This window comes from Drouetiella sp. (assembly GCF_059504425.1).
This window is the reverse complement of record NZ_JCACIN010000126.1, coordinates 20,928-78,598: the sequence shown is the minus strand read 5'-3', so window position 1 is coordinate 78,598 and position 57,671 is coordinate 20,928. Positions and strand designations below refer to the sequence as shown.

The window sequence follows — 57,671 nt, the reverse complement described above, 5'->3', positions numbered from 1 at the left end:
GAGGCGGTTGTAGGGAGCGTTTCCATAGAAATCAGAAGGTTAAGGTTTTGCGTAGCAGAATTGGCAAAGGTTTTGCAAGGATAAATTTGCAGGGCTTTATTTCAGCGTTCCCTTTTTCTAGGAGAATCTCCAGAAATGTTGGCCCTAACGCGATCGCTCCACCTCAAATCCTTTTAGCCCTGCTGATGGGCTGTACTCTACCGTCACTTGGCTGACCAGGGCTGCCGGAGGCCCTTGATGACACCAGCGAATCATTTCTTCGATCTGAGGGCGATCGCCTTCAAACATCGCCTCCACTCGCCCATCGTGCAAATTTCGCACCCAGCCGTTGAGCTTTAGCAGCTGCGCCATGTCCCAGGTTGAAGCCCGGTAGCCTACGCCCTGCACTCTGCCAGAGACGAACACATGAGCCGCGATCGGGTTAGGCAGCGAGTCGGGTGGCAACATGATTGAACTAGAGTTTTTCCTGGAGAGGTTTGCAGAAGTCTTCAATTCCTGTTTTGACGGCATAGAGAATCACGGGGATAGCAAGGGCAGATGGAATCGTTGTTTCGGTGGACAGGAGCTTGACGGCATTGGCGATCGATCCCGACAGCAAATAATCTTTGATGCCCGCCTGACAGATGAACGAGCGCCAGCGTTTTGCTAATCCCTCTAGCCAGCGATCGGATTCTTCTGGCTCCTGCCCGGACTGCAAAGCTAGGGCGATCGCGGCATCCTCCAAATCGCCCTCACAGTCTTCGAGCATATCGAGCGCCCGGAGGGAGGCAGGATCATCGGTAAGTTCAGCTCGGTAGCGTTCAATCTCTTCTAGGGTTACGGTAATCATGGGTTAGTGCTTCAAACTTTAGATTTTGAGTTTACGAGTTTTACCTCAAAACTTAAAGGGTTGGCATTTCAGCCCTAGCGTTTTGTCCATTGCAGACCGCTGACCACACCTGCCCCAATGGTGAGAAGCATCAGAACCCAGAGAATGCCGCCGGGTAAAAACGTCAGCAGACCGAAGCCGCGTAATATCCAAAGGGCGGTCGCCACGCCAAGCAGCGCCAAAAAAACAGTCGTCGTCGGTCTGAGGATTCGGGTCATGGTCGTTCAGTATGCTAACCAAGAAGTGCGCTAACCAATGAGTTTGACTGATCGAGGTGGGTAATGAGTTCCCGGCAGGGGCGATCGCGCTCTACCTCACTGACTTTATTTTCGATTTTATCGATTTCGCAAGCCCATCATGATACCGCCGCCGATCGACAGCAGCACCAGCGCCCAGATTACTGTCTCAGGAACAACTTTGACCCAGCCAAATGCCTGCACCAGCATAATGCCAGCCATCAAGATCAGCAGCATTCCGGCTGCATATAGAAAAATACTCAGAGCTAAATTGGGAGACCGCCTCACGCTACATTCCTCACGCTACATTCCTTCCGCTGAATTCCTAGCGCTACATTCCTCGTAGCCTACGTTTTCGCCCCTATTGTGGCATGGGTGTGCATCTGAACGCTGGCTTTCAATTCTTAGATCCAGAATAATCTTCTGAGATAATCTGTGGCAGAGGGGCGATCGACCGTACAGGATCAACCGTACAATGATGGGTGCCGATGAATGTTGGCAATCCTCTTGTTTGTTTAGGAGAAAGTAATGCCTGTTGCAGTTGGAGCACTTGAGACAAAAGGTTTTCCGGGAATCCTTGCGGCAGCCGATGCGATGGTGAAGGCGGGTCGGATTACCCTAGTCGGATACCAGCGTTGCGGCAGCGCTCGATTTGCGGTGATCATTCGGGGTGATGTTTCTGAGGTGAAAACCTCGATGGCGGCAGGGGTTGAAGCAGCTTCAAGCTGTTTCGGCGGCACGTTGGAATCTTGGGTGATTATTCCGCGTCCCCATGAAAACGTCGAGGCAGTTTTACCGATCGCCTTTACAGAATCCGTGCAGCAGTTCCGCGACTCAGTTGAAATCCCGCTGATTCAAAGAAGAGCGCCGGGGACGTAATTTAGTCTAGACAGCTACTTCTGAACCCTGAATCAGACTTTGAGCTGAGGGAGCAGCCTGGGTTGCGCTGAGCGTGGGCATCCACTTCTGGGCAATCGGCATTCGCCAACCTGTGCCGAAGGCGCGATCGGTAACTTTGATTCCAGGGGGTGCCTGTTTGCGCTTGAACTCAGCCCGGATGACGAGTTTGACGATGCGATCGACGGTTGCAGGATTGTGCCCCGAAGCCACAAGATCTGTAGGAGACTTGTGTTCGTGAATCAGCTGCGCCAGAATATCGTCCAGAATTTCGTAAGCGGGTAGCGAGTCCTGGTCAACTTGTCCGGGTTTCAGCTCGGCGCTGGGGGCTTTAGTTAAGATATTGGCTGGAATGACTTCGGACGCACCATTTAGCTTGCCGCTTGACTGGTTCAACCACTCGCAAATGGAATAGACCCGCGTTTTGGGCACATCGGCGATCGCCGCCAAGCCGCCATTCATGTCGCCGTACAGCGTGCAGTAACCCACTGCCATCTCAGATTTGTTGCCCGTCGAGAGCAGCAGATGCCCAAATTTGTTGGAGATCGCCATCAGCAGACTGCCCCGAATCCGAGACTGGATGTTTTCTTCGGCAATGCCAAACTCGGTTCCGGCGAACAGCTCGGCAAAAGTCTGGTCGTAGGTTTTCATCAGGTCGCCGATCGGCATGAGCTGGGTCTGAATGCCAAGATTCTGAGCCAGCGCCAGCGCGTCTGAGATGGAGTGATCAGAGCTGTAGGGCGAGGGCATCAGCACCCCCAAGACATTTTCAGCGCCGATCGCCGCAGCCGCAACGGCAGCAACCAGTGCCGAGTCGATACCGCCGCTGAGTCCCAGTACCACTTTTGAAAAACCGCACTTGCGAATGTAGTCCTGTACGCCTAGCACCAGAGCCGACCAGACTTCGGCATCGGGGGTGAGGGGCTGAGGGGCGATCGCTGCCACATCCAGCCGAAAATCATGAGTCGTAGGGTCAAACTCCACGATGACCAGATCGGGTTCAAAGGCTTTGCCGCGACAGACCATTTTGCCCTGGCGATCGAATCCGACGCTGCTGCCGTCAAACAATAGGTCGTCATTGCCTCCCACCTGATTGGCATAAAGCATCGGCATCCTGTAGCGGTTGGCGGCATGGTGCAGCATGGCTTCCCGCAGCTTTTGTTTGCCGATCGTGTAGGGCGAAGCCGACAAATTGACGATGAAATCAACGCCCTGCTCTACCAATTCGGCGATGGGATTGGCGCGATAGTTGCGCTGTCCCCAGAATTCCTCGTCGTTCCAGACGTCCTCGCAGATAGTTACACCGATGGTGAGGGAATGAGGCAGTGGGGAGTGGGATGGGATGTTGCCATTTTGATCTGCTGAGTCGTGCAAATCTAGGACAAAAGACGTGCTTTCTTGTCCGGGTTCAAAGTAGCGATCTTCATCGAAGACATCGTAGGTCGGCAGCAATCGCTTGTGGAAAATCTGCTGAATTTTGCCGTTTTCCAGCAGCGCCGTACTGTTAAACAAAGGCTTGCCGCCTTCCTGGGACGATCGCCTATTCGGTTCCACGGTGCCTACCAAGACCGTTAGCTCGCGCGGCAGATCGCCTGCCAGCTTTTCTAAGGTTTGCGACATGGCGGCAATGAAGGCGGGCTGCAACAGCAAATCGCGGGGTGGATAGCCGCAGAGCGAGAGTTCTGGTGTGAGCATCAGCCTTGCCCCTTGGGCGGCAGCCTGACGTGCCGCATCGAGAATTTGCTGGGCGTTGCCCACTAGGTTGCCAATGGTGGGATTGAGTTGGGCGATCGCAATTTTCATCTTAAGTTTCAGAAATAAAATTACTCTGGTGTTTGGAGAAGGCTCTGAATACTAATTTTTAGCTCCGACAAATCACGATCGATGATGCCCCAAACTTCATTAGGATCTACATAGCCGTAATCATGAATTAAAAAATCTCTGAGTCCGGCAATCTTTTTCCAAGGCACTTCAGGATGAGCCTGCTTAAAGCTTGTAGATAAACGTTTCGTTGCTTCGCCAATAATTTCAAAATTCCGAGCAACTGCGTCTTGAATCATCAGAGTGTCCATAAAACTCTTACGTCCACCCACGGTATAAGACTCGATTTTCTGAATACATCGCAAGATATCTTCTAAATAGAGGTTATCAGCTCTCATAGAACTAAGGCTTCATAAACTACTTGCTTTCGGATGTCATGATGTAAATTTTCAAGTTTTATAACATCAACCTTTCGCCCCAGAAATTCCTCAAGCTCTTGCATTAAAGCAATTCGATCTAACAGATTGCGATCGGATTCAATTTCAACTAAAAAATCAACATCGCTGCTTTCTATTGCTTCCCCACGCGCCACAGAGCCGAAGATTCTCACGTTGTAGGCTCCATGCTTGGCAGCGATCGCCAAAATCTCCTCTCGCTTCTCTTTTAACTGCTCATAAATGCCAATTTCAGAACTCATATTTTCTCGATTTCAAATAAACACCAGCGGCTTGTCTTTGAGGGGCGCAAAAGCATCGGCATCGAATCGATAAAGGCTGGCAGGTCGTCCGGCTCCGCGCGAAACTTTGACTCCGGTATCTAATAGAAACCCTAGCTTGAGGAGGCGCGATCGAAAGTTAGAATAGTCGGAAAAGTTCTCGCCTAAAACAGTGGTATAGAGCTGATAAAGATCGCTCAACGTAAACAGTTCCGGCAATACCTCAAACGCCACAGGGCTATATTCTAATTTGTTGCGCAGCCGCCGATAGCCATAGGTCAAAATTTGATTATGGTCGAAGGCAAGCTGAGGAATTTGTTTGAGTGGATACCAGGCAATGCCGCTAACACCATCCGCAATCAGCTCAGTTTCGGCAAACTGCACCAGGGCAAAATAGCTAACTGACAAATAGCGCACGCCATAGCAATTTTCTGCCTCGCGCGGATCACGCTCTGGCCCCCCAAAGGTGTAGAGTTGCTCCAAGTACAAATTCTCGGCGCGGATTTTTTCGGCTAAGACGCGATCGGCGGCATCCTCCAAAGATTCACCCTGGCGCACCAGCGTTCCGGGCAGGCTCCATTGCCCAATAAATGGCTCTTCGTGGCGCAGCACCAGCAGCACCAGCAGCCGATTTTGAGCCGTATCGACTGAGAAAATCACGTTATCGACGCCCACCTTAAAGTCTGCTAAGGCATTGGGCGGATCAGCAGATTTCTTCTGGGTGCGTCCGGACATGGGTTTTCTTGCTCTCGATACAGGTGCTGCCGATGAATATATGCCTCGATCGGGGGCATAACAATATCTGGGTTGCCTTCTTCACGGTAATCCGTAGAGGACACTGCCGGAACGTCAAGATTGGCGATCGCCACCCTGGCTCCCATCTGCTGCAATGGCTTCACCTCTACCTCCGTCAGCCGATAGCCCCAGCGAGGCACAACCAGCAGCTTGACTTGGGCTAGAAGCTCCTCAACCTGGTACCACCGAGGTAGCTGTGCCACCAGATCAGAGCCTATCACCAACGTGAACTCAGCGTTTGCCCAGGTCTGGCGCGCCCGTTCTACAGTGACGATCGCCCGCGGATGGCTCAGGTCTAGATGTAGATGCACGTTTTGCCGAGGCGGATCGATGGCGTTAATCAGCAGCTGCAGCATCGTCGATCGATGCTCTAACGGCGTTTGATGGGACTTAAATGGATTATCCGATGCCCAGACTGCTACCCGGTCATAGTGGTCGGCTAACCATACAATGATGGCTTGATGTCCGGCAGTTGGTGGATCGGCGCTGGTTCCAAACAGAGCGATTTGCGTCATGGCAAAAAGGAAACGCTAGAGGGGATTTTGTTCAGTATAAAAGCTGTGGATTTTCTCTTGAGTCTGTTGGGTCAGAGTTTGCAGATCTGGAGAAATGTGAGGGGCAATCCCTTCTGGTTGACGAATGTGGCGCAAGGTTTCTGGCAAAGCCATAACAGAATGTCGAGTTCGTTGGGCAATTTCGCTGAGAGCCTCTGGGGATTGGAGGCGCTCGCCCGCTTTCATCACCCGTTGCAGCAGCGGTTTCTCGGTCGGCTTTGGCGTTTCAGTCATCAGACCCAGGCGATCGCCTACCCATTTTTCTGCCTCAAAACGACGGAAAACCTGCTTGCGTCCTGGATAGGTGGTTTTGCCTGTCGAGGCTTTCATCACCGGAATACTATCAATTTCTACTAGCTTGTACACGCCGTTGACGGGCGTACCTGTCACTAGCTTTGTCCCCAAACCGTAGCCCTGCAAATCAGCTCCTTCAGCCTGAAGACGGGCAATCTCGTACTCATCCAGGTCGCCGCTGGCAAAGATTGAAACCTGGGGAAGGAGCGATCGAATTTCCTTCGACAGAGCCGCCAGATCCCCCGAATCGAGCCGAATTGTGTCCAGGCTGATTTTACCTGCATTGACCTGAGCAGCAAGACGTTGGGCAGCAGCGATCGGATCATAAGTATCAATTAGCAGAGCCGCTCCGGGGAAATAGCGGTGAAAGGCAGTAAAAGCTTGATCTTCACTGCCCTCCAGCGCCGAGAGCGCCATGACTAAGGCATGAGCCATCGTGCCGCTGGGGGTTTGCCCTAGCTGCAACGCTGCCAGCACATTAGAAGTGGCATCTAGCCCACCTGCTAGCGCCGCTCTTGCCGCCCACAGCGAAGCCTGCGGACTAAAGGCACGACGGGTGCCAAACTCTAAAAGCTTGACGCGATCGCCTGCCGTATCCCTTATCCGAGCCGACTTAGTGGCAATCAAGGTTTGGTAATTAATGGTGTTGAGTAGATAAGTCTCGACAATTTGCGCTTGCCACAGCGGAGCCTCGATTCGTAAGATTGGCTCATGGGCAAAGATTGCGGTGCCTTCAGGCACTGCCCACACATCTCCCGTAAAGCTACCCTCAGCCAGAATTTCCCAAAAGCGATCGGGCGCATGGGCAAAGATGCCTGTGTTCTGGAGCGCCACAATTTGCTCTGCGGTAAACCGAAATTGCTCTAGGTATTCCAACACCTGAGCTAGGCCCATGGCAATCAGGTAGCCAAAGTTTTCGGGTAAGCGCCGCACAAATAGCTCGAAGCTGGCGCGGCGCTGATCGATGCGATCGCCCACATAGCAAGCCGCCATGGTGAGCTGGTAGAGATCGGTCAGCAGACTATAGTCTTGTGGTTGGACAAGCAAAGCAGAGTCTTCCATGCTGGTATTTTCATAACCCTGGTATTTCTATAACCTCAGGAGATCGCAAAGTCCTCCTAATTTTTATCAAAGCTGGATTTCAAAGGCGTAGAGCGCCTTTGAAATCCAGCTTTTAGGATTTTGTGGCGCGCGCCACAAAACTCTAAAATGCGATCTACTGAACCTAGGTAAGCGAGGGCGCTGGCGATCGCTTACCACCAATTATAGTAATAATAACCAAAATTGTCTACACTAATTATGTTGAGTCTTCAAAAAAGAATGGGGTTCTTTAATAGGGCTTTTTAAAAGTGTTCTTTGGTAGGACAAGCCTTTTACTGATAACAATTTAAGACCCAAACAGGGCAGATGATTTTCGAGAGCCTCATCAATTGAAATGGGGATGACCTCCCGCTGATCTCCCTCAGCCATTCCGCGATTCAGCAATGCCCACCTAAATTGTGTAGGCTAGAATTTCTCTATCTAGCCGCCCAGAGTTTAGCGGTGGCAAATTCAGCTCAGCCTTTTGATTATTTTGGCTCACTACCCTGCAATGCAACGCCCCATCTACCTTGACTGCCACGCCACCACACCCCTTGCCCCCCAGGTGCTTGCTGCAATGCTGCCCTACTTCACCGAGCATTTTGGCAATCCTGCCAGCACTCATCAGTACGGCTGGGAGACGGAAGCGGCGGTCAAGCGATCGCGACAAATTTTGGCAGAGGCGATTCACGCCGCACCCGAAGAAATTGTGTTCACCAGCGGGGCAACAGAAGCCAACAATCTGGCCATTAAAGGCGTGGCGGAAACCTATTTCTCTAAAGGTCGCCATCTGATTACGCTGCAAACTGAACATAGCGCCATTCTTGATCCCTGCCGCTATCTCCAGACGCTTGGCTTTGAGGTCACGGTTTTACCCGTCCAGCCGGATGGATTGTTGAACCTAGATACTTTAGAGAAAGCAATTCGTCCCGATACCATCCTGGTGTCCGTGATGGCGGCTAATAACGAGATTGGCGTATTGCAGCCGTTATCAGAAATTGGCGCAATTTGCCGTCATCACCAGGTTTTGTTTCACACCGATGCAGCTCAGGCGATCGCCAAAATTCCTTTAGATGTCCAGACTATGCAGATTGATCTAATGTCCCTCACCGCCCATAAGGTCTATGGGCCTAAGGGCATTGGGGCGCTGTACGTTCGCCGCCGCGATCCAAGAGTGCAGCTTGCGCCCCAGCTTCATGGGGGAGGGCATGAGCGGGGAATGCGATCGGGTACGCTCTACACGCCGCAAATTGTTGGGTTTGCTGAAGCGGTGCAGTTGGGTCTGTCAGAGCTAGAAACCGAGGCAAAGCGACAGAGTAAATTGCGCGATCGCCTCTGGGAACAACTGCGATCGCTTCCAGACATCTACCTAAACGGACACCCGACTCAGCGCTTACCCGGAAATCTAAACGTTAGCGTAGAAGGTGTTGATGGACAGGCGCTGGCGCTGGGGTTGCAGCCCTTAGCCGCCGTTTCTTCAGGATCAGCCTGCACTTCAGCTCAGCTTGAACCCTCTCATGTGCTGACTGCCCTAGGACGATCGCCCGCTCTGGCTCATGCCTCACTCCGGTTTGGCATTGGACGGTTCAATACTTTGGAAGAAATCGAGCGAGTGGCAATCGGGACGATCGAAACGATTCAATCTTTGCGGCAGCGAATTTTGTGAAGCTCGTTTTAAAGCCCAAGCGGGGCAGATATTTTTGAGAGCCGCGCGAAGCGCGGCTCTCAAAAATATCTGCCCCATAACACCAGTTTTAATTGGGACTACTTTTGGTTAGCCATGCTCCTCAAGTACCCCTAAGTCAACCTCATTGATGGCGTACTGCCTGTATGACTCAGCTTCCTGAAGACCCGATCGCCTGGATACCCAAACTGACTAAAGATGGTTCGTTTACCTTTTTCTCACAAGAATTTGGTGAAATGTTTCATAGCCGTCAGGGAGCAAAGACAGAGGCGTTTCTCAAGTTTGCGACTGCCACCGATTTGGTGGAGCGATCGCAGCAGTCTTCTCTGCGTCTACTCGACGTTTGCTATGGGCTGGGCTACAACACGGCGGCGGCACTAGAAACTATCTGGGCGGCGAATCCAGACTGCCACATTGAAGTGCATGGGCTAGAGCTAGATGCCACGGTGCCCAATGCGGCGATCGCCTCTCCCTTGATTGAAACTTGGTCGCTCAAGGTGCAGGAAGTGTTGAAGGCGATCGCGCAAACTCACCAGTGCCATACGCCACAGCTCCAGGCAAAGCTATGGATCGGGGATGCCCGCCAGACGATTCAGCAGCTTTCTGGGTTCCTGGCTGACGCTGTCTTTTTCGACCCCTTCTCTCCCAGCTGCTGTCCCCAACTTTGGACAGTCGAATTTTTTCAGCAGGTGGCGAAATGCTTGTCACACAAGGGCAAGCTTGCCACCTACTCCCGTGCCGCAGCAGTGCGATCGGCTTTGCTAGAGGCGAGTTTCAAGATTGGCACAATTCCTTTAGGGGAAGCCCATGCAGGCGATCGTCGTTTGCCTCACGAGTGGTCGCAGGGTACAGTTGCCGCTTTTAAGGGCGATCGGCTTTGCCCTTTGTCGCTGATGGAGCAAGAGCATCTTCAGACTCGTGCTTCTGTCCCCTACCGCGATCCCCATCTATCAGATTCAGCCGAGGTGATTTTGGCGCGATATGAGCAAGAGCGGCAGGTATGTCAGAAAGAAGCAACCTCTAGCTGGAGACAGCGTTGGGGCATTAAATAAGGCATCACTTTGAAAGGTGCGCGCTGCACACCTTTCAAAGTTACAGCGCTTTGCGCTTGGTTAAGTGTGGGTTATTTTTGTAGAAGCCTTGCTCCGCAAGGCTTCTACAAAAATAACTGTGGTTTATGCAATCGAAAATTGCTGTAGATCCTAAACCGCGTGTTGGCGATACCAGTCGATCGTGTTTTTCAAACCTTGCTTAAACTCTACTTCGGCAGTAAAGCCAAAGGCTTTGGCGCGTTCGGTATCTAGGCAGCGTCGGGGCTGTCCGTTAGGCTTATCTACCTCCCAAACGATTTCACCTTTGTAGCCCATCAACTCACAGATCAGCATGATCAGATCTTTGATAGAGATTTCGTAACCTGTGCCCAGGTTAACGGGTTCAGTATCGCTGTAGAGCTGAGTGCCCATAACAATGCCGCGCGCAGCATCGGTAGAATAGAGAAACTCGCGCGTAGGGCTACCATCGCCCCAAACTGGAATTTGCTTATCGCCGCGCTCCTGCGCTTCGTGAATCTTGCGAATTAATGCCGGAATTACATGGGAACTGCTAGGGTCAAAGTTATCTTCAGGGCCATAAAGATTGACAGGGAGTAGATAGATGCCGTCGAATCCGTACTGCTGTTTGTAAGCCTGAAGCTGAACGAGTAGAGCCTTCTTAGCCACACCATAGGGCGCATTTGTTTCTTCGGGATAACCGTTCCAGATATCCTCTTCCTTGAAGGGAACGGGCGTGAACTTGGGATAAGCGCAGATGGTACCCACACAGGTAAATTTCTTTACCCCTGCCTGGTAAGCTGCATGAATCAACTGCGCTCCCATCATTAAGTTGTCGTAAAATAGCTCAGCAGGTTTGACCTGGTTTAAGCCAATGCCGCCCACATGAGCCGCTAAGTGAATCACAATATCTTGCTGATCGACAGCACGCTGGCAAGCTTCCATGGTGCAAAGATCATAGTCGTGCGATCGCGGTACCGTAATCTTGTCTGGATCTGCTCCCGCCTTACAAAGCTGATCGACAACCTGCCGACCCAAAAAACCAGCTCCCCCCGTAACCAAGATACGCTGATTACCGAACTCTAAAGGTGTTGACATAGGTTTAGCTATTAAGTGAACTTGCTCAGAAATGAGAAATATCAAGTCATGCATGATTCAGCATGAAGCTTCAGCTGTGCATTTAAGCACACTCAAAATTGCGAAATGTTGGAACCTAGCAACAATTATTTACTCTGGTCACGCTTACCGTAAGTCTATTGTTCAATAGGCTTACAAACTCTAAACAATAATCAGAGTTAGGAATCATTGAAGATGCGATTGAGTATGTAATTAAGCCATTAGGGCTAATATTCTGAAACCGCTTTTTTGAAAGACGCGCTGCGCGTCTTTCAAAAAAAACAACGGCAAAATACAGCCCAGATACTCAATCTATCTTCTTCTACATGCTAAATTGACCCAGGCTCTCACGAACGGTAGCATTATCAAACACAGGCTGCACCGTGTGACCATTTAAAGGGACTAAACCCAACGCCTTCAAGTCGGCTTCTACCATGAGATTAACCAACTGCTCAAAGGTGACGGAAGGTTCCCAACCCAGCTTTTGCTTCGCCTTAGCCGGATCACCAATCAGCAATTCCACCTCTGCCGGACGCAGATAGCGCTCGTCAAACTCTACGTAGTCATGCCAGTCGAGATTGACATAGCCAAAAGCGATATCCAGAAATTCCTTAATGGAGTGCGTTTCGCCCGTTGCCACCACGTAATCATCGGGCTGCTCTTGCTGAAGCATTAGCCACATGGCGCGAACGTAATCCTTGGCATAGCCCCAGTCCCGCTTGGCATCCAGGTTGCCCATGTAGATCTTCTTCTGCTTACCCGCAACGATCCGCGCGATCGCCCGCGTGATTTTGCGGGTGACAAAAGTTTCTCCTCGACGGGGCGATTCGTGATTAAACAAAATGCCGTTGCAGGCAAACAGCTTGTAGGATTCACGATAGTTCACCGTCTGCCAGTGCGCATACACCTTGGCGCAGGCATAAGGGCTACGAGGATAGAAAGGCGTGTTTTCCCGTTGAGGAACCTCCTGAACCAAGCCATACATTTCTGAGGAACCCGCCTGATAGAAACGCACCTCTATTCCGGTTCGTTGCTGATAGTCACGAATGGCTTCCAAGAGCCGTAGGGTTCCCATTCCGACGGTATCTACCGTGTATTCAGGTGAATCAAAGCTGACTCGAACATGGGACTGAGCGCCCAAATTATAGATTTCTACAGGCTGAATTTCCTCAATAATACGACGCAGGGTTGTACCATCGGTGAGATCGCCATAGTGTAAAAACAAACGAGCTGCTTCATCATGGGGATCGTCATAGATGTGATCAATCCGATCGGTATTAAAGGTGGAAGTACGACGAATAATGCCATGAACTTCGTACCCTTTCTCAAGCAATAGCTCGCTCAAGTAGGAGCCATCTTGACCTGTAATTCCGGTAATTAAGGCACGTTTTTTTTCTGTCATGCTGAGTTCCTTAGAAGTTAGAGATTATTGAGAATACAGAAAACTTAGATTTGGGCGTGATTTCTGGACGTGGTCTAGAGGGCGTGGTTTAGACAGATGGTACTGTCTGCCCAATTGATATTTTGCCATCTTGAGCGGTGAACCACGAACTGTCGAACCTTTTTCAGTCGCCGAATTATACAACAGACTTTATCTCTCCATAAAGCTCCGCCTCAGTGATCCTACTCAACACGAATCTGCTGGTCTGATGCAAAAATCATTTCAAGCCCAGCTTTCGAGAAGCTACAAAGCTTCAGAGTCGAGAGGATTAACGAATTCATCTGGGCTTCGAGTCATTTTCGAGTCATTTTCGAGTCATTATTTAAGTATTGACCCGATCGAAATCTCGCATATTGCGTATATTCGGTAGACTGCACGACAAATCAGGGACACCTCTGCAAATTTCTTCACCAACTTAACAGAAAGTTAAGGATAAAGCCTGAGAAGATTTTGCGAGAGATCAGGTGTAAATCATGTGAGGTTCGTGAAGAGTGTCTTTAACCTACTCTTCGATCGCCAGAATTTGCGCCAAAAACGCCCAGCGATCGGTGACTTCCTCAATGACTTTGGCGGTAGGCTTTCCGGCTCCATGTCCGGCTTTGGTCTCAATCCGAATGAGCACAGGAGCCGTTCCTGCATGGGCAGATTGCAGCGCGGCAGCAAACTTGAAGCTATGGGCAGGCACAACGCGATCGTCATGATCCGCAGTAGTGATCAGCGTAGCGGGATAGGTCGTACCGGGTTTAAGGTTGTGCAGGGGCGAATAGGCATAGAGAGCCGGAAACTCCTCCGCGTTTTCCGCAGAGCCATATTCTGCACACCAAGCCCAGCCGATCGTAAATTTATGAAACCGCAGCATGTCCATAACCCCAACTGCTGGCAGGGCTGCCGCAAACAAATCGGGGCGCTGAGTCATGCAGGCTCCCACCAGCAAGCCACCATTGCTGCCTCCAGCGATCGCCAGTTTCTGAGGCGAGGTGTATTGCTGGGCAATCAGCCACTCTGCTGCCGCAATAAAGTCATCAAACACATTCTGCTTATTTAACTTCATACCTGCCTGATGCCACTCTTGACCATATTCGTCGCCGCCGCGCAGATTCGCCATCACATACACACCACCCATCTCCATCCAGACGATATTGCTGGGGGCGAAGGAGGGGGTGAGTGAAACGTTGAAGCCGCCATAGCCATAGAGATAAGTGGGGTTTTTGCCGTCCAGCTTTAGCCCTTTTTTGTGGGTAATAAACATGGGCACCTGCGTTCCATCTTTGCTGGCGTAGAAAACCTGCCGGGTCTCATAGTCATCCGGATCAAAAGATACTTGGGGCTGGCGAAACAGCGTGCTTTCATCGGTCAGCAAGTTGTAGCGATAGATGGTGGTTGGCGCAGTAAAACTGGTGAAACTATAGAAAGTTTCAGTGTCATCCTGCTTACCGCCAAAGCCACCAACCGAGCCGAGTCCCGGTAAGGCAACCTCACGGACAAAAGCGCCATCCAGATTAAAAATCTTGACCTGGGTGTGGGCATCTTTGAGATAGGATGCGACAAATTGGTGGTTGAGTATCCCAATACCTTCTAGCGTTTCTGCGCTCTGAGGAATCAGTTCACGCCAGTCGGATTTTTGGGGAGCGGAGAGATCGATCGCGATAATTCGACGGCGCGGCGCATCTAAATCTGTCTGTACCCAAAAAGTTTCGCCTTCGTTGCCAATGAAGCTATAGCTTGCTTCAAAATTGCTGACTAGCTCAATGACTGGGCTATTGGGATTCGCTAAATCTTTATAAAACAGCAAGTTTTTAGAATCCGTACCTTTCCAGACCGAGATAATCAGAAACCGCCCATCTTCGCTAACAAAGCCGCCAAAGCCCCACTCTTTTTGATCGGGGCGATCGTAGATCAGCACATCTTCTGACTGAGGCGTACCGAGCCGATGATAGTAAAGCTTTTGATAGTAGTTGACGGCTTCTAGCTTCGCAGATTCATCTGGCTCGTCATAGCGAGAGTAGAAAAATCCTAAAGAGTCGTGCGTCCAAGATGCGCCAGAGAATTTCACCCACTTCAGATGATCGGGCAGGTCTTCGCCTGTTTCGATATCCCGTACCTTCCACTCTCGCCAGTCCGAACCCGAAGCCGACAGTCCGTAAGCCATCAGTCTGGCATCTTCGCTAATGGATAATCCGGCAAGCGCGATCGTCCCATCTGCTGAGAGCAGGTTGGGGTCAAGCAAAACTCTTGGCTCGGCATCTAGACTGGGCAGCGTGTAGAGAACGCTCTGATTTTGCAAGCCGTCATTTTTGAAGTAAAAATAGCGATCGCCCCCGTTTTGAGAATTGCCTTGCTTAAATGGCGTACCGAATTTCTCATAGTTCCAGAGCTGGGTGATCCGCTGCTTCAGGCGTTCTCGAATCGGGCTTTGCTCTAGGTAGGCAAACGTCACCTGATTTTGAGCCTCAATCCAGGCTTGAGTTTCGCTAGATTGGGCATCTTCTAGCCAACGGTAAGGGTCAGCAACGGACGTACCGTGGTAGTCGTCCACTTGGTCGAGCAAATGCGCTGCGGGATAGGAAAAGGAGGGGCGATCGGGAGACATGGGCAACCTGTTAAGCAACATCTACCAATGTATACGCAGACGTAGGAGAAGAGGTTGCTCAATAGGCTAATTGGATGTGCGATCGCCATCTCTCCAGTCCCACAGCGCTGTGGGCTTGAGTCTACTTAGATTTCTTGCAGGGTGCTCTTGAGGTGTGGTCAAGAGTGTCACTGAGTGATGGCTTGGTTGTGGAGCAGACGATGTTGTAGAGCAGACGATCGCATTGATATGACAATCAATCAATTGGTTATCTTAAAAAGGAGGAACATTTGATTAGCAAATCTTTGCACGTAGAATTAGAGATTTATCTCGCGTACCTCATATTGGAACATTTGAGAGAACATCGCTATTGTCAAGGTTACCAGAAATGAAATCACCACTATACTCATTTGTGGATACTGCCTAATTCATCTTTCTAGGATGGCTCAAGTTCAGATTATTCAGGTGTGATTGCTGGAGCTACGGTCTGAACTCAGGTAAGGTAAATGAGCGTTTTTAGAATCTGCTCAACCGAATGTAACCATTGATATGCTCGTCAAAAGGTCGATAAAATATTCCCGTCTTGTTCCTAAAATTGCCTTCGGCTGTAGCGATTCCCTCTGGTTCAATACCCACCACAACCCCGATATGGTCTAGATCTACATTCTCAAGCAACCGATCGAACAGCACAATGTCACCCGGTGCTGGTTTGGCACTAACCCCGTTAGCTGCGTGATAAAACTGATTTTCGGGCAAGTTAGCCCAATCGTACCAAACACGCACAACTCCCAAGGTTGAACGGTGAGATTCTGTAGGTTTTACAGGAAATGAAAATCCTGCTTGGAGACAGCAGTAGTAAACAAATGCACAACACCAGTCGAATCCAATAGTTTTGTCAGAATATTTTGCCGTGCGATCGATTTTATTAAAAGCATCTCGAAATGTGCTGAGGTACTTCTCAATTTCCAACCCTGCTTTGTTCTCGTTTCCCCGCCGTTCTAGTTCTCCCTCTCGAAGCGCAACCTTAGCCAGTAAGACTCGCTTCTCTTCATACAGCAATTTCAATTGCATAAACCACAGTTATTTTTGTAGAAGCCGCGCGGAGCGCGGCTTCTACAAAAATAACCCATACTTCGTTAAGCGCAAACCGCTGTAACCTTGCGTCATTAGTGTCCGAGTGGCAGTTCCACGATATTGTTTGGCAAGTCTTTCAATAGAGTTGTTGGGAAACAAAAGCAGCTTTGGGACGAGGTTTTCCAATTTCCCTGGCCAATTTATGCTGCATCCAGATACAAGTTCCACAAACTAGCCGCATTTAGCATTAAGCGATTATCGAAATCAGGCACACGATTACGGTATATATCCGTAACCGAACGATAACGCTTGATGCCCGCATGGGCATGTTCACACTTAACCCGTTGACGACTGAACTCGCGGTTCTCCTGCTTCTGTTGTTCGCTTAATTCCTTCCCCTTGGGTTTCTTGTGCGGCAAATGAACGTTATTAAACTCATTCTGTAATCCTTGAAATCCTAAATCTCCTTCTATGGCGACTTCATCGGGAATGTTGCCAACTAAGTCTTCTTCGTCCAGTTGTCGTTTGTCATGAATTTTGCCCCCTCTCGCCTTCGTCAGGAGGATGACTCGCTTTTTCGCGTACTGCCTGTGATGTGCTTACGGGTATGCCGTTTCTTTTTGCCAGAGTAATGCTCCTTTTGTTTGTCGGAGTCTTTGGGGCGCTGCACTGGACGCTCCGTCCCATCGAAAATCACTTCTTTCACCTCTGGAAAGTGTTCTAGAAATTCCTCCATGCTCCGCACCTTGCGCTCTGGTAGTGCCTGTTTGACTCCTAAAGCCTGCTCAAAAACGGGGAGCAGACCATGAACCCAGTCCCATGCACAGGAACAGTCAAAGCCAAACAACACACTCATTAAGTCGAAGGTAGGATAGCATTTGCAGTACAACAAAATGTAAAACAACTTGTCGCAACGGGTTCGTAAGGTTGCTTTTCGCCCCCTCCAGGTGCCCGTTGACGTTCTACATCGGGTTTCATCTGACTTTGCCGATACACTTCACTAAAACTGGGCAAGAGGTTCTCAAATGCTTTGCGATTGAGTCCTGTCATTGCCCGCAGCAGGCGGTCATCCCGGAGAATGCGTTCTAAGTTCAGCAGGGGTAGAGCATCATTGCAACTGCCGACTATTATCCCTTATTTCCCAACAGGTGTACTGCGTGCTTACGCTCAAAATGATGTTGCCGCTAAGGTTGCTCATAACAAACCAGCTATCTGTTTTATCGGGTTCATCGGTGCTGCCTTTGGTAATTTGGTAGTAGCGCACAGCCCGATGAGTGCCAAAGATGATCTCGCGGATGTAGCGCCGTTGAGTCAGGTGTTCAGCCAGCGGTTGGTCATAAGCTTGCCAACGGTTGGAGCGGACTCGCTGTCCGTTAGGCATGAGCACCCCATGGTTGGAGCGAATCGCCACGATGTACGGTAGTTTGAGTTGGTGGAGAACCTCTATGAAACTGCCGCTTTCGCCATACAAGCTGTCGGCTAACACCCGCTCAATCACAAAGCCCATCGCTTGAATTGCTCGAATCATCTCAACGGCGATCTGAGGTTTCGATTGGTACTCATCTCCTGCTTTCAATCGGGACTTGGGTTTGTAGATCTTGAACATTAAGGGATAGGTGATGCCCTCCACCACAGCATAGGCATTGACGCTGACGACTCCATTGGCGGTTTTACCGAGATTGCCAATGTACTGTTTTGCCACATAGTCGGTCGCTTCCCCCTTCTTCACGTCTCCGGTTTCATCCAGGCACAAACTAATCGCTCGAACCCCAATCTGCACTTGAATCAGGTGCAAGCGAATCGCTCTGAGTTGTTTGACATCCCACATTGCGTCGCGCAAAAAGTGATGGAGACTCTGCCCGTCTTTGAGTCCAGTCAGTTTGGCGATCTCCGGCAGCGTTTTGCGCGGCAGGGGACTGATAATGCCGACATGCAGCCATTTGAAACACTCATACAGGCGCACATCTTCAAACACCGATCGATACAGCAGACAATAATCGTCCATGTAACCAACTGTGGCGATCGACGGGCGTAACGCGATCATTTTCTCAAGGTAAACTCTACTCCCTTCCGTCTACTTTACTTTCCCAAAGGTAACAAAAGAGGAAATATAGGAATCAAATTTGATTTCTGAAAAGTTTCTGGAACCGGATCTCTGTATGGCTCAGGCTTCAGACTCAGCATACCTAGAAGAGATCAAACCGGATTGCTATGGTGTCTTTCTATTTGGATGCACATTTTGCGCTCTAGATTGCAATTCGCGATCTCAACATGCTAGATGACAACCCGCCAAGAGCATCGCCGTCACCCGTTATCTGCATTATCAGTTAATAAGAGCGATCGCACTGCCCTACTGCCAGGGCTAGAGCTTCTGAAAAGGCAGGTATTCATCCACTGGCGGCTATGACTTTTCTGGAGATTGCTTCTGGGGTTGACCTTAGAATGTCAAGATGGAGAGGTTAGAGCGCCACTCATCAGAACTTGACTATGACAACGATTTGGGAGTTAGATTTTTACTCACGCCCTGTATTGGACGACAACCAGAAAAAGCTTTGGGAAGTGCTGATCTGCGAGAGTCCGGCAGACGTAAAAACGCGATCGACCGATCTGTTTCGCTACTCCCAGTTTTTCCGCAACACCGAGGTAAATTCTGTTTCGCTGCGATCGGCATTGAAAACCGCTCTGGAACAGGCTCCTAAGCCACCGGATAAAGTTCGCTTCTTTCGTCGGCAGATGAATAATATGATCACCAAAGCCTGTGAAGATGCAGGCATTCCGGCAGCCTCCAGTCGGCGGACTCTGGCACTGAACCAGTGGATTGAGGAGCGATCGCAAACCTACTACCCCACCTTGCCCAATTATCAGCCAGGAAGCAATATTTCTGTCACGATGCCCGCCATGCCCGCTAAGGCTTTGCCGGATGCCCTGATTGGCGAGAAGTGGACATTTGTCACCTTAGAAGCCAGCGCCTTCGACGAAATGACTGATTGGGAGATCGGCTTTAGCGAATCTTTTCCGCCTGCCATGTTTGGAGTCAGCCCCGACACTCCGATTCCAGGCGTGATTATCTACTCTTCGCGATCGCTGCCCCTAGCCGCCTGGATGTCAGGTCTGGAGCTTGCCTGTGTGCGATACAGCAGCGAATCGCCGACTCAGCTGGTTCTAGAAACAGGCGCAAACGAAGGCTGGATTTTGGCAAATTTGCCTACCTCGCCGCTGCAATCCGAAGCCCAAAGTTTTGAAATGACCAAGCAGAAAGCCAACCGAATTCACTTCGTGGCGGTGCAGTCCGATGCCAACTCGGAAGCTTTTGCCGGATTTTGGATGATGCAGGAATTGAACCTAGCCTAATGTCCCCTGATCCCAGAAGATAATTAGAGGGCATTGCTTAATCTGGGGATAAATTTTGGAAAGAGGCACTTAGCGCCTCTTTCCAAAAAAATTATTCCTGAAATCAGCAACGTCAATTAGAGAACTTGCTGGGCTGTGCCTTCTTCAAAGCTGCATCACAGACATAGCCTTCTCAGCCCCATCGATAGATCTCGTATGAGTTTTGATAGCCCGATCGACCCTTTGCTGACCTCTGTTCTGCCCGATGAAAGATCAGCAGAACAATTGCTAGAACTAGCGCTGCGATCGGGTGCCGAAGCTGCCGAAGTCTTTCAGTCTAGTTCGCTGTCTCGCCCCGTTTTTTTTGAAACCAATCGGCTGAAGCAGTTGGAAAGCTCACAGGCTGAGGGAATTGCGCTGCGGCTGTGGCGAGATGGACGACCCGGATTAGCCGTTGCCTATGGGACAGTAGAGCCGCAGGCGTTGGTAGATCGGGCGATCGCCATTAGTCAGCTCAACGAACCCGAAGCTCTAGAACTCACCCCTGCTGCCAGAACCCACTATCCCGATTTGGGAACGGCGGTCGCAGTCGATCAGCTTGTGGCATGGGGGCGAGAAGCGATCGCGCTGGTTCGTCAAGCCTATCCTGAGGTGCTGTGTAATGCGGAGTGGGAGTGCGATGCAGAAGCGACGCGGCTCATTAATTCCCTAGGGCTAGACTGCGGCTACACCGATACGACCCTAAGCTGCTACCTATCGGCAGAGTGGGTGCGCGGCGACGACTTTCTTTGTATTGCAGATGGGCAGACAAGGCGCACTCACCTCGACCCGATCGCCCTAGCGCAAGAGATTATTCAGCACCTCAACTGGGCACAGAAAAATGTTGCCCCCCCCAAGGGTCGCGTCCCTATTTTGTTTACCTCTAAAGCAGCCGATATGCTGTGGAGTACCGTCCAGGCGGCGCTGAACGGCAAGCAGGTGATTGAGCGAGCTTCGCCCTGGAGCGATCGTCTGGGAGAACCCGTCACCTCACCAATCGTTACCCTGTCACAGCAACCCGATTCAGGTCCTTTTAGCTGTCCCTTTGATGATGAAGGGACCCCGACTCAGCCCATTACCTTCATTAAAGACGGCGTGCTGCAATTGTTTTATACAGACCGGACGATCGGCAGGGCTTTGGGCAGCGGCACTACGGGCAACGGCTTTCGTCCTGGCTTGGGCAGCTACCCGACGCCGGGACTGTTCAATCTCGTCATTCAGCCGGGAGTGAAGCCCTTTTCAGAGATGATTGCGACTCTGGGACGCGGCATCATTATCGACCAGATGCTGGGCGGCGGCGCAGGGATTTCAGGCGATTTCTCGGTGAACGTAGAGCTGGGCTACCGGGTTGAAAAGGGCGCAATTGTGGGACGCGTCAAAGACACAATGGTATCTGGCAACGTCTATCAGGCTCTAAAGCACCTCACCGAGCTGGGCGACGATGCCGACTGGAATGGCTCTTGCTATACTCCTTCGGCGATCGTCGAAGGCTTATCCACGACAGGACGCAGCTAAAGGACACCCAGGTGTGTTTTGAATGTGGTGTTGATTTTTTTGAAAGGGGCGCTTCGTGACCCTTTCAAAAAATCAACAGGCCTAGAGCATTACTGGACACCCAAAGCTACTTTGCCAGCTCGTCCATTTTTTTCGCCAGAGTCACATCTAGAGCAGAAATGCCGTTGGCGTCATGGGTCGTGAGGTCAACGGTGACGCGGTTGTAGACATTGAACCACTCAGGGTGATGATTCATTGACTCGGCAACCAGTGCGGCGCTCGACATAAAGCCAAAAGCCTCTACAAAAGACTTGAACTGAAACTGGCGGTGTAGCTTCTCATTTTGCAGCGTCCAGCCTTCGAGCTGGCTGAGGGCGGCAGTGAGTTCAGAGGCAGAGAGCTTGGTTGGGGCAGCCATAGGAGATATTTGGGAAATTAGGTTGGAGGGCATCGGGTCGGGAGTGCTGAAACTCGGCTGGCTGAGGGTTAATCCCCAAATCACTAGACCTGATGCTAGGGTAACAGCGATCGCCCTAGACAGGCTTTGCTTAAATCGAAACAAAAGTTTTCTCAATAACACTCAGGTAAACCTCTTTCAAATTAAAGTTTTTAGACTGGGTTCGTCGGATACTCCGCTCCTACCGACTTTAGCTAAACCTAACTCGTGGGGTAGCTGCTTAAATAAGGATCGCGGTTAGAGGTCACTGTTAGAGGTCACAGTTAGAGATCACGGTTAGATGGGGAACAGGTTTCCTGAGCAACCCAAGTCCAGGTTTGCCAATTCAGAACATAGCATCCTGACCCCGAAGGCAGCCAACGAGAAAGCGCCACACAGCCGCCGATCGTTCCTAACCCAATTAATAGCAAAACTACAGGGTAAGAACGTTTGTGCGGTTGATTAGGTGGGGAGTCATTTGCCAAGCTTGTCCTCAGTTTGTCAGCCGTCTGTCAACTAGCTTAATCAATAGGCTCAGTCTGTAAACATACGATCGCTTGCCAGTGTTTCTCTGTTCAATGTCTCCACTGTAGCTTGACCAAACAGCGCGCCAAGAGCGATCGTCTGGGCGGCTGGCATTTGCCCATAGGTAAAGACGTAGGGAACATCTGGCGGTAGGCGAGGCACGATCGCCTCCAGCACATAGGGGCTGCCATACAAAACTAAAGCCTGGAGCTGCTCGGTTTCGATCAGGAAATAAAGCCAGTTTTGGGCGATCGGCGTGAGTCCGGCTGTGCCTCGGAAGGGATTGCTGCGAACAAAGAGCTGTACTAAAGTCGGCTGGAAGGTATCCACCTCAGCCGAGAGCAGCATGGTGGGCGTGTAGCGATCGACAATTTGTAGCCCGTACCCTCGCTCCATGGGTAGGGCAATGGCAGGCGATTGGCGAGGCAAGAATGCGCTGTTGAGCGCATCGTCTAGCAAGATTAGGTTGTGTCGCCGTTTAGGGATGGCAGTCTCCTCTAGGCGCGATCGCTCTGGGAAATGCACCCGCGTCGAGTCTTTGAGGATATTGCTGGCTGTGGCGATCGCCTCCGGCTGTGCCAACTGCCCCAGCTGGATCGGCAGAGCTTGCACCTGAGAACCGCCCGATGGAGTGCAGACCTTTTGCTTAGCTTGCCAGATGCGCTCTAGAGAGGCATGAATTCGCTCTGGGGCAATTCTTCCAGTTTCTACGGCGGCACAGATAGCTTGAATCGCGCCCACGAGATCAACAGGCATCATCAGCACATCGGCTCCTGCCTCGATCGCCAAGACGGGAGCTTCATTTGCGCCGTACTGCCGGGTGATTGCGCCCATGACTAGCGCATCGGTGACAATTAAGCCCGTAAATCCCATCCGCTGACGCAGTTCTTCGGCAACAGCTGCCGAGAAAGTAGCAGGGCGATCGTCTAGGCTCGGAACTTGCAGATGAGCGGTCATGATGGCATCCACGCCTTGAGCGATCGCCGCTTCAAAGGGCGGAAACTCAATCTGGGCAAGGCGCGACCGATTGTGAAGAATCAGCGGTAGATCGATATGAGAATCGATCGTCGTATCGCCATGTCCTGGAAAATGTTTAGCAGCAGTCAGCACCAAATGCTGCTGTGCCCCGCGAATAAAAGCCGCAGTTAGCTGACTGACGACCTCTGGCGTTTCACCCCAAGCCCGCAGATTGATCACCGGATTAGCCGGGTTGTTGTTAACATCCACAACTGGAGCCAGTAGCCAGTTAATGCCGAGCGCCACCGCCTCTTGTGCCGTAATTTTGCCAATTTGCTCAGCGTAGGCGATCGCCTGATTCAGGTTAGTTTGAGCGATCGCCCCTAGCGCCAGCGGCGGCGGAAACCAGGTCGCCCCAGCAAAGCGTTGTCCTACGCCTTCTTCAATATCGGCAGCAATCAGGAGAGGCACCTTTGCCCAGCTTTGAAGCTGCTGCGATCGTAGCCCCACCTCGGCAGCGCTACCGCCCAGCAAAATTACGCCCCCTACGCCATGCTGCACCCACTCTTGCAGCATGGCGGCAGGAGGCTCCCAATCTGGATACTGAATTTGGGCGTCAAACAGGTGTCCGGATGCGCGGACTACGATCATTTGAGCGACTTGCTCGGCTAGCGAGAGCGTTTTCCAGTCAGAGTGGGGCGCGTTGGCGAGGATCATGTTGAGCTAGGATCACGTTGGGCTGAGATCGCAAGGGCAAGAGAGTTGAAGCGAATCTATTTCTCTTGGGCACTGACGAAATTGTCATCTTCCAAGTCATCGTCCAGGTCATTCTCTTCCAAGTCATCCTCTAGGTCGTCATTCTCCAAGCCATCCTCTATGTCGTCGTCTAGATCATCTTCTAGATCGTCATCCTCTAGAGCCGCGCTTTCTGATTTGCTAGCCACTTCCCAGCGATCGCCCTCTGACTCAGGAATGTCTTTGCGCTCTCGGCTGAGCTGATTGATGAGCGAAAGAACTTTGGTGCCGCGATCGAAAGAAATATCTTCAATGAAAACTACTTCCGGGGTGCGGCGTAGGCGAATGCGCTGTCCTAACTCGCTTCGCACAAAGCCCGTTGCCGATTTTAGCCCCGCCATTGCCGATGCTTTGGCTTCGGGGGTGCCATAGATACTGACAAAAATCTTAGCATGTTGCAGATCTCCTGCCACCTGAACATCTGTGACGCTGACGATCCCCATGCCCACGCGATCGTCTTTAATGCCGGAAAACAGTAGCTGTCCGACCTCCCGCTTAATTGACTCCGCCACACGCGCAACCCGACGATCCGTAGCCATAGTTTCTCTCCATCATGTGTCTGGCTGAGCCGCTCTTCCTTGAGCCGCGCTGAGCCGTCAAACTGCTTCCAGTCCCAGCATAGCGCGGAGCGTAAAGCTCAGCAGTATGAAACCGGACACCAAGAGCGCTATTGCCGCGATCGCCGTTGTGGGTCGCTTAAACATGGGCAGGAGCGGACTGAAGAACGTCAGCAATATGCCCAAGGTGAAGCTAATGAAGTAACGTGGATAGCGAGAAATGTTCGCGAAAAACTCTTCCATTGCCTCTAGCCTAGATAAACGATTGTGGATTGTCAGATCTTTCCAGTGCCCACGATCTTAGCAAGCTCCTGTTGAGTCTATTCTTTATATTCTCTAAAAGTTGTTTTCTCGATCTCCTTTAGAGCCGGATTGAGATCAAACCATCGCCCGGTTTGTCCTCGATACTCAAATACATAGAGACTCGCCAGCAGATGCTGATATTTTGGCTCATTGCCGATCGTCTTGCGTTGTGCCACTTCGTTGAGCAGCGACCATTGATCGTCTTTGACGGTGAGCGCCAAATCATCCTTATAAGTGCGAATAACGGCTTCTAGACAGTCTGCCGAGAAGGGCGGATCTTGCTGCTGGAGACAGCCAAACAGCAGACCCAACAGATTGCGCATATGACCGCCGCTAAATTGACAGAGGCGATCGAGTAAATCAGGATGGTCAAACAGTTCGGCTAGGCGATCGAGCCGCTGAGAAAAATGGGTTTCGGGAAAGGCACGAGCCAGCACCATCTGCCGCAGGAGCGCCATGCCTTCGAGATTGACTGTACCGTCTTCCTGCAAAACGGGTACCATGGGCAAAACCTTGGGCGCAACGCCTCCCCCCAAACGGTTTTTGAGGGCTTCACCTTCGCTAGAAAACATCAGAGCCAGCGGCACCGTGTAGACCACATGACAGTTGAGTTCGCGGAGCTGCATCCCCCGATCGATAAACAAATATTCTGGCTGCAATCGTCCAGAGCCATTCAGCCGATTCTCGACGCGATCGAGGTTGTCTACAATCACGACCAAGCCCTGTTTCTGCCGTCGTTTGAGTTCGGCGATCGCCTTGTCCAGCAGCTCCTGATTCAGCGATTCTAGAATGCTGCTGGTGCGAGTTTCGAGATATTGGCGCAGCTGGCTGCGAAATTGCGGGCTGCTTTTGGTTTTGGCAATAACCTTGCCAATGCCGATCGAAAATTCCGCTTCAGCCGCCAGCTCGATCGGCGTTTTTAAGATTGCGCCCATTTCGGCAAACAGCCGCTCGAAGTAGCTGGGCTTGAGGCGAATGCCAATCTTTTCAAGACCTTGGCTGACCTGACGGGCGATCGCCAACAGAATATCGGTGACATCTACATCATCGACCTCCAGATCTTGATCTGCCTCAAAGTAAACGACATAGAAATTCTGCTGTTCTAGGTCGGCTTTGAGGCGATACAGCTCAGTGGATTTGCCGCAGCCAATATGTCCAGTGAAAAGCTGACAGGTGGGTTCGTTGGGTGAAAGACGGGCGATCGTTCTTTCCAGAGCCTCAATGATCTTGCCGCCTCTGACGGACGCAAAGTCAATGTAATACGGCTGATCCTCTACGTTGCCTACAACTAATGTCCGGCTAGGATTACAAACTTTGGCAAATCGGGTCAGGTCAAGACTCATGGAAATCTCAGAGCTTTAGATTTTGGACTTTAGATTTGCAATTTAGGCGCTATTGCGGATTGCTTTTATCCTAACTGCCCTTGAATCACTAATTGCCGTGCTTTAGCTCAGAAGTTTGTGAGTAGCTCACAAACTTCTGAGTAAGAAATATATCAGCTTTATGTAGAAATTCAGTAGATTTTCGGGATTTATGGGTGGATTAAGTGGAAATCCTGATCCAGTTTTTTCATGGCTAAGGCAAATTAAGCAAAACACCTATACGAATTCTAAACTCGCTACTTTCAACCTCAAGGAATATCAAGGAATATACAGATGATTTCTAAGGGAAATATCCTGATTGTCGATGACATCCCGGACAATCTTCGTCTCCTCGCTGGAATCCTGTTGCAGCAAGGCTATGATGTACGCACAGTTATTAGCGGACGGATGGCGTTGATAGCTGCCGCAACTCTTCCTCCAGACCTGATCTTGATGGATATTTGTATGCAGGAAATGGATGGATACGAAGTCTGTCGGCATCTGAAGGCGATACCCCAAACACGCGATATTCCCGTTATTTTTCTAAGCGCTTTGGATGGAGAAATTGACAGAGCTATGGCTTTTAGTGCAGGAGGCATTGACTACATTACTAAGCCGTTTCAGATGGCGGAAGTGTTGGCGAGAGTCTCAACCCATCTCAAGCTGAGTCGTTTGCAAAAGCAGGTGCAGTCCCAGCATGAGATTCTCCAGCAGCAAATTCGCGATCGCAAAACAGTCGAAGATGCACTACAGCTTGCCAATCAAAAGCTTCTGCATCTGGTCAACACAGATGAACTGACCCATCTCGCTAACCGCCGTCGATTCGATGACTACATGACCCATGAGTGGAGCCGCATGATCCGCGAACAGCAGCCCATCTCGCTGGTTTTTTGCGATATCGACTGTTTTAAGCAGTACAACGACACCTATGGGCATCAGGCTGGCGATACCTGTTTGCAGAACATTGCAACAGTGCTAAAAGCGACTGCCAAGCGATCGACCGATTTGCCCACTCGGTATGGCGGCGAAGAAATGGTGGTCATTTTACCCAACACTCCAGCAGCAGGAGCTTTGCAAGTTGCCAAAGAGATTCAAATGGGAATTCGTCACCTGCAAATTCAGCATATTGCCTCTCCTGTGAGCCGATATGTAACGTTGAGCTTTGGGGTAGCGACTCTAATGCCCACAATGGAGCTGGCTGCCAAACATTTGATCGCTGCCGCTGATGCCGCCCTCTACCAAGCCAAAGCTGAAGGTCGCAATCGCATCGTCACCGCCGACTATTCCGGCATAGATGCTTTGGAAGTCGCTTTTCAGGCTGTTATGTGAGCCAAGCTGTTACGTGAGCCAAGCTGTTATGTGAGCCAAGCTGTTATGTGAGCCAAACTGCTATACCAACCCGATCGCATCAGATCTCTGTTAGATTGTATTCCCTAAATTTGGATTGCGTTTCCTAAATCTAGACTGTATTTCCTATAGTTATTCAGGCTATGCTTCCATTTCCTTCTGCTGGTGGGCTTTTCAATAAGAAACTCTCGTTGAGATTAGTCTTGATTGTGCCCTTTGTGCTGCAAACAGTGGGAGCCGTTGGGCTGACCGGATATTTGTCATTCCAAAGCGGACAAAAGTCGGTCAATCAGCTGGCAGAGCAGCTGATGACAGAGGTGGGCGATCGCGTTGATCAAACTCTGACAACCTATTTAGCAACGCCGCATTTGGTCAATCAACTCAATCTAGACGCGATCGATCGAGGTGACCTAAAGCTAGATCTAAATCGGTATGACCCTCAGCGCGAGAAGTATCTTTGGCAGCAGATGCGTCAGTTTGGCAACCTTTCCTGGATCTCGCTGGGTGCTGAGGTAGATGGGGCATACTCAGGCGCTCATCGAGAATACGGTAGCCCTGATGTAGAAATTGCGGTGGCAAATCAGTCTACGCAATCTCAAGTTATCTACTACTCCATGAATGATCGGGGAGAGCGAATTACGCCTGTAAAGGTTCAGCCAAAGCCCTACGATTCTCGTCAGCGTCCCTGGTATAAAGCAGCCGCTATGGCAGGCAAAGCGGCTTGGACAGGCATTTATTCTGGCTATACGACGGACACCGTTTTCATCGCTGCAAGTCAGCCCATTTATGGTGCCTCTGGCAAGCTGCTAGGCGTGAGTTCAGCAGATTTATCCCTTCAAAATCTTCAGAACTTTTTGAAGCAAACTTATGTGAGTCAGTCGGGGCACGTGTTTATCATTGAGCGATCGGGAGAGCTAGTAGTCAGCTCTAGCCAAGAATCAGCTTTCGGGGCTGGACAATCTGGGGCAGGGCAGTTCCGTCGTCAGGCGATCGATAGCCAGGTGCCTGCCATTCAGGCGGCGGCTCGCCACATTCATCGGCTTAAACCCGTGAGTGAGGTCAGCAACCGCTCAAACTTTAGATTTCAAGAGGCGGAGCAGCGCTATTTTGCCAAAGTTTTGCCGCTTTCTGCGTCTGGTTTCAATAGCGCCAATCTCAAGATTTCTCATCTCCCCGATTGGCTCATTGTGGTGGTGGTGCCAGAAGCTGATTTCATGGCGCAAGTGAATGAAAATATGTCTCGGACAGTGCTGCTTTGCATAGCGGCACTGCTACTAGCCATTGGGTCGGGCATCTTGACTGCACAGTGGATAACGGCTCCTCTGCTGCGGTTGCAGCAGGCAGTTCAAGAAGTGGCGGCGGGCGAGTTCGATCGCCCGGTCGAGATTCACCGGAGCGGCGAGTTTGGAGAATTAGCGCGATCGTTTAACCAAATGAAAGTTCAGCTCAAGACTTTTTTGACCGCCTTTGAGCAAAGCGAACGAAAAATTGCCCAGCTTTTAGAGAGTTTGCCGATTGGGGTATCTACGCTAGATGCAAACGGCACACTCACTTATATGAATCCAGCAGGACAAGAACTTATCCCTCCGGGGGTTGTTCCGGGTGCTGCCCACAAAGATTTTCCTGAAATCTATCAGCTTTATCGGGCAGGAACCGAAGAGCTTTATCCCCATGAGCAATTGCCTGGAGCACGAGCGCTGAAGGGTGAATTTGTTGCGAATCAGCTCATAGAGGTGCGTCGGCAGGATGAGGTAATTTTGCTGGAGGTGCGATCGGCTCCCATCTTTGACGAGATGGGTCAGGTAATTTCTGCTATCACGGTGTTTCAAGACATCAGCGATCGCCAGCGTGCCGAGGCGGCAATTCAACGCAGCGAAGAACAGTTGCGGCTGACTATGGAGTTTGGTCAGATTGCAAGCTGGAATTGGCACATTGCTACAGGCGACAACACTTGGAACGACAAGACCTATACGGTCTTGGACTATAGGCTTGGAAGTATTGAACCCACTTATAAGCACTGGCGCGATCGCGTTCATCCAGAAGATCTGGGGAGGGTCGAACAGGCTATTTTTGCCGCTCTAAAAAGCCGAACAGACTACCGCGCAGAGTACCGCATTCTCTGGCCGGACGGCAGTCTGCACTGGTTATTGGGTCAAGGACGCGGCATTTATGATCAGACAGGCAAAGCTGTACGAATGGCAGGAGTTTTAATCGACATCACCGATCGCAAGACAGCCGAGGCAGCTTTGCAAGACAGTGAAGCCCGCTTCCGAAGGCTAGCCGAAAACGTGCCAGGAGTCATCTATCGTTACATCATGCACCCTGATGGCACCGACCAATTTACCTACATCAGCCCTCGCTGCTCCGAAATCTTTGAGGTAGAAGCCGATGCCGTACGGCAAAGCTCTAACACGCTATGGAGGCTGATTCATACTGAGGATGCGATCAACCTCAAAACTCTGGCACCGATCGCCATCCGCGCCCTTCAGCCTTGGTCAATTGATTACCGCATCACAACTCCTTCTGGGAAAGTAAAATGGCTTCAAAACTTTGCTGCGCCCGATGTGCAGCCCGATGGCAACGTGTATTGGGATGGAGTAGTCATTGATATTAGCGATCGCAAGCAGATCGAACAGCTTTTGTCAGATTACAACCGCACCCTAGAGGTACAGGTACAAGAACGCACTGAAGCGCTACAGCGCAGTGAGGCGACCTATCGCGCCATTCTGGAAGACCAGACCGAATTTATCGTCAAGCTAGATGCCGATGGGATGATTACCTACGCCAACGAGGTTTACTGCCGCCGATTTGGATTAAACCGCCAAGCTTTGCTCGGTCATCACTATGTTCCGGTTGTGTCTCAATTAGATCGCGACTATGTGACTGAGTGTTTTATGGCTCTTCGCCCAGAGAACCCGGTAGTGACGGTCGAAAATCGCGGCGTGACTTGCCAGGGCGAGCGCTGGGCGCAGTGGATCAATCGCGGCTTTTTTGATCAGCATGGCAATCTCATCGCCATTCAATCGGTTGGGCGAGACATTCATGAGCGCAAGCAGGCTGAAGCAGAGCTGCGGCAAGCCAAAGAAGCTGCCGAAGCCGCAAACAAAGCCAAGAGCATTTTCCTTGCCAACATGAGCCATGAGCTGCGTACGCCGCTAAACGCCATTATTGGCTTCTCCCAGCTAATGACGCGCGATCGCCTCACGCCTCAGCAGCACAAGCAGCTCCAAACCATTAACCGCAACGGCGAATATCTGTTGCAGTTGATCAACGATGTCTTGTCGATCGCCAAAATTGAGGCGGGTCGCACCTCGCTCCAAGAAAATTCCTTTGACCTGTACGCGCTGCTAAAGGATATCGAAGAAATGTTTAGTCTGCGGGCACAGGTCAAAGGTATTCAGCTTTCGTGCCATCGCCATAGCGGCGTGCCGCAATTTATTCAGACGGACGATCGCAAACTGCGCCAGATTCTCACCAACTTACTCGCCAACGCCATCAAATTTACAGAGCGAGGCTTCATTAGGCTTCAGGTGAGCCGATTGCAGGAGGAAGACTCTAATCAAGAAGTACTGCTGTTTACCGTCGAAGATACGGGTTCCGGGATTGCACCTGAAGAAATTGACGGCTTGTTTGATGCTTTTGTCCAAGCTCAGGCAGGTCTCAGCTCCAAGCAAGGCACCGGGCTAGGGCTAACCCTATGTCGGCGCTTTCTCAACTTGATGGGGGGCAAGATTTTTGTCAATAGCTGTTTGGGTAAAGGCTCAGCCTTCCAATTCACGCTGCCTTTTGTCCCCTCTGCTCCCGTCGCAAACCTAGGTCTTTCTTCTGACCAAGTGAAGCTAGCTCCCAATCAGCCCACCTATCGGATCTTGGTGGTTGATGATACTGAGGCAAATGCTCAGCTGATGGTGAGTTGGCTCATGGCAGCCGGATTTGAGGTACAAACTGCCCACAATGGCAAAATGGCGATCGCCCTTTGGGAAACCTACGCGCCGCATTTGATCTGGATGGATATGCGAATGCCTGTGATGGATGGCTTGGAGGCAACTCGCCAGATTCGCGCTAGAGAGGCTGAATTTCTCCCCCAACTCTGCCCCACGCCCACCAAGATCATTGCCATTACTGCCACAGTGTTTGAGGAAGAACAGCAGCAAATTATGGCGGTTGGCTGCGATGACTTTGTGGGTAAGCCTTGCTCAGAAGCCGTTTTTTTGGAGACGATCCGCCATCATCTGGATGTTCAATATCTCTACGAAGCCTCAGAAGCTTATGTTCCCCTCAAAAACATGACATCAGATGTGTCAGCCTATCTAGATGCCTTCCAACAGCTGCACGCTCTGCAAGCCATGCCGCCTGAGTGGCTCAGTCAGCTAAACTTAGCTGCCCGTAGCGCTGACGAAAAAGCGATCGCTCAACTCCTAAAAGACCTTTCAGAAGAGCATTATGGACTCAGAAAGGCGATCGCTCAGCTGGTCAGCGAGTTTCAGCTAGAACACCTGATCAAGCTCACACAATCCCCTCAAAGTCGCTAGCCAGTAAGGGCTTAGCATTGCTAAGCCCTTACTAAGCCCCTACCCCAAGCATTACATCTTGCTAAATCCATGTTCTTTAGGACATTTAGGGTCGGGCACCTCGCGCTCCACCCTAAATGTCCCCGTCCTATTTAGACGAATTTGTGGGCACATCGAACCTCAGAAGGGGCTTGGCAAGCCTGTACTGGGATCTGTCGTGGTTCCAACTCAAATTGGTATTAGGACGAGTTATTTTTTGAGAGCCGCGCGGAGCGCGGCTCTCAAAAAATAACTCATTGGATCTAAGCGCGTAGCGCTGTATAAACTGGCTTTTAAGACGGTATAAAATTCCAAATTGCCTCGCCTCATGCTTCACCTCTCCCAAGGCTTACTCAACCTCCTGACGCTCTGCCCCCGCAAGTTTCAATACACCTATTTGGATCAGCTCAATGTGCCGATCGCCCCGGAGCAGCAGGAGCGCATTAACTGGGGAAATCGCTTTCATTTACTTATGCAGCAGCGAGAGCTAGGGCTGAAGCTTGATCCAGAAGGCTTGCCTGAAGATCGGCAGATTCATCACTCAGTCGAGACTTTTATTCAGTCAGTGCCAGAGCTATTTTCGCCTAGCGCATTCTCCAGCCGTCAGAGCGAACATGGGCGATCGCTCCATTTCCAAGGCTATCTGTTTACCGTCATCTACGATCTGCTGATTCTCGATCGGCATGAGGCGCAAATCCTGGACTGGAAAACCTACCCTCGCCCTCAAAAACCCGACTGGCTGCTGCAAAATTGGCAAACTCGTCTCTATCCCTTTGTCCTGGCAGAAACGAGCGAATACAAGCCCGACCAAATTTCCATGACCTACTGGTTTGTACAGCCTTCACCAGACGGACTGAAACCGCAGTGCTTTAAATTTTCCTACAGCGAAGCCCAACATCAGCAAACTTACCAGGACTTGACAACGCTGCTCGATCGCTTCACCCATAGCCTCCAGCGCTATCAGGAAACCCGCCAGCCTTTTCCACAAACGCAGTCCCTCAAACCCTGTGAGGTCTGCGCCTTTGCCCTACGCTGCCAGCGAGGTCAGCTTCAGCCGCCCCAAGACGAAGCGCCACTTGTTACCCTAGAGGAAATTCCAGAAGTTGCGCTCTAGCGCTTGCTTTTGTATTTCTTTTGCATTTCTTTTTGCATCCCTCTCGTTCGCAACTATGGCACACCTCAACCAACGCCATCCCGAAAATATTCAGGGCGACTTTTACGTCGATCGCACCTGCATTGATTGCGATACCTGCCGCTGGATGGCTCCCGAAGTCTTTCGTGACATTGGCGACCAGTCGGCAGTCTATCATCAGCCGACTGAGGCAACCGATCGCCTCCATGCCATTCAGGCGCTGTTGTCCTGTCCCACCGCATCGATTGGCACCGTCGAGAAGCCTACGGATATTAAACTCGCCCAAGCCAGCTTTCCGATCGCGATCGCCGAAAATGTCTACCACTGCGGCTACCATGCCGAGGCTTCCTTTGGTGCCGCCAGCTACTTGATTCTGCGGGAAGAAGGCAATATTCTCGTAGACTCTCCCCGATTTGCGCCGCCCTTAGTCAAGCGGCTAGAGGAGCTAGGCGGCATTCGCTATCTCTATCTCACCCATCGGGACGATGTTGCCGACCACCAGAAGTTTCAGGAGCATTTTGGCTGCGATCGCATCCTCCATACCGACGATATCGGCAGTGGCACCCGCAATGTCGAAATTCAGCTGAGGGGTGCCGATCCGGTACAGCTCGCCCCCGACCTGCTGATCATTCCGGTGCCTGGGCACACCCAAGGGCATACCGTTCTGCTCTACCGAGACACCTTTCTGTTCACGGGCGACCATCTTGCCTGGTCAGACGAACTCCAGCATCTTCATGCCTTCCGGAATGCCTGCTGGTACTCCTGGAAAGAATTAGGAAAATCGATGCACAAGCTAGCAAGCTACTCATTTGAGTGGGTTTTGCCGGGGCACGGTCGCCGTTATCATGCCGATCGCGGTATCATGCAGCAGCAAATGCAGCAGTGCTTGACCTGGATGGAAACATAAATCCTAAAATATGGCAGATATCAGCGGAACATGGCTCGGAACCTATTGGCAAGACGAAGCGCAAACTCGCTTTGAAGCTACGTTTGTGCAAGGTGGAAATGCGCTGAGCGGCGTAATCTTAGATGACGGTCATCTGGGAGAAGCAAATGTAGGCGGCGAGATCATTGGACGCAGCATCCAATTTACCAAACGCTATGTGGTCGGCTCCCAGCTCGCCATTCGCTACAGCGGAACGCTGTCTGAAGACGAGAATTTTATCCACGGCGATTGGAGTATTAGTTCCAATCGCCGGGGCAGCTTGCAGGGTAAATGGGAGGCTCATCGGAGCGACAACGATCTGATGGCAGACTTAAAAAACCGCCTGTCTCAGCAAATTCCTGTAGGCATGAAGTAGGGGCTTAGCTTGGGGTAGGGCTTGCGGTAGGGCTTAGCATTGCTAAGCCCCTACATCAGATCGGTTGTACAGGTTATTTAATCCACAACCCTAAGAGGATATCTGAAAAGTATCAAATGTTCTGCATTCGCCCCCCAACCCCCCAATTCTGGGGGACTTTCGAACCAGTTCTTATTCAAAGTCCCCCAGAATTGGGGGATCTAGGGGGCGGTTCGGGTAGCAAATTACACTTCTCAGACATCCTCTAAGAACAAACGCCGATCTATAGCCATAATCATCGGGCTTAGGACATCTTTGAGGGCGCGCGGAGCGCGCCCTCAAAGATGTCTCCGTCCTAACTGCTGTGAATACAGCTATATCTAAAGGCTGTTATTTTCCTGAACGGTTTCGAGCTAATTTCTGAGAATCTGTCTACAGTCGTAATAGGACAGTTTGAACTAGCTAGGCTCAGCATCAGGAGAAGGCGCAATGACTCAGGGCACACCTAAAGCGACACAAAAGACGGACGATCGCGCCCAAGATCTGATTCAGCAGGATGAAAATTCGCCGCCGATCGGGGGTGGACTGCCGATTATTCAATACTGGGCAGAACATACGCTATCGCCCGAAGGTCCTAAGCTTTGGAAAACGCTGCTACACAAGAGCGCTTGCCTCTCCTGTGCCTGGGGCACGAGCGGTCAAAAGGGAGGCTTTACGAATGAGGAAGGCGAAAAGCTCCAGCGCTGCATGAAAAGCGTAGAAGCCATTACCGCCGAAATCATGCCGCCCGTTGCCGAAGATTTTTTTGCCCGCTACAGCATCACCGAGCTTCAGCAGCTTAGCTCCCTGGAAGCCGATCGCCTCGGACGATTAAGCTATCCCGTCATCCTCCGCGCCGGGAGCAGTCATTACGAGCGGATTGCTTGGGAAGAAATTTATCAGATCACCGAGGCGGCGTTTCGTCAGCCCCGTGAGCGGGTGGCTTCTTATAGCTCTGGGCGATCGTCCAACGAAGCAGCATACTTGCTTCAGCTCATGCTGCGCACCCTCGGCTCCAACAACTTGGCAGACTGCTCGGATTTGTGCCACTCACCCTCGACCGTGGGGTTAAAGGAAGTCTTTGGTACCAGCACCTCCATGGTCAGTCTAGAAAACCTGAAGCATTCGGACTGCGTCGTGCTGATTGGCGCAAATTCGCCTTCCAATCATCCCCGGTTTATGAACGAGTTAATTAAGCTGCGCGATCGCGGCGGCAAAGTCATCATCGTTAATCCGGTGGTAGAAGTAGGGCTAGTCAAGTTTGGCTCTCCGGCATTCCCGATTAAATCCTTGATTCCCGGTTCAGACATTGCCTCGCTGTACCTGCAACTCATTCCGGGTAGCGACGTGGCGCTGTTTGTCGGCATCCAGAAGGCGCTTTTAGAAAGCGGCTTGGCGAAGCTAGAGTTTCTGCGATCGCACGCCGAAGACTGGGAAGCTGTGATTGCCCAAGCGCAAAACACCTCCTGGGACATAATCACGGCAACCTGCGGTGTTTCCCAAGAAGAGATTGAGGCGGCAGCGCGGATGATTGGCGCGGCAAAAGGGACGGTATTTGCTTGGGCAATGGGTGCGACGCAGCATGACAACGCTGTGGACAACATCTACAGCATTGCCAACACGGCGCTCATCTCCGGCAACGTCGGCAAAGTGGGCGCAGGTACCATGCCGATTCGCGGACATTCCAACGTGCAGGGCTTTGGCTCGATGGGTGTGACGACAAAACTGAAGCAAGAAATTAAGCAGGCGTTGGAAAAACTGCTGGGGCGATCGCTCGATCTGCCCGCAGGTTACGACACCCGCGCCCTGATTGAAGCGGCTGACCAGCATCAGGTCGATTCGCTCCTGTGCTTGGGCGGCAACCTCTATGGAGCAAACCCTGACTCAACTCAGGCAAAACGCGCCTTGGGCAACATTGAAACGATCGTCTACCTGGCAACCAAGCCCAACTTGGGGCATTTTCACGGACTGGCAAAGCAGCACACCATCATTGTTCCAGTGTTCAACCGCTTCGAGAATCCCCACAAGACGACCACCGAATCGGGCAACAACTTTGTCCGGCTGAATGACGAAGGCGAAACCCATCTCAAGTCGGCGGATTTGATTTCAGAAGTTGAGTTTCTGACCGAATTAGCCCATCGGCTACATGGCGACGCTCCGATCGACTGGCGCAAGCTGCAAGACACGCAGTACGTCCGCCAACTCATCGCCCAAACGATTCCCGGCTACGAAAAAATTGGGGCGATCGACCAAACCCTAGAGGAATTCACCATCTCTGGGCGCATCTTCACTGAGCCGACCTTTGCCACGCCTTCCGGCAAAGCCAAGATGTTTGCTACGCCATTGCCCACCCTGACGCTGCCGCAGATCAGTGACTTTGGCATCCCCGACTCAACCCAGGGCATCGTCATTGCGCTGATGACCGGACGCAGCTACTCGCAGCACAACACGGTCGTCTATAAAATCGGCGACCAGTACCGTGGGATGCCCCACCGCAACTGTATTCTGATGAATGCTGGAGACGCAAGACGGGTGGGATTTGCAGAACACGATCGCGTCACGGTGCAAGCCAATGCAGGCAAGCTAGAAAACGTAGAGATTATCTTCGGCATGGTGCGCGAAGGCTCAGCGCTGATGTTTTACCCAGAGGTCAACGTGATCTTTAAGGCAAGGATTGAGGAGCGATCAGGTACTCCCGCTTTTAAGCGCGTCCCGGCTGTGGTGTATGCGCTGTAGAGCAGTCTAGTGGTTGTACGTTTACAATCCAGATGGAACGATGGGGTGGGCGAGAAGTCTCAATAGCGTTACTTTAGGGGAGTATTAACTTCTTGGGATGATTATCAGAGAATGAAAATCCTGCTAGTGGAGGACAATTCTCAGATTACAAGAGCGATCGCCGAGGCATTAACCGATCAGCACTATGTGGTAGAGGTGGCTAAGGATGGTGAACTGGGTTTGGCATTTGCCGAGACAGGTGCCTTCGACCTGATCGTTTTAGACTTGATGCTGCCAAAGCTAGATGGGATTAGTCTTTGCAGGAGGCTACGTCAAAGCGGCAGCAAAACTCCCATTCTCATGCTGACCTCACGAGATACCAGCATAGATAAGGTACTGGGGCTTGACGTTGGGGCAGATGATTATGTGATTAAGCCTTTCGACCTACCAGAGCTATTGGCAAGGATTCGAGCGCTGTTGCGACGAGGCAACGCTACGTTTTCGCCAATTTTGGAATGGGAGCAATTGACGCTCAACCCCAATGAATGTCAGGTGATGTATGGCGATCGCCCCTTAACGTTGACTCATAAAGAATATGCTTTACTGGAATTGTTCCTGCGAAATGGGAGTCGCGTTCTGAGTCGTGGCGCAATTTTAGAGCGGGTCTGGATCTCTGAAGACATCCCTGGAGAAGAAACCATCAAAGTTCATGTGCGAAGCATACGACAAAAGCTTAAGGTCGTTGGTGCGCCTCCAAATTTAATCGAAACTATTTATGGTCTGGGATATCGACTCAACCCTAATCTCTAACGGGCGATTTAGTCGGCTACGAAATCGCCTATTGCTGTCTTACCTGCTGGTTATTGCAACGATTTTAGGGACATTTTCTGCTGCCGTTTATATTTTAGTTGCTCACGATCGCAACCAGCAGCTTGATGAGCATCTGCGCCAAGTCGCTGAATCGTCGGCAGGCACACTAGAGATTATTGAACATGAGTACGGAGAACTCACAACCGAAGAAAAATACAAAGGCTATGTCCCTACTCAGGCAGACGGTACCCCTCTGCCAATTACGCTGGCCGAATTGATGAGCAAATACGAGGGGTCTTCAAGTCTGAAAGCGCCCTCTGAACCTCTGCCGCTCACGCAGCAAGGCATTGAATGGTATGACAAGCAGCGCCGACTCATGGTGCGTGAGGGCGGACTTTTCTTGCAAACGGTGCTGCCGACGAATATCCCTGCGAAAGGGGTACTTGTACAGCGAGGCAACATTCGCAGTTTCGTGCAACCCGCCTACAGCGCTTCCACCCCAGATACGCGCCAAATCTTAGGCTATGTTCGCGCTACTGAATCGACTGTCACCCTAGACACTGAATTGCGTCGATTGCAGTGGGGTTTAATTGTAGGCGTTGTCACGGTTGCAGGACTGGCTGCACTGGGCGGAGTTTGGCTGGCTCAAGAATCGCTGAAGCCAATTGTGCAAAGCTTTGACCAACTCAAACAATTTACAGCCGATGCCTCCCATGAGCTACGGAATCCACTGACGGCCATTCGAGCCTCGATCGCCGTAATGCAAGATCACCCAGAGCGAGTTCATGCGGCTGATGCAGAGAAACTAGACTCGATCGCCATCGCCTCAGCCCAGATGAGCCAGCTAGTTGATGATTTGTTGCTGCTGGCACGGATGGATCGACAGGCTCCCGATCGACAAGCGTGGCGACGCATTGTGCTGGATGAGATATTAGAAGATTTAGTTGATCTATATAGCGATCGGGCTGATCAAGCTCAGATTACTCTAAAGTCTCAGCTAATATCCAATGTCGAGGTTAATGGGGATGCCTCTCAACTCCAGCGACTATTCACTAATCTTCTGACCAATGCGCTGCAATATACTCCACCTGGCGGAACGGTGATCGTGACCTTGCAGCGCATGGGTTCCTATGCCCTGATCAATGTTGAAGATACGGGAATTGGTATTGCTCCCGCTCAATTACCACATATCTTCGATCGCTTTTGGCGCGCTGATCAAGCCCGGAGTCAATATGAGGACGGTTCTGGACTAGGTTTGGCGATCGCTAAAACCATCTCTCAACACCACAGGGGTGATATCACTGTGCGTAGCAAGTTAGGCATAGGAAGCTGCTTTCAGGTGAAGATACCGTTATCCATCGCGCTAATTTCACAACTTTGATTGAGTTTCCGACTTCTTTACTTTCTCCAGCTTTACTAGATAGTAGTTCCACACACCACAAGGAAAACTATCATGTCTAAGGCAGTCTCTCTATTCCTCAACCTTGAATCAGCAACCTCGTTGGGGACATTCAGACATTCCTCTTCTCGGTATGACGATAACGAATTGGATGAATCAGATCACGATAACTTAGGTGAATCGGGTGAATCGGGTGAGATGGAAGAGTTGGGTGAATCAGGTGAATCAGGTGAATTAGGCGAGATGGGAGAGTCAGGTGAACTGAGAAATTCTTTAAATCAGACTAAAAATAGCAGCGACGATCTTTTGAAGCCCAACAAGGTGGTTAAGTTCAAGGGCAATGATGGTTCCTCAAATAAGATTAAAGGCAGCAGCGACGATCTTTTAGAGGGCGGTGCTGGCAACAACAAGCTTGATGGAAAGAAGGGGAACGATCGCCTAGTTGGCGGTGCTGGCAATGACTACCTTGAAGGAGGGAAGGGCAATGACACACTGCTGGGTGGTGCTGGAAACGATCTGCTGAAGGGCGGCGAAGGTCAAGATATTTTGACAGGTGGTGCTGGCAGTGATGTGTTTGAAATCAAGTACAAATCCAACAGACCTGGGTACAATTTTGCCGATGTCATCACCGATTTTCAAGATGGCGTGGACAAGCTGAAGTTGGATGACTTGAGATTTTCAGACATTCAGGTTGTGCAAGGAAGCGGTAGATCTGCAAACAATACGCTCATTCAACTTGCGAGTACAGGTGAGACGCTGGCGACGCTACAGAGGGTCAATGCGTCACTGATCAATACCTCTGACTTTACTTTCTCATAGTCAACTTTTGAGATTGAGATTTGGCAAAAGCTATGACCCTGCCGAGTCTAATCTAAAGACTGTAGTTCATACAGCATTTGAGTGTGCGGTTTACAAAACCTGCGCTCTAAGATCGATCGGTTTGAAACTAATGTTTAATGGAGAAATCTGTGATGAATTCTAAAACTGTTGCACTCTTTCTTAGTCTTGGTTTAGTCACAACACTGACTGCCTGTGGAGGAGCGAATTCAGGCGGTGGCGAAGAAGGTGGGGCTACATTGCCCAGTCCGTCTCCCAGCTCGCAAGGAGGCGAGGGTGGTGCATTAAGTGTCCTGCCTCCACAAAGCTCTGGGCTGAAAACGGCACAGGCTGAAACCGTTCAGAACTCTACCTTTCCACTCTTGGCATCGGGCAGTGAACAAGGCGAATCAGGCGAGTCAGGCGAATCGAGTGAATCCAATGAGCATGATGAGCGTGATGAATCAGACGAGTCGGATAAATCGGGTGAGCATGATGAATCAGATGAGTCGGGTGAATCGGGTGAGTCGGGCGAACAGGAAACTCATTCCCTTTCGTAACGTCTGAATAAGACATCACAAAACTCATGTGAGGCGATCGCGATCTTGAATCAATTTACCTAATGTGAATGTGTTTGAGTGCCATGATTTTATGCATTGATAACGTTCTCACTCCTGAAGATCTAAAACACATTCATCTCATCCTTAAAGATGCTGAATTTGTGGATGGAAAACTGACAGCCGGAACCTATGCTAAGGCGGTTAAAGCAAATCATCAGCTCAAAGGAGATACAGATGTCGCTAAGGAAATAAGGGCGATCGTGCATCAGGCACTCAAACAAAATTCTCTTTTCCAGGCATCTGTTCGCCCCAAGTCAATTCGTCCCATACTTCTTAGCCGTTATGAGCCTGGAATGGCGTATGGTCTTCATACCGATAATGCGTTGATGGGAGATGAGACACTCACCCGCTCTGATGTCTCTCTGACCCTATTTTTGAGCGATCTGGAAACGTATCGCGGCGGGGAGCTTGTCATTGATACCAGCTTGGGTGAACAGTCCTTTAAGCTAGCGGCTGGATCAATGATTGTTTATCCTTCCACGTTCCTACATCAGGTTGCTGAAGTCACTGAAGGCGTAAGACTAGCGGCTGTCACTTGGGTGCAGAGCGTCATTCGGGATGCTCACAACCGTGAGATCTTGTTTGATCTCGATACCGTGCGACGGATGGCATTTGAGAAACGCGGAAAAACCCTGGAATTCGATTTACTATGCAAAACCCATGCCAATTTGCTACGAAAATGGGCAGAGGTTTAGCGCCAAAACAACCTAAAACAACCCAAAGGAAATTTCAACAATGAATCTGCGAAAATTTCACCGTAAGGCAGCTCCTATCCTGTTTATTCCCTTGCTGCTCACTGCTTTAACGGGCGTTGCTTACCGAATCGGTAGAAGCTGGTTTGGTCTATCAGATGAATTTGGTGAGTTCATGATGATGCTCCATGAAGGAAGATTTTTAGGTAAGCCGATCGTTCCTGCTTATGTTCTACTTGTGGGTTTAGGATTGTTGGGGATAATGGTTAGCGGCATTTCCTTGATGAAGCGACGCAAAGATCCTATCCAACAAAATGCAGTGAAACTGAATGGACGAAAACTTCACCAAATTATGGCTCCTATTGCATTCCTACCCTTTGGAATTAGCGCTCTCACGGGGGTAGCCTATCGACTTGGCAAAGCCTGGTTTGGTTTATCTGCCGATCAAGCCGCTATCCTGTTAAAAATTCATCAAGGATCATACTTAGGCTCAGCTCTCAGACCTATCTATGTTCTTTTAGTGGGGCTTAGCTTGGTGATCATGTTGGCGACAGGTATTCAGATGTCGGGTGTTTTCCGCAAGCGCCGCGTACGAGCGAGTTAATCAAGTGATCTGCCCACTGCTGCCGACGCGGCTGATAGAGCGGCACCAACTTCCCAGTCACTGGATCGTATGCCTCCGTATGGGTGTATTTCCGGCTGTTGCATCCCTGGCACGAAAGCGCCAAATTCTCTACCGCGTCAGTTCCGCCCCGTGAGCGGGGTGTAATATGCTCGATCGAAAAAGGGTCAGGGCAGTATTGGGCTTGACTTCGAAACAGGGTTTGAAGAACGCGATCGCCCTTCCATCGGAACTTATGGGCGGAATTTGCGGGTTGAAACAGCACCGATCGCCCTTGGAACCCGACCGTTCTCGTTTCAATCGGCAGGATTACGGTTCAGAACTGCAATGGTGTAAGAAAAACTTAGAGCATTGCTGTTCTGAACTCAAATTTTCTTATTTGAAACAGGAACGATCGCGCTTAGAAGGACAAGCTTCAGGTTTGAAACCGCAACTATCTCACTTTAAGCTCGATTGTTCTTGTTTAGAGTGAGAACGTTCTCGCTTTAGACTTAATCGTTCTCGTTTCAAGTGCGATCGTTCTTACTTCAAGCCCGATCGCTCCTGCTTCAACCCAAATCAGACCCTAAAAATCAGCGCTTAGCGGCGTGCGCGGGAAGGGAATCACGTCTCGGACATTGCCCATGCCCGTCATAAACTGAACCAGCCGCTCGAAGCCCAAGCCAAACCCCGCATGAGGCACGGTGCCAAACCGCCGCAAGTCCAGATACCACCAAAGCTCCTCTTCCGGGATGCCCATGCTTTGAATCCGGCGCTGCAAAAAGTCTAGCCGCTCCTCCCGCTGAGAACCGCCCACAATTTCGCCAATCTTGGGCGCCAGAATGTCCATGGCTCTCACTGTTTTGCCATCCTCATTCATCCGCATATAGAAAGCCTTGATCTGCGCCGGATAGTCCGTGACGATCGTTGGCTTTTTGAAGTAATCTTCCGCCAGGTAGCGCTCGTGTTCTGACTGAAGATCCAGCCCCCAGGACACTGGATACTCAAATGTTTTGTCGGCTTTTTCCAGGAGGGCGATCGCCTCAGTGTAGGTAATTCGAGCAAACTCGCTGTTGATGATGTTGTCTGCGGTTGCCAGCACCGAGTCGTCAATTCGCTGGTTAAAGAACTCCATGTCTTCGGGGCAAGTTTCCAGGACGTGCTTGAAAATGTGCTTGAGCAGGGCTTCGGCAAGCTCCATGTTGCCGAGCAAATCGCAGAAAGCCATCTCTGGCTCAATCATCCAGAACTCCGCCAGATGGCGCGAGGTGTTGGAATTCTCGGCGCGGAAGGTAGGTCCAAAGGTGTAGACATTGGTGAATGCCATCGCCATAATTTCCGCCTCTAGCTGACCGCTGACGGTGAGGTAGGCGCGTTTGCCAAAAAAGTCCTGACTGAAATCAATCTCTTTGCCCTCCGTCAGCGGCGGCTTTTTCAGATCTAGCGTTGTCACAGTGAATAGCTCCCCCGCGCCTTCGGCATCGCTGGCGGTAATCAGCGGCGTGTGCATCCACAAAAAGCCGCGCTCCTGAAAGAAGCTGTGGACTGCCGCTGCACAGGCATTCCGCACCCGAAAGACGGCTCCCATGGTGTTGGTGCGGGCGCGCAGATGGGCGATCGATCTCAGAAACTCAAACGAGTGCCGCTTTTTCTGCAACGGATAGGTTTCGGCATCGGCTTCGCCGTAGACTGTCACAGAGGCAGCCTGTAGCTCAATCCGCTGTCCTTTGCCCTGAGAGGCTACCAGCACGCCTGAAATTTCCGCAGAGGCTCCCGTATTCAGCTTTTTCACCAGATTGGCATAGTCGGGCAACGCCTGATTTACCACCACCTGAAGCCCTGCCATAGAAGAGCCATCGTTCATTTCCACAAATGAAAATTCTTTGAGTTCGCGCTTGGTGCGCACCCAGCCCTGAATTGTGACGGTTTCATTGGGCTGTCCAGTTCTGAGCAAGTCTAAAATGCGGCGAAGGGTCATGAATCAAACTTGAGGGTATGAAGGGTGAGATTTTGACAGGATGTTATACCAATTTGAATTGGAACCACGACAGATCCCGGTATGGTCTTGGCAGTGCCAAGACCCTTCTGAGGTTCGATGTGCCCACAAATTCGTTTAAATCGGTATTGGTACACCGATCGCCTATTGTAGATCGGTGTACTAACATCCTGCCTCAAGCCCCAACATTCTGCAAAAAGACGGCTTGCAAACCCTATCTGCGCCGAGGGTGCTGAATATCGCTAAAACCCCGTAATTCTCGACCGCGAGAAGACCCTGTGTAGACATCAGCTCTCCGGACTTCATCCGAGAACTTCATGCCCAGCCGAACCTCCAGGCTAGTGACAGACACCTGAAAGTTATTAAATTCACCCACGGGCTTGCGCTCAAAAGGAATCTCATCCACAAATTTCTCCTGGCTGACGACATAGGCGCTGGAATACAGCTTGCCGCCTCTATCAACCACTAGGACAACCTTCCAGAAGAACTGCGGTACCTGAATACCCCGATGAAACACATCTGTTTCTTGAAAGATAGGCCCGGTGAAGACGCTAGCCAACAGATCGTCCTGGTCGGTGTTGGTGAGGATGAAATTTTCTAGCCCTTGCCACAATTCCTGTGACTGATTGAACTGAAAATACTGAGGAGAACAGTTTGTGAAATGAAAAGTATCGCTATTGGCGAGTGTGGCTTCGCTCAGTTCTCCCCAAATTGGATCTTGTCGGCGCACCAGATGACCGCGATCGAAAAAGTTCCCCCCTGGCTCGTTGCCATAAAATCGGTTGCCTAGCTGCAAATTCTCAGGGATACGGGGGTCAAAAAACCACTCATCATTCTTCCGCTCCAGCCCCACCCACCGCTTGCCGTCAATGTTAACTGCCGTGTAAAAAGCCAAGCGTCGAGTTTCACACATGGCGATCGAGAAATGCATGTAGCGGAGGAGATTATCCTGCGTTCCTTCAACTGGCACCACACGACCAAAGGCGAGCGCTGCTGGCATTAATTCGGGCAAAGAGATCTTGACTCCCAGAAAATTGGGATCATATCCCTGGCGATCTTGGTAGTAGCTGATGGGACGAATGCTGCCATCAGCAGGTTCGCTAGGCTTGCGGCGCTTCTTTTTCTCAAGGCTCTCACTGACTTCAGAAGTGATGATAGGAGTGCTGATAGCGGGGGGAATAGTTGAAGCGACGACGCTCTCGCGGGGCGTTGTCCCCGGAAACACATGAATGCCTTTCGCATCTTCGAGGAAGGCTTGCACCAGTGGAGAAGCCGAACCCTCCTGCTGCATCTGCACTTGACCAACCCGCGCCAGAATTCTGCTCGTGCGGATTCCCTCATTGGCAATCCACTTGATTTTGCTTTCGCTCAGACCTTCTGCATCCTGCTGGGATACCCACTCACCGTTGGTGAGCTGAATTTCTTCCACGCCATTGTTCATGCGGCTCTCCACCACGCTCTTGTGATGAATGGCGACCACCTGCCAATTGTCGTTTAAGGCTGGAGAGCCAGACGATCCAGGCGCGGTATCGCTGGCGTACCACAAAAAGTTATCTCTGAGAGTATCTTGACTATCTCCAATTTTGAGAACCTTATTTTCTCGAATCGCAATTTGTTTAGGCTGCCCGTCAGGATGCTGAATAACCGTAACAAATTCTTCAGGTTCAACCTTGTGCAGCGTTGGGTCAAGTCGTAGGAAGGCATAGTCTGTTAATTGAGCTGTTCCATCATCAGAATTTTCAGCCACGGCAACCAGCGTGAAATCAAGCTCGGCATCTGTAATGAATGCTTCTTGAGGCATGAGTTGAAATGCCTTTCCTTCCCGGATTCTGCCGTTGATATCCATCTCATAGCCAAACTGCGCAGAGACTCTTGTTGCCGCATCAGCAGAGGCAATCACATGATGATTGGTAATCATCAGCCGGGGTGAAACAAGAAAGCCAGTTCCCCAGCTGCCGTTAGAACCATATAAATCTCCTGCCCAAATGCGGCAAACGGCACTGGCAGCGATCGTCCCTTTTTGCAGGAAGTTAATCGGCAGCAGGTCATTTCGCCCCATGATTCGTTCGAGATCGAAGAAAGATACGCCAGAACCGCTGGCGGCAATGTTTTCGACTCGTCTGGCTAAAATGGCGGTGGGATCTGCTCTGCGATCGTGCGACTCTGTGAGGGAGGGAGAATTTTCTAGGGCTTCCGAGACTGTAGATGCTTGCGAGCCTCGTAGAGATTTGAGATTGTCGAGAAAGTCTTCACCGTAGGTCACTGTCTTAAAAGGCATATAAGACTCCATACTGAATGGTCAACAGGAATGGTCAACAGGAATGGTCAACAATATCTAAGCAGCAGTGTCTAAGCAGCAGTGTCTAAGCAGCAGTGTCTGAGCAGCAGTTTCACCCTGTGGGGACAGTCCGCGCTGCCTCAGCTTCGTAACCGCTAGAAATATTCCTTCAACAGCGCCTATTGTTGATCAGCGTTTGCCCACATCTGAATGGTATCCAAGGCAGTCTCACAATCGGTGTGACGAACCACACAACCGTTACCCGATCGACCCCGTTATGATGCTTCGGTAGTGTTTCAAAAACATCAACAGCACCTCTAGAGCATCACCTAATGCTTCCCTGGGTAGTAGCTCTAGCGATCGGGATTGAGCTGCCGAACCAAGTGAGCTAACTCTGGCAGAATTAGCTTTTCCATTGCAAGGCGGACTGCATTTGAAGATCCAGGTACGGAGAAAATCAGCTTGCCCTGAAAGACTCCGGCGATCGCCCGTGATGCAATTGCCCGTGAGCCAATCTCTGCATAGCTGAGCCAGCGAAACAGCTCACCAAATCCAGGCAGCGTCTTGTCCAACAACTGCTCGATCGCGTCGTAGGTGGTGTCTCTGGGGGCAATGCCTGTGCCGCCATTGAGAATAATTGCGTCTAAGCCCGACTGCTGACCCAGCAAACGCAGGTGGGTCTGAATCTGTACTGGCTCATCTTTGATTAGCAAATAGTCTGCGATCGCGTGTCCAGCCCCTTGCAATAGCTCCCGAATTAGCTGACCGCTGCGATCGGTTTCGGGCGATCGGGTGTCGCTAACAGTGATCACCGCGCAGTGAATGGCGATCGGCTGTGTGTCGGGGTGGGGGGAGTAAGTCATACAGCAATTTTCAATTGCATAAACCACAGTTATTTTTGTAGAAGCCCCGCTGGGCGGGGCTTCTACAAAAATAACCCATACTTAACCCAGCGCAAAGCGCTGTAGGGGATGAGGTGAGCGTTGAGGCGTTAAAGCACGCTACGCTCACGCCTTTGAGATTTATTCTGCTTTGTTAAAGCCCATATCGTTCTTTGCGGCATAGCGTTCCATGAAGCGCATAAACCGATCCCACTCTTCGGGGTTCTTCATCACATAAAAAGCCTCTAGCCCAGCAGGTCTACCGTTGATGAATTTGGCGTTAACCTCTTTTGTGGAGATTTCGCCTTCTTCATCAATCATGTACATACCTGTGATGTCGTCGTTGCGATCGTCTCCCAAGGCTCTGGGCTTCTCAAAATAGAAAATAGCCTGTCCGTTGCTGCCGTCTTTGGCGCGGGTGAGGCGAATATCGGGGACAACGTCTTCGGTGACACCTCTGGAAAACTGAATCTCAGCCATGATTCTTCTCTGCTTTTTCTTAAATGATCATTTACGTCAGCTTAAACCTATCTTCCCATCTTTTTGAATCACCCGGAACTTAAATCACCTGGAACTTACAGCGCTTTGTGCTGGGTTAAGTGGGGGTTATTTTTTTAGAAGCCTCGCTCCGAGAGGCTTCTAAAAAAATAGCTGTGGTTTATGCAATTGAAAACTGCTGTAAATCACTTTGGAAGAAGGGCAAATTGGACATAGTGCAGGATGCCCTCGGCGATCGCCCTTGCCATACAGCGGCGGTATTCGGCATCGTTCAGGTTAATCGCATCTTCTGTGCCCGTCATAAAGCCTACCGTGATAGAGATTGTGGGGATTGCGATCGGCAAAGACTTCTCCTCAGTCTGTACGCCGTGGCTGCGGGTGTCGATATGACGCAGGATAGTTTTGTGGATAAGCTGGGCAAGACGGGCGCTCTCCAGCGAATTAGCCGGATGGGAGACAGCAATGCCGTTAATATCCTCAGCCTTTACAGCACCTATCGCAGTCTCGATCGCAGCAGGATCAGCGATCGCCATTTGGAGACTGACCGACAGATCAGCAGCATCCGATCGCCCCAGAAATGCTTCAATCCCCTGGAACTGAAGCAGGCTAAGGGTTTCCTGAGCGATCGCCAAAACAATCTCGGCGGCTGGCGAACTTGACTGTAGACTCGATCGCAGGCTCGATTGCAACTCAGCAGGCGGCACATGCGCTTGCAAAACGACCACAGGTGCTTTTGTCTCTTCTGGGATCTGCTCAGCAGAAAGCGACGGTTTGACATCCGGGATGGAGACAATTTGCGGAGAAACGATCGCCTCAAATTTTCCCTGCATCACTCCCGCCTGATAGATCATAGCGATCGCTTCAGCTTGAGTGATGGGTGCGAGAGGATTAAGGCGATCGATCTGCGGCAGCACCACCAGACGATTTTGGGTGGCGGCGGCAACAGCAGCGATTCTCTGGCTGGGAATTTGGGCGCGATCGCGGTACGGCAGCACGCTGGGATTTCCGGGAGGCAGGTCTAAGACTTTGGCGAGAAGAACGATCGCCTCTAGCCGAGTCATGGCTTCAGGGCGCAGAACTGGGTTTAGGCAAGCCTCTGGAAGTGAGTTAGAGTCAATCTGTAAGTCTAGAGCCGTGCAAATCAGATCTTCATAGGCGGCGCTTGAAACCTTTGCACTGGGCTGAAAGCCGTCTTCTGTCAGATCAGGAATGATAGGCGCGATCGCTTGAATAAATGGTTTTGCCCAGTTGGGATGGGCTTTGGGTGGAGTAGGGAGCGATCGTCTACCTGGACGTGTAAGTTTCTGAAGGGCAGGAAACGCCACAGCACCCGTTACCCTAGCCGGGTTGAGCCAGTTGCCGACAGAGATCAGGGCGATCGCCGTTTGGTTTTGCAAATCACAATTCCCGTTTTGCCTGAACCGATTCTCTGCCCCGTCTTCGGCATTGCCCAGATCAGGCTGAGCTGAGCCAAACACCACTAAGCCTTCGCGGATGTTGTATTCGATCGCATTCCGGCGCAACACGGGAGAGGAAGTCCCCGATAGCCGCAAACCCGACCGATTTTCAGCAAACTGGCTATCCACTATCAAGGGTGCAGCGCGATCGCTCACCACCATGCCAAACCCGTTGTCTACCACCACGCAACGTCGGACTTCCCCTTTGGCGCTCCGCACAAAGGCAAGCCCCGCCAGATTTCCCTGAAACAGACAGTTGGCGATCGCAGGTTTGGCGGTGCCCGTCACAAAAATTCCTTCTCGTCCGCATTGGCGCAGGGTACAGCTGGCGATCGTTGGCTCAGACCTGATCTGATTTGGCTCAATCTGATTCGGCTCAATCTGATTTGACTCAATCTGATCTGGCTCAATCTGCTCTAGCTCAGGCTGCGACTCGGCAGATTCAATCCAAATGCCCGTTCCTTTAGCAGACGAATTGGTAATCGTGACTCCTCGTAATTGCGCATCGCCTTCCATCAGCAGCGTCACAGACTGTTGAGCAAACGTAGGGCTGTTGAACTTGCCGCCGCCGACTAGGGTGATGTCTCTACCCCGATTTGCCGGGTCGCCGATTATGCTTACACCCGCCGCGATCGTCAGGGGAAACACTTCGCCTCCCTCGATGCTGTAAGTGCCAGGGCTGAGGCGAATCGTGCTAACGGTTTGCCGCAACGCTGCCGTCAGGGTTTTGAGTGGCTCAGTGAGTTTTCCAGTGGCGCGATCGTCTCCTTTAACTGGATCAACATAAACGACCTCAACTTGCTCCTCAACCATGCCTGAGTTCCTAGCCCTTCCGGATGAAGCATACCTCAGTTCGACATCCCTGGCGATTTCGGCGTTCCAGGTTCTATGGATAATTTTTTTGAAAGGGGCGCGCCCTTTCAAAAAAATTATGCCCAGATTCAGCAATGCCGAGATTTCTCCCCTAGCTAATTCTGGGCAATGGAGGGATCGATCGCGCTCTTCAGGAGTGGCGCAATTGACGTGGGCTGCAACAGCATTTGGTGGAGATGGTATCTGTAATCGGATTTGAGATACTTCTGGCGCAGAGCGTCCCAGTTGGACAAAGCCAGCGCCTGTTTCTTTTGAATCACAGCCTGAAGTTCAGGCAGCTGCTCAAGAGGAGCCAACCCCTGAGAGAGCAAGTCCAGCAAAACCTGCGTGTCTTGAAAAGTGCCCAAATTCTCCTGTAATCCTTTAATTTCTTTGATCCATTTCTGGAAATCCTTGCCATAAAACGACGTGAAAAACTCTGCCTCATAGCGGACATGTTTGCAGAGCTTGCGCAAGTCGTGCAAAACGAGAGCATTTTCGCTGTCGGTCTGCTGATTTAAAACAAGCTGAGCTGAAATCAGCCAGCCGGGATGTAGCAATAGCTCAGACAGCAGAGGAGTCAACAAATCCGGCAGCAGCGAAAGAATCGAGAGTTCAGCAATCGCTCCGTAGCTGGGCTGCGCCATCCAATCGGTGTAGCCTTGCCTCAAGGCGCTATAGCGATCGCTCCGTAGCGCTGACTTCATTTTTTTAAAGACTTTAGGGCGACGCTTTTGGAGATCGGCGATCGCTTTTTCAAGCAATGCCTGCTCTGAGGGGCTAATTTGGGGCAGATAATCTTGTTTAAGAATAGCGATTTGCACATCTAAGTCACGAACTTCGCCTAAGACTCTCGCCAGATCTCGCAACCGTGTCTCCCTAGCAGCTTTGGGCAAGTTAGCTACAGACCTAAATACCTGTAATGCCGTGCGCAGCCGCCGGGTACCGACCCGCATATGATGCAGATGCTCTGGCTGATGGTCTGCCAAGACAGACTCTTCTTCTTGAATCACAGCGCTATAGTGTTCGCCGATTACCTGGTGGGCATAATCACCCAGCGTTAGTTTTTTTTGACCGTTTTCAGGGGTAGCTGCTTCTGATTTTTGACCCTTCTTCATAGCAATTAACCAAGCTCATTGTGGTAATTTAGGCTGTCCATTTTAACCTAAAATTAACCAAATCTAAAACTTCGCTTAGCTTATCCCTCGCAAATGCCTCCTTTCGTAGTCACTCCTGCATTATTAGGGTCAGGATCATCGGGAGGGGAAATTTGTAGCCATACTAAAAACCGGGCGGCGAACCACCCGGTCAGTATTTTTATTCCGCAGAATTTGACTGGAAGAGAATTTAACTAGAAGTCAGGCAAGCCTAAACCTTTACAGCCGCCTTTGCAACCACAGCCGCCAATTCTCCCTTAACGTACTTCGCAGCATAGTCTTCTAGGCTCACCTGCTTGATCTTGCTGGCGTTGCCTGCGGTGCCGAACTGCTGATAGCGATCGGAACAAACTTTCTGCATGTACTTGATAGAAGGCTTCAGGAAAGAGCGAGGATCAAATTCCTTCGCATCTTTTGCTAGCGCTTCCCGCACGGCTGCCGTAATTGCCAAACGGCAGTCGGTGTCAATGTTGATCTTACGAACGCCGCTCTTGATGCCCTTTTGAATCTCTTCAACAGGTACGCCGTAGGTTTCAGGGATTGCGCCGCCATACTGGTTGATCATTGCCAGCAAATCTTCGGGTACTGAAGAGGAGCCATGCATGACCAAGTGGGTGTTGGGCAAGCGGCTGTGAATTTCTTCAATCCGGCTAATTGCCAAGATTTCGCCTGTAGGCTTGCGAGTAAACTTGTAGGCTCCGTGGCTGGTACCAATGGCAACTGCCAAAGCATCCACCTGGGTTTGCTCCACAAACTGTACCGCTTCATCTGGGTCGGTCAGAAGCTGATCGTGAGACAGAACGCCCTCTGCGCCATGTCCATCTTCGGCTTCACCCATACCCGTCTCTAGGGAGCCAAGGCAACCCAGCTCACCCTCAACGCTCACGCCGATCGCATGAGCCACCTTTACCACTTCGCGGGTGGTGTTGACGTTGTACTCAAAGCTAGCGGGAGTTTTGGCATCTGCTTCTAGAGAGCCATCCATCATGACGCTGGTGAAGCCATTCTTCATCGCAGAGTAGCAGGTTGCAGGCTCATTGCCATGATCCTGGTGCATGACGATGGGGATGTGGGGGTAGGTTTCGATCGCTGCCAGAATCAGGTGACGTAGGAAGTTTTCACCTGCATATTTACGAGCGCCTCTGGAAGCCTGCAAAATTACAGGGCTGTCGGTTTCATTCGCAGCCTGCATGATGGACTGGATTTGCTCCATGTTGTTGACGTTGAATGCGGGGATGCCATAGCCATTTTCGGCTGCATGATCCAGCAACAATCTCAGTGGCACGATCGCCATGGGGGTCTCTCCTTAATGGGTGTGATCAGCTAACTTCGGCTTGAAAAACGAGAATTCTTAGGACAATCTTAAGATACTTTCGACCACGAAGCGAAACGTATCTGAGATTTCAAAGGGATTCAGCTCAGGCTCATCAGATTTGGCTAAATTTTTCGCAATGTCCAATACTAAGTATAAATGCTTAGGAATTTTTTGTACAGCAGCTATCCGCATTTTGGCGTTGCTGAGCCTGGAATGATTTTTTTTGTTGGGGAGAGGTGTGGAGCGACTCTCCCCAACAAAAAAAATCATCCCCTAGTGGGCGATCTAGTGAGTGATGCCCTAATTTTCTATAGGTATGGCATTACGTAATTGAGTTAGGACGAGTTATTTTTTGAGAGCCGCGCGGAGCGCGGCTCTCAAAAAATAACTCATTGGATCTAAGCGCGTAGCGCTATATAAGAGATAGGGAAATCTTGAATTAATTTAAATTTCGGTTGCGTGAGATACAAAAAGTAGCTTTAAATAAAATCTTCCTGCCGATGAATTTATAAATTCTACGCAAGTATTAAGATCGCAATCTAACTTCAGTTTTCACTGAACTTCGACAAATAAACGTCTCTGACAAACAAACGTTTCTAATCTATAAACACCAGGATTGATTTTATGATGTCATCTAGTGAACGTCCCGTAGTGCAGGAGCAAGGACAGCAAGCTCAACAGGGACAGCTGGTAATTATTGGCGGCGGGGAAGATAAGGAAAACAACTGTACGGTACTACGGGAATTTGTGCGTCGCGCTGGGGGAACACAGGCTCGAATTGCGGTGCTGACCGCCGCAACCAGTATGCCCAGAGAGGTAGGAGATACTTACATTGGCGTATTTAAGCGGTTGGGCGTTGAAGATGTGCGGGTGATTGACACTGAACGCCGGGAGGATTCCGAAAGATCGGACGCTTTGGAAGCTGCTGAGCAAGCCACAGGGCTGTTTTTCTCTGGAGGTGATCAGGCCCGGATCATCAACTTTATCAAAGGCACAAAATTAGACGAGATCATTCACAAACGCTACAGCGAAGGCGCGGTTGTAGGGGGCACCAGCGCTGGAGCTGCCATGATGCCTGACGTGATGATCGTCGAGGGCGAGTCAGAAACCAATCCACGGGCAAATGTGGTAGAAATGGGGCCAGGTATGGGCTTTCTTCCTGGTATTGTGGTCGATCAGCATTTTGCTCAGCGCGGTCGTTTGGGTCGGCTAATTTCGGCACTAATGCTTCAGCCTGCCGTTTTGGGTATCGGCATCGATGAGGATACGGCTGTCGTTATCAGTGGCGATGAGTTTGAAGTGATTGGTCACGGTGCAGTGACGGTTGTGGATGAATCCAACTCCACCCACAACAATGCAGAAGGCATTCTTAAAGATGAAGCTTTAGCCGTTTGTGGTGTAAAGCTTCATATCTTGCCTCACGGCTATCGGTTTAATTTGAAGACCAAACAGCCGATCGTCAAATAGTAAAGTGACTTCACTGTCTAACTGCTCATGCCGATAGAGGAAGAGTTAAAGCTTGTGGGATGGGTTAGGCGATCGCTCAATCCATCCCCCGGCATAGCCATCACTCTTTCAAACCCTCACCTCCCAGATCCTCTACGCCCTGCCCCAGCTCTAGCAAAAACTTCAGCGCTTCGGCAATATAGCTGGCACAGGTAAAGGGAGAAGTTTCATAGAACGATCGCCATGCCAATCCCTTATGCTGGTCGTAGCGATCGGCATGGTCGGGGTGCTGGTCTAACCAGGCAAGCCTCACGGCGTGACCGATCAGGACATCCAAAACGATCGGGTTTTCGATCCGCAGGTTGGGGTTTTGCTCGGCGATCGCTCCCAGTTCCATCAATGCCTCGACGTTGACCTGGCGGTATTCTGGAGCCTGAATTTTGTTAAGCAAATGCTCAATCCGCAGGGCAAAGTTTTTCTCTCCAGGGGTCATTTCGGCGAGGAGGAGAGCGCTGTCGAGTCGGTTGCGGCGATCGAGCTTGTCACCAATTACCAGACCTTTGCATTGTTCCATCACCTGCCAGACCTTGGGGTAAAAGCCTTTGGGTACCCGGTTGACGGCTCCATCTCGCTGGCGCTGCTGCCACCAGTTCGTCTCAGCCTCGGCGGCTTCGGTGACAGCAACCACCCACTCGATCTTTTGCTGTTGACTCTGCAAGGACTCTTGCTGAAACAGAGTCTGGTTGACATCTTCATACTCTGCTAACACCTGCCGCAGTCGGGTGCGAATCTCAAAAGGGCTGAGCCGCATCAGGTGTTCATAGGCTTCGTCCTGCGTCACCTGCAATTCTTGCGCTAGGTTGCTGGTGATTAGCAAAATTAAGTAGCCGACGCGCAGAGTCAGCATCCCGTCGAATAAGGTTGGCTCCGTTTTGATCAGCACGCTCAGATACAAGATGATTTCCTGCGTCAGCGGATGTTCGCGCACGTCATTCCCGCTAAACTTTTGGATTTTCTCCATAATGTCGGCAGGCTGTAGCGGACTGCTGATTAGCGCTGCCTCGCTGTATGCCTTACCAACCGCAATCTGTTTGCCCCTAATCAAAATGGTGGCGATCGCATCTGCCAGACCAATATCCACTTTATTCAGCAAGCCTGCCGACTGCCGAATCACCGTCCAGAGCTGAAACTGCCTTGCCTTGTTGTAGACTTCGTTCAGCAGATCTGAGAGGACAACGGGCTTGCCAGGACTGCCCAGTCCGGTGTCGAAACCAGAACCCTGCAACTGGCTGAGGGTTTTTAGTAAACCAATCTGCTCATAGAGGTTGCAAGACTGTTGTAAACGGCTGAGCAAATCCGGCACTTCGGCTTCGTACTCCAGCAAAAATTCTTGCGTACTGTTGAGCGGAAAGGTGGCTTCGAGGGTGGTGGTCAGGTATTGCGGGGTGGATTCTGCTCCCTGCATGGAGGATTCCACAAACTGGAACTCATGCACAAAATCAATGCGCTCTGTTCCGGCCGTCAGCAGGAGCTGATTGAGATGCCCCAGCTTTACGGCGACTCCGTTACAGATCCCATCTTTCAGCTCCTTCAAGATCTGGAGGAAAGGGGATTGATCGATCGCTCCTCCCCGCTCAAACATCTCATGGGTGAGCAGCAGCGTCATGATCGGTCGCCCCAAATGGTACCAATGGCGCTGAATGTAGACGAGTTCGCCGCGGATTTGATCTACCAGAAAGTGGTAGTCCAGGGTGAGATAGAATTGCTGCTGATCTAAAAAAGAGGGCAAAAACACCAGGGTTTCACCTCGGATACGGAAAACCCGCGAGGTTGTGAGGCTGCGAAGGCGACGAATGGGGCGACCCGTCAGCCCCAACTTATCGTTGCGTCCGATTTGGTGGTAGATCAGCGAAAGCTCATTGGAGTTGCGGACTTGAATCGGAGCAACCTGCGCTGGAGTTTGGGTGTCGATGCCGTAAGTTGCCAGCTCGGATTGCAGAGATTCGTCTTCGGCGAGTAGGGCAATTTGCACCAGCGGCAACTGCCGACCGCCCAGACGGAGATGCCGACCCAGCGGATCGATATCTCCTACAGCAATCAGGCGATCGCGGATCAGCTGTCCCAAAATATACAGGCTTTGCGCCCAGACTAAGGGAACGTTATCGTTGGGCAAACGAGGCTGGCTGTAAGGATTAGCGCGTTCGGCTTCGATGCTTTCGGCGGGCACATAGTAAACTTCGGGCAGCAGTTTGAAGCCGTCTTTCTCCACCAGCAAGGGCTGAAGGCGCTGATAATATTCGTCTGCCTGGGGGCGATCGCCTTGAAATAAAGCATCCAGCATCAGATACGTAAAAAACAGCGGCCACTCGCACTCAATATGCTCAAACTGCTTCAGTTCCCAAGGTTCATAGTGCAAGCGCTGAATATCTTCGATGACCGCCTGATGCCCGTCTCGCAAAAACCGCTTGCAGCCGTATTTTCCTTGCAGCTTGGTGACAATCTTGGTGCGGGTGCGCTCTACTAGCGCCGAGTCTTCGACGGCAAATGCCGGGAAGCCAATGACGCTCAGCAGAGCCGCGTCTACCTCTTTGGAGCTAGATTCTCTCGGCAGCAAAGATTGTAGCGTCGTGCGGGTACGGGCAATTTCATCCAGCAGCACATGAATCACCGATGCCTGACTGCCCCGCACGCCAAACAAATCTAGCCCGTTCATCGCCTCTAGTGCCGCCTTTGCCATGCCGACAGAGCTAGCGTTTAGTTCTGGGTTGCCGTGGTTGAGTTTATTGCCCCGCTCCCAGATACCATAGTCGGGGGTACGGTAGGCGCGACCGATGTAGTAGACCAGGTTTTGAACAAAATTAACCTCGTCGATCGTAAAAATAATTTGCAGCCCTGAAGCCGTCATCTGCGCCAGCATCAGCAGATAGATTGAGGTGGCATCGAGCTGGAGGTGTCCCCACTGGTTGTCACCCACGACGGTATCGGCGGTGTCGGTGGCGTATTTGGCATGCAGGGCATCAAGCGGATGTTGGGTTGCTTTAAACCGCTCGACCTTACTTGCCTGCCGCATCATGGCAAACAGCAGCCCTCGCATCAGCTTGACGACACTTTGCTCTAGCTCGTAGGTGCGCCCTTGGTCGGCATCGAGCTTGCGATAGGCGATCGCCAGTCCCCAAACTGCCAAAATGCTGTAGACGTTATCCCGCACCCAGGCATCGGTGTAGTTGCCGTGGGCGTTGATGGCGGTGCTAGCGGGCATCAGTCCCGTGAGGGGATTTTGCCGAGACAGGATGACTGCCTGAACTTCCTGGTAGTAGTCATCAAGCTGGTTGGGCAACGGCATAGAAGATGGGATAAAAGACTCTATCCCTAGTTAAGTATTCTCAGATTAACTATTCTCATAGCCTCAAGTCACGGAGTCTGTAGCTTTTCTTGCGAATTGCTCATGTTCTGCACAATCGAGGTTGCAGATTCTACATTGCTGGGCGATCGTCAACAAAAAGCCCTAATCTATGCCAAAGCCGGAATTGCGGATTACTGGATTTTGAATGTGAATGCTAAACAGGTCTATGTCTTTCGGGAACCGACTCCAGAGGGCTATCAACAGGAATACGATCGTCCCTGCAAACACGCTGCTTGCTCCAGTTGCGTTTCCCAACATCACCATTCCACTCAATCAACTTTTTCTGCAAAATGCTTTATAACCAAGCGATCGCCCCTCGAAGTTCCGAGCGTTGAGGTCGGCATTTCAAGTTCTGAAGTCAAAGTTCCGAGTTCTGAGGCTGGAGGATGGCGATCGCCCCTCAAGTTCCGAGCGTTGAGGTCGGCATTTCAAGTTCTGAAGTCAAAGTTCCGAGTTC

General features: G+C 51.0%; 51 protein-coding genes and 2 pseudogenes (1 of these 53 only partly in view). 20 read left to right on the top strand and 33 right to left on the bottom strand.

Features of this window, described 5'->3' with window-relative positions; genetic code table 11:
• The 5 genes from AC5JMP_RS27725 to AC5JMP_RS27705 all read right to left on the bottom strand — a co-directional run.
• Positions 1-26, bottom strand: the beginning of a protein-coding gene (locus AC5JMP_RS27725) for an HlyD family type I secretion periplasmic adaptor subunit (protein ID WP_495854733.1). Its footprint begins 1,348 nt before the window's first position; only the first 26 of its 1,374 coding nucleotides appear in the window; the start codon lies at positions 24-26; its stop codon lies off the left edge, out of view.
• A 118-nt stretch (positions 27-144) separates the two neighbouring features.
• Positions 145-447: an acylphosphatase gene (locus tag AC5JMP_RS27720; RefSeq protein WP_495854732.1), complete on the bottom strand. Its 303-nt coding sequence runs from the start codon at positions 445-447 to the stop codon at positions 145-147.
• A gap of 7 nt (positions 448-454) precedes the next feature.
• On the bottom strand, positions 455-829 hold the full coding sequence (locus AC5JMP_RS27715) for a hypothetical protein (RefSeq protein ID WP_495854731.1): 375 nt from the start codon (positions 827-829) through the stop codon (positions 455-457).
• A gap of 74 nt (positions 830-903) precedes the next feature.
• Positions 904-1,086, bottom strand: a complete 183-nt coding sequence (locus AC5JMP_RS27710) for a hypothetical protein (RefSeq protein WP_495854730.1) — start codon at positions 1,084-1,086, stop codon at positions 904-906.
• 117 nt (positions 1,087-1,203) lie between these two features.
• A complete protein-coding gene (locus AC5JMP_RS27705; RefSeq protein ID WP_495854729.1) occupies positions 1,204-1,392 on the bottom strand; it encodes a hypothetical protein in 189 nt (62 codons plus the stop codon).
• A gap of 240 nt (positions 1,393-1,632) precedes the next feature.
• Here AC5JMP_RS27705 and AC5JMP_RS27700 point away from each other — a divergent pair, with 240 nt between their 5' ends.
• Positions 1,633-1,983 carry a carbon dioxide-concentrating mechanism protein CcmK gene (locus tag AC5JMP_RS27700; protein ID WP_495854728.1) on the top strand — a complete coding sequence of 117 codons (351 nt, stop codon included), beginning with the start codon at positions 1,633-1,635 and terminating at the stop codon, positions 1,981-1,983.
• Between the two features lie 6 nt (positions 1,984-1,989).
• On the opposite strand, the gene AC5JMP_RS27695 is transcribed toward AC5JMP_RS27700, so the two are convergent.
• The 6 genes from AC5JMP_RS27695 to AC5JMP_RS27670 are packed head-to-tail and all read right to left on the bottom strand — an operon-like array spanning position 1,990 to position 7,182.
• Complete coding sequence (locus tag AC5JMP_RS27695; protein ID WP_495854727.1) at positions 1,990-3,804, bottom strand: NAD+ synthase; 1,815 nt, start codon at positions 3,802-3,804, stop codon at positions 1,990-1,992.
• 20 nt (positions 3,805-3,824) lie between these two features.
• On the bottom strand, positions 3,825-4,160 hold the full coding sequence (locus AC5JMP_RS27690) for a HepT-like ribonuclease domain-containing protein (RefSeq protein WP_495854726.1): 336 nt from the start codon (positions 4,158-4,160) through the stop codon (positions 3,825-3,827).
• A complete protein-coding gene (locus AC5JMP_RS27685) occupies positions 4,157-4,447 on the bottom strand; it encodes a nucleotidyltransferase family protein (protein ID WP_495854761.1) in 291 nt (96 codons plus the stop codon). The genes AC5JMP_RS27690 and AC5JMP_RS27685 overlap by 4 nt, the downstream gene beginning before the upstream one ends.
• A gap of 24 nt (positions 4,448-4,471) precedes the next feature.
• Positions 4,472-5,212 (bottom strand): NUDIX hydrolase, encoded by a 741-nt coding sequence (locus AC5JMP_RS27680; RefSeq protein ID WP_495854725.1) that lies wholly within the window; start codon positions 5,210-5,212, stop codon positions 4,472-4,474.
• Complete coding sequence (locus AC5JMP_RS27675; protein WP_495854724.1) at positions 5,164-5,787, bottom strand: nicotinate-nucleotide adenylyltransferase; 624 nt, start codon at positions 5,785-5,787, stop codon at positions 5,164-5,166. Before AC5JMP_RS27675 ends, AC5JMP_RS27680 begins: the two co-directional genes overlap by 49 nt.
• A gap of 15 nt (positions 5,788-5,802) precedes the next feature.
• A complete protein-coding gene (locus tag AC5JMP_RS27670; protein WP_495854723.1) occupies positions 5,803-7,182 on the bottom strand; it encodes a nicotinate phosphoribosyltransferase in 1,380 nt (459 codons plus the stop codon).
• Between the two features lie 529 nt (positions 7,183-7,711).
• Here AC5JMP_RS27670 and AC5JMP_RS27665 point away from each other — a divergent pair.
• Positions 7,712-8,866 (top strand): cysteine desulfurase family protein, encoded by a 1,155-nt coding sequence (locus tag AC5JMP_RS27665; protein ID WP_495854722.1) that lies wholly within the window; start codon positions 7,712-7,714, stop codon positions 8,864-8,866.
• Between the two features lie 164 nt (positions 8,867-9,030).
• Entirely contained in the window at positions 9,031-9,936 is a 906-nt protein-coding gene (locus AC5JMP_RS27660; RefSeq protein WP_495854721.1) for a tRNA (5-methylaminomethyl-2-thiouridine)(34)-methyltransferase MnmD, read from the top strand.
• Positions 9,937-10,086: 150 nt separating this feature from the next.
• On the opposite strand, the gene AC5JMP_RS27655 is transcribed toward AC5JMP_RS27660, so the two are convergent.
• The 7 genes and pseudogenes from AC5JMP_RS27655 to AC5JMP_RS27625 form a co-directional block, all read right to left on the bottom strand.
• Positions 10,087-11,031 carry a GDP-L-fucose synthase family protein gene (locus AC5JMP_RS27655; protein WP_495854720.1) on the bottom strand — a complete coding sequence of 315 codons (945 nt, stop codon included), beginning with the start codon at positions 11,029-11,031 and terminating at the stop codon, positions 10,087-10,089.
• 340 nt (positions 11,032-11,371) lie between these two features.
• Complete coding sequence (gmd, locus tag AC5JMP_RS27650; protein ID WP_495854719.1) at positions 11,372-12,451, bottom strand: GDP-mannose 4,6-dehydratase; 1,080 nt, start codon at positions 12,449-12,451, stop codon at positions 11,372-11,374.
• 541 nt (positions 12,452-12,992) lie between these two features.
• Positions 12,993-15,080, bottom strand: coding sequence for a prolyl oligopeptidase family serine peptidase (locus tag AC5JMP_RS27645; RefSeq protein ID WP_495854718.1), 2,088 nt, complete (start codon positions 15,078-15,080; stop codon positions 12,993-12,995).
• 495 nt (positions 15,081-15,575) lie between these two features.
• Positions 15,576-16,130 carry a CHAP domain-containing protein gene (locus tag AC5JMP_RS27640; RefSeq protein ID WP_495854717.1) on the bottom strand — a complete coding sequence of 185 codons (555 nt, stop codon included), beginning with the start codon at positions 16,128-16,130 and terminating at the stop codon, positions 15,576-15,578.
• Between the two features lie 203 nt (positions 16,131-16,333).
• Positions 16,334-16,651: a transposase family protein gene (locus AC5JMP_RS27635; RefSeq protein WP_495854760.1), complete on the bottom strand. Its 318-nt coding sequence runs from the start codon at positions 16,649-16,651 to the stop codon at positions 16,334-16,336.
• Between the two features lie 38 nt (positions 16,652-16,689).
• Positions 16,690-16,989, bottom strand: coding sequence for a hypothetical protein (locus tag AC5JMP_RS27630; RefSeq protein WP_495853181.1), 300 nt, complete (start codon positions 16,987-16,989; stop codon positions 16,690-16,692).
• Between the two features lie 291 nt (positions 16,990-17,280).
• A pseudogene (locus AC5JMP_RS27625) lies at positions 17,281-18,177 on the bottom strand (IS701 family transposase); the annotation flags it as partial.
• Positions 18,178-18,411: 234 nt separating this feature from the next.
• On the opposite strand from AC5JMP_RS27625, the gene AC5JMP_RS27620 reads away from it, so the two are divergent.
• From AC5JMP_RS27620 to AC5JMP_RS27610, 3 genes are all read left to right on the top strand, one after another.
• Positions 18,412-18,540 carry a hypothetical protein gene (locus AC5JMP_RS27620; RefSeq protein WP_495854716.1) on the top strand — a complete coding sequence of 43 codons (129 nt, stop codon included), beginning with the start codon at positions 18,412-18,414 and terminating at the stop codon, positions 18,538-18,540.
• A gap of 80 nt (positions 18,541-18,620) precedes the next feature.
• Positions 18,621-19,484: a Tab2/Atab2 family RNA-binding protein gene (locus AC5JMP_RS27615; protein WP_495854715.1), complete on the top strand. Its 864-nt coding sequence runs from the start codon at positions 18,621-18,623 to the stop codon at positions 19,482-19,484.
• A gap of 195 nt (positions 19,485-19,679) precedes the next feature.
• A complete protein-coding gene (locus tag AC5JMP_RS27610; RefSeq protein WP_495854714.1) occupies positions 19,680-21,017 on the top strand; it encodes a TldD/PmbA family protein in 1,338 nt (445 codons plus the stop codon).
• Positions 21,018-21,123: 106 nt separating this feature from the next.
• Here the strand turns inward: AC5JMP_RS27610 and AC5JMP_RS27605 are convergent, their stop codons facing one another.
• The 6 genes and pseudogenes from AC5JMP_RS27605 to AC5JMP_RS27580 all read right to left on the bottom strand — a co-directional run bounded on the left by AC5JMP_RS27605 (position 21,124) and on the right by AC5JMP_RS27580 (position 25,918).
• Positions 21,124-21,558 carry a 4a-hydroxytetrahydrobiopterin dehydratase gene (locus AC5JMP_RS27605; RefSeq protein ID WP_495854713.1) on the bottom strand — a complete coding sequence of 145 codons (435 nt, stop codon included), beginning with the start codon at positions 21,556-21,558 and terminating at the stop codon, positions 21,124-21,126.
• Positions 21,559-21,716: 158 nt separating this feature from the next.
• Positions 21,717-21,917 (bottom strand): hypothetical protein, encoded by a 201-nt coding sequence (locus AC5JMP_RS27600; RefSeq protein WP_495854712.1) that lies wholly within the window; start codon positions 21,915-21,917, stop codon positions 21,717-21,719.
• Positions 21,918-21,966: 49 nt separating this feature from the next.
• A complete protein-coding gene (locus AC5JMP_RS27595) occupies positions 21,967-23,631 on the bottom strand; it encodes a glycoside hydrolase family 3 N-terminal domain-containing protein (protein ID WP_495854711.1) in 1,665 nt (554 codons plus the stop codon).
• Between the two features lie 257 nt (positions 23,632-23,888).
• Positions 23,889-24,248: pseudogene (gene rbfA / locus AC5JMP_RS27590) on the bottom strand (30S ribosome-binding factor RbfA); the annotation flags it as partial.
• Between the two features lie 57 nt (positions 24,249-24,305).
• Positions 24,306-24,509 carry a DUF751 family protein gene (locus AC5JMP_RS27585; RefSeq protein WP_495854710.1) on the bottom strand — a complete coding sequence of 68 codons (204 nt, stop codon included), beginning with the start codon at positions 24,507-24,509 and terminating at the stop codon, positions 24,306-24,308.
• 77 nt (positions 24,510-24,586) lie between these two features.
• Positions 24,587-25,918, bottom strand: coding sequence for a P-loop NTPase fold protein (locus AC5JMP_RS27580; RefSeq protein WP_495854759.1), 1,332 nt, complete (start codon positions 25,916-25,918; stop codon positions 24,587-24,589).
• 306 nt (positions 25,919-26,224) lie between these two features.
• On the opposite strand from AC5JMP_RS27580, the gene AC5JMP_RS27575 reads away from it, so the two are divergent.
• From AC5JMP_RS27575 to AC5JMP_RS27520, 12 genes are all read left to right on the top strand, one after another.
• Complete coding sequence (locus AC5JMP_RS27575; protein WP_495854709.1) at positions 26,225-27,259, top strand: diguanylate cyclase domain-containing protein; 1,035 nt, start codon at positions 26,225-26,227, stop codon at positions 27,257-27,259.
• Positions 27,260-27,486: 227 nt separating this feature from the next.
• On the top strand, positions 27,487-31,809 hold the full coding sequence (locus AC5JMP_RS27570; RefSeq protein WP_495854758.1) for a PAS domain S-box protein: 4,323 nt from the start codon (positions 27,487-27,489) through the stop codon (positions 31,807-31,809).
• Positions 31,810-32,155: 346 nt separating this feature from the next.
• Entirely contained in the window at positions 32,156-32,941 is a 786-nt protein-coding gene (locus tag AC5JMP_RS27565; RefSeq protein ID WP_495854708.1) for a PD-(D/E)XK nuclease family protein, read from the top strand.
• 55 nt (positions 32,942-32,996) lie between these two features.
• Positions 32,997-33,866: an MBL fold metallo-hydrolase gene (locus AC5JMP_RS27560; RefSeq protein ID WP_495854707.1), complete on the top strand. Its 870-nt coding sequence runs from the start codon at positions 32,997-32,999 to the stop codon at positions 33,864-33,866.
• 10 nt (positions 33,867-33,876) lie between these two features.
• Positions 33,877-34,260 carry a hypothetical protein gene (locus tag AC5JMP_RS27555; protein ID WP_495854706.1) on the top strand — a complete coding sequence of 128 codons (384 nt, stop codon included), beginning with the start codon at positions 33,877-33,879 and terminating at the stop codon, positions 34,258-34,260.
• 468 nt (positions 34,261-34,728) lie between these two features.
• Positions 34,729-37,014, top strand: a complete 2,286-nt coding sequence (locus AC5JMP_RS27550) for an FdhF/YdeP family oxidoreductase (protein WP_495854705.1) — start codon at positions 34,729-34,731, stop codon at positions 37,012-37,014.
• 111 nt (positions 37,015-37,125) lie between these two features.
• Positions 37,126-37,803 carry a response regulator transcription factor gene (locus tag AC5JMP_RS27545; protein ID WP_495854704.1) on the top strand — a complete coding sequence of 226 codons (678 nt, stop codon included), beginning with the start codon at positions 37,126-37,128 and terminating at the stop codon, positions 37,801-37,803.
• Positions 37,769-39,184: a sensor histidine kinase gene (locus AC5JMP_RS27540; RefSeq protein ID WP_495854703.1), complete on the top strand. Its 1,416-nt coding sequence runs from the start codon at positions 37,769-37,771 to the stop codon at positions 39,182-39,184. The genes AC5JMP_RS27545 and AC5JMP_RS27540 overlap by 35 nt, the downstream gene beginning before the upstream one ends.
• Before the next feature lie 72 nt (positions 39,185-39,256).
• Positions 39,257-40,021, top strand: a complete 765-nt coding sequence (locus tag AC5JMP_RS27535) for a calcium-binding protein (protein ID WP_495854702.1) — start codon at positions 39,257-39,259, stop codon at positions 40,019-40,021.
• A gap of 152 nt (positions 40,022-40,173) precedes the next feature.
• Entirely contained in the window at positions 40,174-40,578 is a 405-nt protein-coding gene (locus AC5JMP_RS27530) for a hypothetical protein (protein ID WP_495854701.1), read from the top strand.
• A gap of 83 nt (positions 40,579-40,661) precedes the next feature.
• Positions 40,662-41,333 carry a Fe2+-dependent dioxygenase gene (locus AC5JMP_RS27525; protein ID WP_495854700.1) on the top strand — a complete coding sequence of 224 codons (672 nt, stop codon included), beginning with the start codon at positions 40,662-40,664 and terminating at the stop codon, positions 41,331-41,333.
• 40 nt (positions 41,334-41,373) lie between these two features.
• Positions 41,374-41,934 (top strand): PepSY domain-containing protein, encoded by a 561-nt coding sequence (locus tag AC5JMP_RS27520; RefSeq protein ID WP_495854699.1) that lies wholly within the window; start codon positions 41,374-41,376, stop codon positions 41,932-41,934.
• Here AC5JMP_RS27520 and AC5JMP_RS27515 read toward each other — a convergent pair.
• The 8 genes from AC5JMP_RS27515 to fba all read right to left on the bottom strand — a co-directional run bounded on the left by AC5JMP_RS27515 (position 41,870) and on the right by fba (position 52,344).
• Positions 41,870-42,217 (bottom strand): HNH endonuclease, encoded by a 348-nt coding sequence (locus AC5JMP_RS27515; RefSeq protein WP_495854698.1) that lies wholly within the window; start codon positions 42,215-42,217, stop codon positions 41,870-41,872. The two genes, AC5JMP_RS27520 and AC5JMP_RS27515, sit on opposite strands and share 65 nt — an antisense overlap.
• A gap of 300 nt (positions 42,218-42,517) precedes the next feature.
• A complete protein-coding gene (gene asnS, locus AC5JMP_RS27510; protein WP_495854697.1) occupies positions 42,518-43,909 on the bottom strand; it encodes an asparagine--tRNA ligase in 1,392 nt (463 codons plus the stop codon).
• A 232-nt stretch (positions 43,910-44,141) separates the two neighbouring features.
• Positions 44,142-46,205 carry a DNA/RNA non-specific endonuclease gene (locus tag AC5JMP_RS27505; RefSeq protein ID WP_495854696.1) on the bottom strand — a complete coding sequence of 688 codons (2,064 nt, stop codon included), beginning with the start codon at positions 46,203-46,205 and terminating at the stop codon, positions 44,142-44,144.
• A 353-nt stretch (positions 46,206-46,558) separates the two neighbouring features.
• Positions 46,559-47,068, bottom strand: a complete 510-nt coding sequence (locus AC5JMP_RS27500; protein WP_495854695.1) for a MogA/MoaB family molybdenum cofactor biosynthesis protein — start codon at positions 47,066-47,068, stop codon at positions 46,559-46,561.
• A 159-nt stretch (positions 47,069-47,227) separates the two neighbouring features.
• Positions 47,228-47,569 carry a photosystem II reaction center protein Psb28 gene (gene psb28 / locus AC5JMP_RS27495; RefSeq protein WP_495854757.1) on the bottom strand — a complete coding sequence of 114 codons (342 nt, stop codon included), beginning with the start codon at positions 47,567-47,569 and terminating at the stop codon, positions 47,228-47,230.
• Between the two features lie 200 nt (positions 47,570-47,769).
• A complete protein-coding gene (locus AC5JMP_RS27490) occupies positions 47,770-49,854 on the bottom strand; it encodes a DUF1565 domain-containing protein (protein ID WP_495854694.1) in 2,085 nt (694 codons plus the stop codon).
• 155 nt (positions 49,855-50,009) lie between these two features.
• Entirely contained in the window at positions 50,010-51,011 is a 1,002-nt protein-coding gene (locus AC5JMP_RS27485; protein WP_495854693.1) for a CHAD domain-containing protein, read from the bottom strand.
• Between the two features lie 250 nt (positions 51,012-51,261).
• Complete coding sequence (gene fba, locus AC5JMP_RS27480) at positions 51,262-52,344, bottom strand: class II fructose-bisphosphate aldolase (protein ID WP_495854692.1); 1,083 nt, start codon at positions 52,342-52,344, stop codon at positions 51,262-51,264.
• A gap of 645 nt (positions 52,345-52,989) precedes the next feature.
• Between fba and AC5JMP_RS27475 the strand changes: the two genes are divergently transcribed.
• Positions 52,990-53,832, top strand: a complete 843-nt coding sequence (locus AC5JMP_RS27475; RefSeq protein WP_495854691.1) for a cyanophycinase — start codon at positions 52,990-52,992, stop codon at positions 53,830-53,832.
• 100 nt (positions 53,833-53,932) lie between these two features.
• Here the strand turns inward: AC5JMP_RS27475 and AC5JMP_RS27470 are convergent, their stop codons facing one another.
• Positions 53,933-57,154, bottom strand: coding sequence for a phosphorylase b kinase regulatory subunit alpha/beta (locus AC5JMP_RS27470; RefSeq protein ID WP_495854690.1), 3,222 nt, complete (start codon positions 57,152-57,154; stop codon positions 53,933-53,935).
• Between the two features lie 102 nt (positions 57,155-57,256).
• Here AC5JMP_RS27470 and AC5JMP_RS27465 point away from each other — a divergent pair.
• Positions 57,257-57,671, top strand: a 415-nt coding sequence (locus AC5JMP_RS27465) for a Uma2 family endonuclease (RefSeq protein ID WP_495854689.1), incomplete at its 3' end; no start/stop codon positions are given.

Coding starts and splice junctions, on each gene's coding strand:
- AC5JMP_RS27720 (WP_495854732.1), bottom strand. CDS start 447: ATGTTGCCACCCGACTCGCTGCCTAACCCGATCGCGGCTCATGTGTTC.
- AC5JMP_RS27715 (WP_495854731.1), bottom strand. CDS start 829: ATGATTACCGTAACCCTAGAAGAGATTGAACGCTACCGAGCTGAACTT.
- AC5JMP_RS27710 (WP_495854730.1), bottom strand. CDS start 1,086: ATGACCCGAATCCTCAGACCGACGACGACTGTTTTTTTGGCGCTGCTT.
- AC5JMP_RS27700 (WP_495854728.1), top strand. CDS start 1,633: ATGCCTGTTGCAGTTGGAGCACTTGAGACAAAAGGTTTTCCGGGAATC.
- AC5JMP_RS27695 (WP_495854727.1), bottom strand. CDS start 3,804: ATGAAAATTGCGATCGCCCAACTCAATCCCACCATTGGCAACCTAGTG.
- AC5JMP_RS27690 (WP_495854726.1), bottom strand. CDS start 4,160: ATGAGAGCTGATAACCTCTATTTAGAAGATATCTTGCGATGTATTCAG.
- AC5JMP_RS27680 (WP_495854725.1), bottom strand. CDS start 5,212: ATGTCCGGACGCACCCAGAAGAAATCTGCTGATCCGCCCAATGCCTTA.
- AC5JMP_RS27675 (WP_495854724.1), bottom strand. CDS start 5,787: ATGACGCAAATCGCTCTGTTTGGAACCAGCGCCGATCCACCAACTGCC.
- AC5JMP_RS27670 (WP_495854723.1), bottom strand. CDS start 7,182: ATGGAAGACTCTGCTTTGCTTGTCCAACCACAAGACTATAGTCTGCTG.
- AC5JMP_RS27665 (WP_495854722.1), top strand. CDS start 7,712: ATGCAACGCCCCATCTACCTTGACTGCCACGCCACCACACCCCTTGCC.
- AC5JMP_RS27660 (WP_495854721.1), top strand. CDS start 9,031: ATGACTCAGCTTCCTGAAGACCCGATCGCCTGGATACCCAAACTGACT.
- AC5JMP_RS27655 (WP_495854720.1), bottom strand. CDS start 11,031: ATGTCAACACCTTTAGAGTTCGGTAATCAGCGTATCTTGGTTACGGGG.
- gmd (WP_495854719.1), bottom strand. CDS start 12,451: ATGACAGAAAAAAAACGTGCCTTAATTACCGGAATTACAGGTCAAGAT.
- AC5JMP_RS27645 (WP_495854718.1), bottom strand. CDS start 15,080: ATGTCTCCCGATCGCCCCTCCTTTTCCTATCCCGCAGCGCATTTGCTC.
- AC5JMP_RS27640 (WP_495854717.1), bottom strand. CDS start 16,130: ATGCAATTGAAATTGCTGTATGAAGAGAAGCGAGTCTTACTGGCTAAG.
- AC5JMP_RS27630 (WP_495853181.1), bottom strand. CDS start 16,989: ATGAGTGTGTTGTTTGGCTTTGACTGTTCCTGTGCATGGGACTGGGTT.
- AC5JMP_RS27620 (WP_495854716.1), top strand. CDS start 18,412: ATGACAACCCGCCAAGAGCATCGCCGTCACCCGTTATCTGCATTATCA.
- AC5JMP_RS27615 (WP_495854715.1), top strand. CDS start 18,621: ATGACAACGATTTGGGAGTTAGATTTTTACTCACGCCCTGTATTGGAC.
- AC5JMP_RS27610 (WP_495854714.1), top strand. CDS start 19,680: ATGAGTTTTGATAGCCCGATCGACCCTTTGCTGACCTCTGTTCTGCCC.
- AC5JMP_RS27595 (WP_495854711.1), bottom strand. CDS start 23,631: ATGATCCTCGCCAACGCGCCCCACTCTGACTGGAAAACGCTCTCGCTA.
- AC5JMP_RS27585 (WP_495854710.1), bottom strand. CDS start 24,509: ATGGAAGAGTTTTTCGCGAACATTTCTCGCTATCCACGTTACTTCATT.
- AC5JMP_RS27575 (WP_495854709.1), top strand. CDS start 26,225: ATGATTTCTAAGGGAAATATCCTGATTGTCGATGACATCCCGGACAAT.
- AC5JMP_RS27565 (WP_495854708.1), top strand. CDS start 32,156: ATGCTTCACCTCTCCCAAGGCTTACTCAACCTCCTGACGCTCTGCCCC.
- AC5JMP_RS27560 (WP_495854707.1), top strand. CDS start 32,997: ATGGCACACCTCAACCAACGCCATCCCGAAAATATTCAGGGCGACTTT.
- AC5JMP_RS27555 (WP_495854706.1), top strand. CDS start 33,877: ATGGCAGATATCAGCGGAACATGGCTCGGAACCTATTGGCAAGACGAA.
- AC5JMP_RS27550 (WP_495854705.1), top strand. CDS start 34,729: ATGACTCAGGGCACACCTAAAGCGACACAAAAGACGGACGATCGCGCC.
- AC5JMP_RS27545 (WP_495854704.1), top strand. CDS start 37,126: ATGAAAATCCTGCTAGTGGAGGACAATTCTCAGATTACAAGAGCGATC.
- AC5JMP_RS27540 (WP_495854703.1), top strand. CDS start 37,769: ATGGTCTGGGATATCGACTCAACCCTAATCTCTAACGGGCGATTTAGT.
- AC5JMP_RS27535 (WP_495854702.1), top strand. CDS start 39,257: ATGTCTAAGGCAGTCTCTCTATTCCTCAACCTTGAATCAGCAACCTCG.
- AC5JMP_RS27530 (WP_495854701.1), top strand. CDS start 40,174: ATGAATTCTAAAACTGTTGCACTCTTTCTTAGTCTTGGTTTAGTCACA.
- AC5JMP_RS27525 (WP_495854700.1), top strand. CDS start 40,662: ATGATTTTATGCATTGATAACGTTCTCACTCCTGAAGATCTAAAACAC.
- AC5JMP_RS27520 (WP_495854699.1), top strand. CDS start 41,374: ATGAATCTGCGAAAATTTCACCGTAAGGCAGCTCCTATCCTGTTTATT.
- asnS (WP_495854697.1), bottom strand. CDS start 43,909: ATGACCCTTCGCCGCATTTTAGACTTGCTCAGAACTGGACAGCCCAAT.
- AC5JMP_RS27505 (WP_495854696.1), bottom strand. CDS start 46,205: ATGCCTTTTAAGACAGTGACCTACGGTGAAGACTTTCTCGACAATCTC.
- AC5JMP_RS27500 (WP_495854695.1), bottom strand. CDS start 47,068: ATGACTTACTCCCCCCACCCCGACACACAGCCGATCGCCATTCACTGC.
- AC5JMP_RS27490 (WP_495854694.1), bottom strand. CDS start 49,854: ATGGTTGAGGAGCAAGTTGAGGTCGTTTATGTTGATCCAGTTAAAGGA.
- AC5JMP_RS27485 (WP_495854693.1), bottom strand. CDS start 51,011: ATGAAGAAGGGTCAAAAATCAGAAGCAGCTACCCCTGAAAACGGTCAA.
- fba (WP_495854692.1), bottom strand. CDS start 52,344: ATGGCGATCGTGCCACTGAGATTGTTGCTGGATCATGCAGCCGAAAAT.
- AC5JMP_RS27475 (WP_495854691.1), top strand. CDS start 52,990: ATGATGTCATCTAGTGAACGTCCCGTAGTGCAGGAGCAAGGACAGCAA.
- AC5JMP_RS27470 (WP_495854690.1), bottom strand. CDS start 57,154: ATGCCGTTGCCCAACCAGCTTGATGACTACTACCAGGAAGTTCAGGCA.